This window comes from Terriglobia bacterium, assembly GCA_020072565.1.
Classification (GTDB): Bacteria; Acidobacteriota; UBA6911; order UBA6911; family UBA6911; genus JAFNAG01.
In genome coordinates this window covers 1-46,168 of the sequence record JAIQGI010000049.1, presented here as the reverse complement: position 1 = coordinate 46,168, position 46,168 = coordinate 1, and the positions used below count along the sequence as shown (strand labels likewise).

The following is a 46,168-nucleotide window of genomic DNA, read 5'->3' as shown; positions in this document are numbered from 1 at the left end:
CTTTGATCGCTTCCACCGCTACCTTGGCCTTGAGTGTCCCATCATACCGCTTCCGCTCTCTTTTCATCGCTCGCTCCTCCGAGGCGGCAGCGATTTTACACCTTAATCACCTGTCCAGTTTTTGGGGTACACCATAAGCATCGCATCGCGGATCGGTCCACGGAACCCGCGACCAAACCAGCCAACGACACGACCGACAAGCACAAGGAGCCATGTTGCGGCAAATGCAAACAGCGCCATCGCCAGGCCGGTCAGGAAATACCCGACAGTAGCAAGAGTCTTCCGATGGCCGAGCCGGTCAGAGATCCAACCGCCCCAAAGTTTTACAAAGCTGGCGACTGCATCCGAAACTCCCTCAATGAGGCCAAGCGCCGATGGAGGCGCACCAATGACAGCGAGAAATCCGGGTAGTACTGCTGTCGCCATTTCATGGCTCGCATCAGAGAGGAGACTGGTAATGCCCATGCCAATGACATTGCGGTTCAGCCAACCCCTGTCCTGCGGTGTTTCATTCATGATGCCTTCCCGGTTTGCTCTTCATCAGCGTCTGCGCCGCGCAAGAGTGAAAGGCCGGCTCCAGCGACAAATGGGATCTGATGCGAATGTTGCGCAGGGTCCGCGGTTCTACACAGTCCATTCAATTGCTGCCGCGAACATAAAACCTGCGTACTCCTTGGTCGCCCAAAGGCATTTTTATCTCTTGAACGCAGAGAGGGAATTTTCGAAAACGGCTGACTTCCCAAGCTCGGCCTCAATTTCCACAAGCCGGTTGTACTTGGCGATCCGCTCGCTGCGGCAGGCGGAGCCGCTCTTGATCTGGCCTCCACTCATGGCGACGGCGAAGTCGGCCATAAAGGTGTCTTCGGTTTCACCGGAACGATGGGAGATGACAAATCCCCATCCTGCCTTGCGACACAGCTGGATCGCCTCAATAGTTTCCGTGACGGTGCCGATCTGGTTCAGTTTGATGAGTACCGCGTTGGTGGATTTCTCGGCGATTCCTCGTGCAATGAAGCGGGTATTGGTGACATAGAGGTCGTCGCCGACAATTTGGATCCTCGACCCCAACTTTTCCGTGTGCTCGCGGAATCCATCCCAATCGTTCTCCGCCAGGCCATCCTCGATCGAGATGATGGGGTACTTGTCAATCCAGGATTGATAGAGAGCCGTCATTTCCGTGCTGGTCTTTTTTCCCTGGCGCGACTTCGAGAGGTCGTAGGCGCCGTCTTCGAAAAACGAACTGGCCGCGGGATCCAGCGCGATGGCAATATCCTTGCCGGGCTTATAGCCGGCACTGATTATGGCTTTAACAATGACCTCGCAAGCCTCTTCGTTGCTTTTCAGGTTGGGGGCAAATCCTCCCTCATCGCCGACCGCGGTGACATCGCCACGCCCCTTGAGGATCTTCTTTAAGGACTGGAAGACCTCGGCGCAGTAGCGCAGCGCCTCGGCAAAGCTCGGCGCGCCGATGGGCATTACCATGAATTCCTGAAAGTCTACGCTGTTGTCGGCATGCTTGCCGCCGTTGATGATGTTCATCATCGGAACGGGTATGCGCACAGCACCCGGACCTCCCAGGTAGGAGTAAAGCGGCAGACCGCAGGTTGCAGCCGCCGCTCTGGCAACCGCCATGGAAACACCAAGGATGGCATTGGCGCCGAGCCGGCTCTTATTGCGAGTACCGTCGAGCTCGATCATCTTACGGTCAATCGCGGCCTGCCGGACAGGGTCCATTCCTACAAATGCGGGCGCAATCGTCTCGATGACATTGGCGACGGCTCTCAACACGCCCTTGCCGCCATACCGGTTCTGATCGCCATCGCGCAGTTCGCAGGCTTCGTTTTCTCCCGTGGACGCCCCCGAAGGGACGGAAGCGCTGGTCACCGTTCCGTTATCCAGGGCCACAAAAACCTTCAAGGTGGGATTGCCACGAGAGTCCAGGATTTCCAATGCTCGAACCGAAACAATTTTGGGATTCATGCTTTCTCCTCTGTAGTAGTGAAATATTCTGATAAGGGCTGATACGAACTCAGTGACTCGATTTCTACGATTGCGGATCTGATGCCTTCGACTTCGGATTGCGTACTGGAGAGCAGTGATTCCACCGTCGAAACCTGCTCGCGGATGCTCTTTTCGGCCTCTCTCTGAATGGTCTGGATTGCGGCATTGATTCTCTCTGTCCACTGCGAAGCCACGCGCGCCAGGTTTTCCTCGACCTCGTCAGGAATGCGCTTCAGAAAATGCCTGTCCGCCCAGGAGCGGAACACGCTCATGGGAATGATGAACCAGTTTCATCGTAACCAGTGCCAGCCCCACCTTGGGCAGCCATCCGAGAGCTGCGTCCGTATTATGCTGGGACACGCTGTCCAGGCCCGGGGTGTCTACAAACTGGAGGCCCTGATAGGGCTCCAACGCGGGCAATTCCACGGTAACCGCGGCAACCCCTTTTGTGTTCTGGCGATTTTCGGCTTCAGAAACATATGACGCAACCGCCGAGATGGGAGTACTTTCCGTCCGGCCATCCGAATATTTGACTGTTGCCTGTTCCTTCTGGCCGTAACGGAGCCGCGTAATGACGGTGGTTACCGGGGTCACGCCCACCGGCAGGACGTTCCTCTTCGCGAGAAGGTTCAGAAGCGAGCTCTTGCCGGCTTTGAAGCGGCCGAAGATGCCGACGTCGATCAGGCCCCTTTCCTCCAACAGGGCACCGCACGCTTCCAGGTGTGGATCGATTGCCGCCATCCGGTACTTCGTTCGGATCGTCCGGACGCGGTCAATTGCGGTCGATAGTAACTGCTGCATTGCGACTGTGGTGCTTTTGCCAATCATCTGATTTTTTTAGCCGAGAAACAGGAAATTGCGCCCAAATCAAAAAACCCACCTGAATGGTCCCAGGCGGGTCTCTTCGAATTCAGATTACTGGCCCCTACCTGGATCTTCCTTTGAGGTAGGAGTTATCAGGCCGGGCCGGCCGGTTACGGCGAACTCCATCGCCAATAGCGGATTCATGATACCAATGCCAAGTTGTGGGCGCAAGCTGGTTGCCATTGTGCTGGTTGGATTTGTGGGCTCCGACCCGTCTTTTGGCGGCAGCCAAAGCCAAGAGATGCAATTTCATGAGCGAGCAGTTCGAGCACTCAGACCACCATGCGCATTGACTCGTTAGCGGGCGAAAGTTAGAATAAATGGCAGGCGATGGAGTTCGCCGTTAACCATCTCCCAAGAGATTGATAACTCCTACTGGAGCACGGATCCGGTAGGAGTTTTTTTGTGATTGCCGGATCCCAAGATTGTGCAGAAACGGGAAATAACGGCAGTCGTGACATGTCAGGCAACCTGCCCCTCCGTGCTTCCAGCGCATTCGACTTCAGCTTCTGCTCTGAATGAGGTGGATTGATGGCGGGTCTGAACGAAAACCACAGGCGAAAGATACTCACCACCATACAGTATGCGGATGAATTGCTGAGCGAGAGCCTGAATCTCCTTGGAGCCACTGGCGGCGCTCTCCGTCCCCGCTTCGTCAGGGATGTATCCACATCGGAGTCTCACTGGGTTGAGAGCTACGCCGGCAAGATTCGAGAGCAGATGTCGCGGCTTTTGGAACGGTTTGAAATTACCGTTTCCCCTCCGAATACCCTTTCGAGCTGGGCGTTGCGCACCAAACTCATGTCCCTCGATATCGCTCTGGAAGATCTGTACCCGGGACAAATGCGCGGTTACGGTGAAATGGATCCGGCGGCAGGGGGAGATCTTACCTGGACGCTTCAGGAGGTTCGCAGGCTGGTCAGCCAGCTATTGGCCTTCCTGGCGGAGGCTAGCGGAGCCCAGGAGAAACGCCTCGCCCGAATTCAGGCTGAACCGGCACTCGGTCGCCAGCTCGAACGCTTGTCTCAGATCATTGCGCGACACGGCTTGGTCGAATATCTCTCGGCCTTGGATTCAATCATTCGAAAGCTCGAATCCCATCGCTACGAGATAGCGGTCTTCGGAAGGGTAAGCTGCGGGAAGTCGTCTCTGATCAACCGGCTTCTGGAAATCCAGTTGCTGCCTGTGGGGTCCACCCCTATCACTGCGGTTCCTATTCACATCATCGCCGGCGATAGGCCGCAATTGAAGGTATCGTTTCCCGAAGGAATCAAGGACCTTCCCGTCGAGCGCCTTCCTGAGTTTGCCACCGAGCAGGGGAATCCGGCGAACTCGAAACGGGTCGTCGGCATCGAGGTGGCCGTTCCGGCAAAGCGGCTTCAGGAAGGCGTAGCGTTTGTGGATACGCCGGGTATCGCCTCGCTCGCCACGAGCGGGACTAAACTCTCCTACGCCTATCTTCCGGACTCCGATCTCGGAGTAGTGTTGGTGGACGGTCATTCGTCTCTGGGACGCGATGACCTGGATCTTCTTCGATCGCTTCATGCCGCCGGCATTCCATCGATCGTGCTGATCAGCAAATGCGACCTGCTCCCCCCGGATGACATTGAGAAGGTCGTTTCGTATACCCGCGCTGCTGTTGCCGAGCACCTAGGCGCCTCACTTGAGGTGATCCCGATCAGTTCTGTGGATTCGTGGGTTCCGAAAATCCATGCGTGGTTCGAACAGACCATTGCACCCTCGCTTCAGCGTGCTCGCGAGTCTCTGACAATCTCACTGAACCGGAAGGCGCAATCATTGCGCGAGTCCATTCTTGTGACTCTGGAGATGCGGGCGAGCCGCGGCAGCGGAGGGGAGAACCAGTCGCAGGAGGCGGAACGGGCTCTGCGGCCCCTCGATGAGAGTCTGGATGAATTCGCCCGACGCTGGCAGGATAATCTGGAAACGATGGACGATTGGGCGGAAGAAGCGCTCGGAAAGGCCTCTTCAAGATTGGCCCGAGCTTCCGGGGATGCCCTGGATCAACCCGGCCAAAAGGTAACCGCGCTTGCGGATGCCGTCATAGAAGTCGCCGCATCGCGCTACCACCCCTTCTTGCAAGAATACGAGTCCCTCGCCGGCCGCATTCGCCAGGAATTGGATGAGTTAAGAAAGGAAGATCCGTCCGCACGGGCTGTTGAAGCCTACGAGCTTCCGCGACCCTCCGCGCTCCCATCGCCTGTCGTGTCGCTGTTGGACGGCGTCTCGATATCGGATCCCGGCCCCCTGATGCGAATGAGCCAGGCGCTCCGCGAGAGGCATTTTCGCAGAGACCTCGAGGAAATGGCCGGACGCAGTTTACAGCAACTATTGGACGAGCTCCGCCCGCGGCTTCGGCACTGGTTTGTGGCGACGATCAACGCTCTCCGCGAGAGCTTTCGCCTGCAGACGGATCCTCTGAGATACCGTCAACCGGTGCGGGCATCCAATGGTTCAACCGCAGGCGATAGCTCTCTTATGGTAGATATCGAGTTTCTGCGCGGGCAGGCGGTCCAAGCAGAAGTCCCAGGCGGTCCACAAACGGAAATCGAGACGACGCGAAGTTGATCTTACCTGCGATCGGGTAGAGTAACCATGCTTTACGGCAGAGAGAGGGAAATCAAAAGGCTTGTAACAAACTTAGAACAGGGAGTGCACACCCTCGTCTTCGGCGCAGCAGGGGTTGGCAAGAGCATCCTGCTCCGCGAGGCCGCCCGGCGCCTTTCGTCCAACCATGATGCTTCAAGGCTTGCTCCTTATGTGGGCGACTGCAGCACTCGGAGAGTTTTGCTCCAGAATGCGCTTGAAGCGTTGGCAGTGGATCTTAGAGCATCTGTGTCAGCGAAGGCGGATCCCGCCGTGGAGCGCGGAGGCTACCTTCTCAGAGACCTGCGAAACGCACTCATCCGGATCAGCTGTGAACGACCCATCTGCCTCATTCTGGATCACCCGAGGAGGATCCGCTCTAGGATGCAACACCTTTTGGAAATGCTCGAAGAGCATTGCACTCTTGCCTTCGGGGTTACCGCATCGCGGGATAGTTACGATCTTTATTATTGGAAGTTCGACTTGATGGAAATACGCGACCTGCCCAAGGAGAGCGCTCTTCCGTGGATCGATGAAGAACTCCAGCTTATGGGCTACCACGGAACGCTCAGGAATTCGATCGGGAACGAACTGCTCCGTCTGACCGGCGGCAATCCCGGCGCCATATCACAAACCCTCGATGTGATTCGCCTGGAGCGCACTCCGCTGGACGATCCCATTCGCGTCCGCCGCATGCTGATCGAAGGTAGAATTCGAAACATTGCCTCCGCGATGGGTGGCGAGAAGTAACATTCAGAGGCGCACAGGAAAGCCCTAGTACGGCTTGTCGCCCAGGTCGTTGATAGAGACTCGCCCCGCGTCGCCGTCGACGGTGACGACCTGACCGTCCGCGATTCGATGGCTGGCGACGCCTGTTCCGATGACCGCGGGAATCCCGTACTCTCGTGCCACGATCGACGCGTGAGAGAGCACGCCGCCGATGTCGGTGACGACGGCCACGGCCATGGCGAGCAGAGGCGTCCAGGCTGGGGATGTCATCGGCGCGACCAGCACATTGCCGGCCTTCATCCGATCGAATTCCTTGATCGAGTGGATGACCGAAGCTGGAGCGGTCACACGTCCCGGGCTCACCGGGATGCCGCGGATTCCGTTGCCGGCGCCCGCCGCGCCGTACTCAGGCATCCAGCGGCTCAGGCGAAGGCCGAAGACCTTGAACAGACCCGGGAGCAGGACCGGCGGCTTCAGCACCTGGTTCCGCTTCCAGCGTTCGCGTCTCTCGTGCACGTTCCGCTTCATCTGCTCCGTATCGACGTCGGGTTGCGCGCCGAACGCCTCTTGGAGCTCCGTCGCGGTGACGAAGAACACGTCCGCCGGATCTTCGAGGAAACCGGCGCGCACCATCCGGGCGCCGAGTTCGAGAATGAACCGCCGGACGGTTGGCCAACCGCGCCCGAAGAAGAACAGCACATCCTCGCGGAACACCAGGCCGTAGTCGAGAAGCGCTAGCATCGACGACACCACCGCGCGTCGCACGGGACCGACCGAGGCCTTCAAGCGGGCTTCGGCGGCGAGCCGGTCGCGCCGCGCCTGCTCGACCCGCGGAAGCGGCGACTCGTCGGCAAGGAACAGTTTGATCCGTGCGAGCACCAGGGCGGGACACTCGCCGAGCGTCGGTTCCATGAAGTCGAGGTTCGAAATCTGGAAACCGTTCCGATCCAGGTACTCGTGAAAGCGCGAAAGCCACGCGCGTCCGGCCACGCTCTGTCCCAATCTGGCCTCGACCTCGCCGGCCGGCGTTTCGACGAGTACCGTTCGGAGCCCGGCATCCTCGCGGGCCGCTTCGGAGAGCGCGTGCAGCTCCTTTTCGGCTCTCGTCACTTCACTGTCATGGCCGCGCAGTAATAACGCAAGCGGCAAGAGGTGCCGTTCCGGAACCACGAACGGATACATCCGGGTGAAGAACGCCTCGATCTGACCGCTCATGCGGTTGCACATCACGGCGCGAAAGTAGTCCGCATTCGCGCGACAAATTTCGATGATTGCCAGCCACAGCGTTGCCGGGTCGAGGCTTTGCGCGGCGAGATCTTTCCACTTCGCGACAATCCGCTGGTACTGCGCGAGCTCGGTGCGGCGCCAGCCGTGCCTCCACAGGTCGCTGAGATAGCGCAGACACCCACGCGGGGACGGCAGGCGCACCGCCGAGAGTATGTGAAATCTGCTCCGGTCGGCGCGGGCGAAGACGTAACCGTTGATGGTGACCACCTGACCCGCATCTGGTGGGAGGGCTATCCCGAACTCCCTCGTAATTTGCCTCAGGACCTCAGCGCCGAGCGGCAGGTAGGTGGTTTCGAACAGCGGAGAAACGGGCCGGGGCATCAACTCGAGCATGCTGCTGCGTATCAGCATGGTCCCTTTCTTCTGGTCCCCCCACGACACCAGCCCGGTGATCGGCCGCGATTGGACGATGAAGAACCGCCGGCCGTCGTGGGCGAATTCGATGTCCTGGGGCGCGCCGAAATGCCCTTCGATTCGTAGGCCCAGGCGGGCGAGTTCAGACGACTGACGCGGCGTCAACGTCGAGGCGCGACGCCGCTTCTCGGGCACCGGGACGACGCGAGTTGCATCGTCCTCCGCGACTTCCATTTCGACCTTCTCGGCGATGAAGCGAACGCGCACTTTCACTTTGTCTTTGTCGAGCCGGTACGTGTCCGGCATCACCCGCCCCGACACCACGAGCGTCGCCAGGCCCGGATTGGCCGTGATGACGATCTCTTCGCGGTCGCTGGTGACGGGGTTGGCGGTGAACATGACGCCGGAGGTGCGCGCCGGCACCATCGCCTGCACGATGACGCCCATCGCCGGCGGCGCCCCGCTCGGCGCCACGCGCTCCCGGTAGGCGACGGCACGAGGGGACCATAGCGACGCCCAACAATCGCAAATGGCGCGGAGCAGTCTGTCGGTGCCGACAATCTGCAGGAAGCTCTCGTACTGACCCGCGAAACTAAACTCGCGCGTGTCCTCCGCGGTTGCCGAGGAGCGTACGGCTACGGTGGGGTGACCGAGCGAAGTGTAGGCATTGATAATCTCGCGGGCAATGTCGGATGGAATCTCTCCAATTTCCAGTCGGCCGTTGCTCGGCTGCGGACGGTAACACGACTGGAATGCGGCCACGGTCACGCAAAAGCCGGGTGGCACCGGAAAGCCCGCGCGCGCCAGCTCTCCGAGCCTCCCTGCCTTGCTTCCGACGAGGTCAAAATCGGCCATCGTGATTTCGTCAAGCCGGACGATGTATTTCATTGGTGCTCCACCGGTGTGGGCCTGCCCAAATTCGCCGACTGCGACATCGGGGCCCGGGTGCGGCCGCATTTTAAACCTGTGCTGTGAACGCATTGTACCGCCTGACCGGCGGTAATCCCGGCACCATTTTATGAATCCCCGCAGTGATCGCAGGGCGCGCACTATACCGGATGATCCAAAACGTCCGCCGCGTTCTGATCGAAGGTAGAATTCGAAACATCAACTCCACGATGGATGGCAAGAGATAACATTCGTAGCCCCGACCACAGGCGATCAGAGCAGCTGTTTAACAGAGTTGCCATTGTCAATCCCTGATTCCCTTATCCTCGGGCGGGCCTCAATCGCCCCAGGCTCCATTTGAGAGCAGGAGGCGTCGCCATGGTTGTCATAATTACCATGACGACCACCGCAGAGAACGTCGATTCACTGATGACTCGATGGCCGCCAATGGTCAGTGTTGCACCGATGTTTGCAAAGATGAGCCCGACCTCACCTCGGGGAATCATCCCAATGCCGACGGTGAGGCGATCGACACCCTTGCCGAGGACGCCCAACGAACACGCCTGCTTCCCGAGGATGGCAACGACGGTGAGAGCAACGGCCAGGCCAATGATTCCAGGCTGAAGAAAGGATCCTAGATTCGCCCGCATGCCCATCACGACGAAGAAGATCGGGACCAGAAACGAGGAAATCGGGTGGATCAGGTCTTCCAGACCATGTTCGCCCCGCTCCACGAAATCGCGATAGTGGACGTCCTCCAGGATAAGCCCGGCGGCGAATGCGCCGACGATCGGAGCCAGTCCGATGACACCTGCAAGCCAGGAGAGCAAAAAGCAGAATACGAGTCCGGTGGCGAGCAAGACACCACGGGCACGAAGTTTGGACGCAAGAGAAAAAAACCGTTTTGAGAAGAGAACTCCCAGGACAAGCGCTCCGACCAGGAAACCTATTGCCTTTGCAAGGATGAAGGCGATCTCTCCTGCCGCTAATGACTCCCCACTATTCGCGGCAGTGATGATTCCGGTGACAACCGCAAGGATTACGAGACCAAGCACGTCGTCGATGACCGCGGCGCCGAGCACCACGCGCGCTTCGTTGCTCTTGGAACTGCCCAGGTCCTTCAGTACTCGCGCCGTGATGCCGACACTCGTTGCAGTGAGTGTGGCGCCCAGGAATGCATGCACATAGGGACCTTGCTCCGGCAGCATCCATGCGCCCACCCCCCACCCGAGAGCGAAGGGCGCGGCCACACCCAGTGTCGCTACCAAAAGGGATGAGTATCCCACCTTCAACATCTGACCTACGGTGGATTCGAGGCCGACCTCGAAGAGCAGAATCAGCACGCCGATCCTGGCCAGCATGTCAAGATTCGGATCGGTCTTCAGCCATTCAAGATCGGAGACGCCCAGAAGCGGGAGAGTGCCCACCAAAATTCCGCCGATCAGCTCGCCAAGCACAGCAGGCTGTCCAAGTCGAACCGCGAGGTCGCCGCCAAGTTTGGCCACAACGAGGATAATGACCAGGGCCAGGGCAATGCCGCCTACGGGATCGAGATGACTGCCGGCATCGCTCGCCATGGCGAATTGCGGCAAGAGTACCATTGCGCAAAGCAGCAGAATCTTCACCGAGAGGACCTCCAAGGGAATCGTTGTCGATGGGTCCCGGTCCCTATAACCATTTATGGAAGTAGGCGATTCGCGCGAGCACCCAAATGCCGGTCGAAATAACCGCCGTCAAAAGCGCATATCGCCGCCAATGAGCGAGGGTCGCGGGCTTGCCCTCGGACGTTTGGCCCTTGAATCTGGTGATGTCAATGTAACGAACCACAATGAGTACGATGGTCACCGCGAAGAAGATGATGTCCATCACCACCGGCGCTGTTCCCTTGGCAACAAGTGCCGCACAGAGAAACAAAGCGGCGTTGCCCAATGCCATCCAGGTAAGCCGGAGGAATAAAGGCATGCACCCTGTAAGCTCAGTTTGAGATTTTTGTTCTTCTTGGCGCTGCAGACTGGTCATTCCCACCTCCAGATACCCGCGTACTGTTCGGGGCTTGCACGCGACTCGACGTCCACAGACGCGCATCGCGAGATCTGGATGGCGGCCCGACCACCCGGTGAAGTCCTGCGCCGACCCATTGCGGGTCGCCGCACCCATGGTGCATTTTAGCTCCAAGGCAGCGCATATGCTCGTCTTATTTCCGAAGACCCTGCCGTTTTTCAGCCCAATAGTGCTCTACTCGGAGTTCGAAAATCCATGCATCGGATTGCCGATGACCTGGCCGATGTTCCCTTCCTTCGCCATGTCGTTGTCATCTTGGCTCGCGCCGGAGTTGATGAGCTCTTGTTCGATGTAGATTCCGTAGGTAATGTGCCGGTTGTACCAGACCTGGTGGAACAGTGGATCCAACGCCTCTAGGATTTCTGAGTGCCGCCGCGGACCCTCAACCCATTGCCGTTCAATCATCAGGTTTGAAAATTCGGTTGGATTGAGGCGACGAAGCGCCTCGCCCAACGTGGTGAAGTAGAGTAATTTCACGCGAGAAAAGCAAGTCCCTATGTCCGGGTGTGGGAGTTTGTCACTGGCGTTCGGATGGCTGAGGTCCTTCGTTTTGTGGGTAACGAAGGCAAAGCGCGTTCCTGTGGCCTTCGCTGCAATTTCATCGGCATAAGTCTACATTAATATAGCGTCATCGACGCCGTTGAGCTGTCTATGAAAGGGAGCCCGCTTGTCGATGGCACGTTGAGCTGCGCGATCTTTCCAGCCTTTAGCGGTTCCGACTGTCAGCGGATTCGATTCCACGGGGTCGCTCTTGCATAACAGCCAATCAGGCGTAACTTTGAAAGAGTATGGTGCTCGGGTTTGGCGGCAAAACCAGGTGGGGTTCAGGCATTCTCCTGCTCCTCATTTCCTGGGGATTATTGACGACGGAAATCCACGGGATCCTGGGGCACACTCATGACGAGCAAGCCGGCCCTGGGCCATACCGGATCGCCAACACAACCCCCGGCCCTCACCTTACTCGCCTCGAAGTCGTACAGGATGATCCTTTCTGCGGCATCTGTCTAAGCTTCAGGCTCCTGCGTCATAGCCTGATCCCCACGACACACTGTATTGTTGCTTCTCTCTACGTCATCCTGCCTATCAACATCCAGCCTATTACCCTGATTCAAACCGAATCACCTCGGGACGAAAATCGCGGCCCTCCCAGCGCCTGATCACAGCACGGCGACGTTCAAGGTTCTATACCCGCAATCTAATTGAGTTATGGCCTTGGATCGCTGCCCTGGGGGTCACGCATGTTGCATGACATCCCTTGTGCAGCCCAGCTTTCTGTGGAGGAGACATGCTTCGACTAATGAAAATATTAAGCTTCGCGGTTCCCGTTGTATTTTGGATATCGGCCGCCAACACCGTCTACGGTCAAGGAGGTAATATCCAGGGAACGGTCCTGGATCCCACCGGCGCCGTCATCCCTGGAGCGACCGTGACGGTTCGGAATGCGCTCTCCGGCTATCAGCAATCGACGACGACTGACGACCATGGGGCCTTTGTGATTTCCAACCTTCCCCAAAATCCCTACCGTGTGGAAGTGAGTTTTCAAGGATTCGAGCCTTTCCAGCAGGATGTCGATGTCCGCACCTCGGTACCCATCGTTTTGAAGGTTTCACTGAAGGTGGCCGGGGTTACCATCACAGTCAACGTCCAAGCCGCGGCGGATGTCCTGGAAAATGTTCCGACGGCGCACAGTGATTTGAGCAAGGAGGTATTCCTCAAACTACCAACACTTTCGCCGAGCGCCGGATTGAGCGATGCGATCACGCTTACGACTCCCGGCGTTGTGGCTGATTCCAATGGTTTCTTTCATCCCTTGGGGGATCATGCCCAGACGAGTTTTTCAATTGACGGCCAGCCTATCAGCGACCAGCAGAGCAAGCTGTTTTCGACCCAGCTGCCGCTGAATGCGATCGCTTCAATGGAACTGATTACCGGCGCCGCTGCCGCTGAATACGGCGACAAGACCAGTCTTGTCGTCAATGCCGTGACCCAGTCCGGCCTCGGGAGAAACAAACCATTCGGAAGCATCGGCCTGCAATATGGCTCGTTCGGCACGCCGTCGGAGGAGGCATCGATTGGTTGGGGAAATGCCAAGTACGGCAACTTCATCGTGGCCAATACCAGTCGCTCGGGCAGGTTCCTGGATACACCAGAGTTTCAGCCCATCCACGACATCGGAAACAACGAGACGTTTTTCGATCATTTCGATTTTAAGCCCAACAACAAGGACATCTTTCACCTTGACCTGATGGGCGCGCGCAACTGGTTTCAGGTGCCGGACTCGTATGACCAGCCCGGCCAGGACCAGCGCCAGAAGACGATCACATTCAACGTCTCTCCCAACTATCAGCACATCTTCAATCCGGCCATGCTGCTGAATGTGAACGCCTTTTTCCGCCAGGATCAGATCAGCTACTACCCGAGCAGCGATCCGTTCCTGGATACGCCGGCGACGATCGCGCAGACGAGACGCCTAACCAATTACGGGTTCAAAGGCGACATCTCCTACGTCAAAGGCCATCACAATTTGAAAGTCGGCACCCAGATCATGCAGACGCGCTTGCGCGAACAGTTTAACCTGGGCATTACGGATCCGGGTTTTAATGCGGTCTGCGTGGACAGCTCAGGAAATCCTCAGGCTTTGCCCGGCGTCACGGACCCAACCCAATGCGCCGGCTCGGGATTTCTGCCTAATCGCGATTTCCAGCCCGGACTTATTCCCTACGACTTGACGCGAGGCGGCACGCTTTTCGATTTCGCCGGGCAGGCAAACATCAATCAGTTCGCATTTTACGCCCAGGACGCGATCTCGGTTGGAGGCTTTACGATTTCGCCCGGCCTGAGGATCGATCGCTATGACGGCATCAGCAAGGCCACGGGCATTCAGCCGCGTTTTGGCATCTCTTATCTGGTAAAGCCGACATCTACGGTGCTCCGGCTCTCGTATTCAAGAACGATGGAAACGCAGTACAACGAAAACCTGATCCTCTCGAGCGCCACGGGCGCGGGCGGACTCGCAACCAACGTCTTCGGCGCCTTCGGCGACCAACCTCTCCAACCGGGCCGGCGCAATCAGTTCAACGCCGGTCTGCAACAATCGTTTGGCCGTTACTTTATCTTTGACGGCGACTACCTCTGGAAGTACACAAACAACGCCTACGACTTCGACACGCTGTTCAGCACCCCCATCACCTTCCCCATTTCCTGGCGCAAGTCGAAGATTGATGGAGTATCGTTGCGGTTTGGGACCACCAATGTCCACGGCTTGCAGGCTTACACGACTATCGGTCACACGCGGGCGCGCTTCTTCGGCCCCGAAGTCGGCGGGGTGATATTCAATTCACCGATCGACGCCGAGGTATTCCGCATCGATCACGACCAGGCATTCCAGCAGACCACGAACGTGCGCTATCAGCGTCCGAAAAATGGCGCGTGGTTTTCATTCACCTGGCGTTTTGACTCCGGCGAAGTGGCGGGCGCCGTAACCAGCCTTGCCGATGCGCTTAGTCTCACGGCGGCCCAGCAGGCGGCCATTGGATTTTTCTGCGGCAGTCAATCAGCTTCCCTCGGGAACGCCATTTCGTCATGCAGTAGCCTGAATTTCGGCTCCACACGGCTTGTCATCCCGGCGCCAGGGACGTTCAATCCCGACACGAACTCGGCTCGCGTCGCTTCCAGGCACCTCTTCGATCTCGCGGTCGGGACCGACAATCTCTTCCGATCCACTGAGAGAGTTCGAACCGCGCTGCGGTTCAGTGTTGTGAACCTGACCAATAAGGAGGCCCTGTACAACTTTTTATCGACCTTCAGCGGCACGCACTTCGTGCAACCAAGAACCTATCAGGCGGAGTTGCGCTTCTTGTTTTAGAAGGACTGTGGATTTAAGATGAAAGGCCCGACGGGTTGTTCCATGAGTCGCCCCCTCATGTTTCTACTTGAGAGGAGCTCGTAGCGGATCCGCTCTGCAATCGCCCTCATGAGCAGTGGTGGCACGCTGCTGCCTGCACGCGCCCATCTGTCGCGATAACTGCCCAGAAACTGGAACCGTTCCGGATACGAGGCCAGCGCCTTGATTTCCGGGATGGTCAGTTTGCGGATCTCGTATGGGTGGATGAGCCCAATACGTATATGTGCACTCGTTTAATTTTAACGCATTATCATTGCAAATTTCCCGGCTTTTGCAGGATTCTATCCATGCGTTTTCTCAAGCATAAAGCCTTCGCCGGGAGGATTGATGTATCGAATGATAAACACCCGAATCGAGGACATCATTCAGGCGTTCAAGAATTCAGGAGACCTGGAGAGCTACAATTGGCTCCTTTCCGCGCTTCATGACAGGGATGTTTCGGACTTGGACGATTATCAACGGAGGTTCCGAGCGTTTTGGAGAATGCGTTGCGGGGACCCGTATGGCACTGCTTTCTTCGATCGGCTAGAGCACTGCAAGAATGGCTCTGGGGTGGATCCCGTAGCCATTGCCCGCGAACTGTATGCTTATCCGACCCGTGGAGGGCGTCAGACGCTGGAGTTCTCCTTCGCGACGAAGCTGGCGCACATGGTCGATCCCCACCTGCCCATCTACGACGCTATGATCAGCAGCTTTTACTTCCTCCCGGCAGCTTCCGGTTCAAACAATCTGGAGAAACGCCTGGCGCAATGCGCACAATGGCTCGATTTTCTCAAAAGAGAGTATGCCCGCATTCTCGTAGCAGGGCTTCTGGACCCGGCCATTGGCGCCTTCCGCCGGGCGCTGCCGCCCGTGTCTGCGCACACAGATGAAAAAGTGGTCGATTGGCTGATCTGGAAGTTCATTGACCTCGCCCGGGACGACCACCTCGTGGCCCTTTTTCGCGAGAGCCAAGACCTTGTCCTTGTCGCGGCTTCTGGCAAGGCGTTCGAAGAGGAGCGAAGCCACTTGGCGCTCGAGCTCACGGCTGGCCCAGTTCTCGCGAGCAGCCTCGATTTCGTAGAAGCCACGGGCTGCTGGGTTCTCGATGCGCATCAGGACGAGATAGTGGGTTCAGCCGAGATGAGGCGGGAAGAGGGCGCTCTCGATGGTCGCGGATTTGGACAACAGCGCTGTCCATTTGTCGACAGCGCTCTGATCGGAAAGCAGCGCGGAACCCTTGGGAAAGGTGAGATAGAAGAGGCGCACGCGGCGCAGGGTGCGCGGCCCGAAGCCTTTACCGAACCTGGCGGTGAGACGCTCGGCGAGCCGGTTCATGAGCTCCTCGCCGTAACCCGCGCGTTCCTGGCCACGCTGCTGGACCTCGACGATCACAGATGGGGCCTCTCTCTTTCAACTACCGATTGCCCTATTTCAGCCCGCAGCACTTTTTATATTTCTTCCCACTGCCGCAGTAGCAGAGCTCGTTCCGGCTGATTTTCGGTTGATCTCGGCGAAATGGCCGATGCGACATGCGGCCATCGACGAAGGTCCAGGCTCCAGCTTCTTTGCGGAATGTAGAGACCTCTTGGTGCTTGACCTCCTCATCTTTTTGGGAATATGTCGCGATAAACTCGACGGTTCCCTCGGCATCCTGTTCTTTTCCGCCGATAATCTTGAGTATCTCCAGACCATGCCACTGGGATCCTTCGGCCCATTTGCGCGCGCTCTCGTGATCGAATTGAGCCCCGGTGCTGGAATGAAAGGTTCGCTCGATGAAGTCGATATTTACCGTGACGTAAGCAGAATACCGCGCGCGCATTAAAGCTTCTGCCGTTGGGGCGTTAGCTATGCCGTTGAGAAAAGGTTCACAACACTCAGGGAATGGTTTGTCACTTCCGCAGGGGCAATCGGCCATCTCTTTTTCTTATCTTGATTCGCAATTAGACGCGACAGCCGTCTGGAAATCACTGATACGGCGGTCGATCTCGGAGAGTGCGTTCAGTAAATGCAGGCGCCGTGCTTCATGCACAGTCGTCGAGAGTTGCCGTTCGAGATCGACCTTGGCTAGGCGCAGCGACTCCAGTGCACGAATCCTCTCGGGATCGAGACTCGATCCTCCCTTTTTCATCATACGGCGGCTTTCCTGGATCTCTTCCATTCGTTCTTGAAGCCGCGAATTTGCGTCGACAAGTCCTTCTCCGGAGTCTCCCATGCGGTCAGTAGTCCTTTCTGAGACGGGTTGGTCTTCAATACCCAGATGCGATTATATCGATGTTGATCGGGAGTGACAACTGCCGCACCCCGCGAGTTCAGAGAATAGATCGTTGTCGAATGGGACGTCTTCGCGGGCGCAGGCGCGCTTGACGTCTTCCACGAAATCGCCAGGCGAGTAGTCGGCACGCCCGACAGCGCTATCCCGAACTCTGCGGACGACCTTTTCGAGCTGCGTCTTCTGCCAGGCACGGCTGCGCGGGTCGGGGAGCGCCATAATCTCCCTCACGAAATAGCGAAACGAGTTGATCTTTGTTGGAGTTCGCCGGGCTACGGCAGCAATCGCTGAAACGATTTTCTCCGCTGACACTTTCTCCAGGCCGTTTTCCTCATAGGCACCGGAATCGGAGTCGCTCCATGTGTTTCCGGTGGCGTTCTCGTAGGCGTCGCGAACAAGCGCAAAATGCCTGTCGGCATTCTCCTGTCTCTCGCGCGGCGCAGCCGCGCCACTGTGGTTTTCCACAGGGTCAATGCAGCGAGCGAGTTTTCCGCCCTTTGATGATGATTGTCTTTTCTTTTTATCATCATCATCTTTGTTGTTGGCACCTCGTGCCACCGTGGCACCGTGCCATGCTGAGTTGTCGTTCCGTGCCACGGTGGCACGTGGTGCCAAGGTCTTTTCCACAGGCTGCGCGCGCCGGGGATGAGGCGTTTCATCCCAGGCCGGGCCCCTGACAATCCCTTCGAGGGGAGCATACTGCATGAGCAGTTCCCTCGTCGGAGAAGGCTCGCCCTGGCCCTCGATCAGATCCTTAGCGATTGATGCTCTCAACTGCTCCCTGTCCCTTTTGTTCATGTTTCATTTCCCTTTTCAATTCGTTGAACAGTTTCATGAAGTCGAACGTGGCCCCGCTCGTCGTGGAACTCTCGACCACGCCTTTCTTCATGGCGGTGGCCTCGGCGACGCCGACGTAGCTGTGAATGACCGACTCGAGTACAAGGCTCGCTCCAAAAAATTCTTCGACTTCCTGACGGATCATGCGATCGAGATTTTGTCGGCGATTGAACAAAGTGGTCAGAACGAGAATCTTTAGAGACGGGTTGTGAGTTTCGCTGATGGCAGCGATTGTCTTAAGGAGCTGATTCATCCCCAGCAGGGCGAACGACGAACTATCTATCGGTAGCAGGACTGTGTCCGCGACGACCAGGGCATTCACTGTGGCTGCCCGCATCGCCGGCGGCGTGTCGATCAATACGACATCGAAGTCCGACAGGACTGGTTTTAACTGCCGGCGAAGAAGCAGTTCCCGATTGACTTTCTTCGCCTCCAGAAGATCGTCGGCTTCGATATCGATGGAGTTAGGCACGAGATGCAGCTGAGGCCGGATCTCGACGAGGTAGCGGCGGATCTCGGAGACCTCATTGATGATCAGGCGATGGGCCGTTAGACTGAGCTTGTTGAGATCGACGCCGAGGCCGGCGCTGAGATTTCCCTGCTGGTCGAGGTCGATCGCGAGTGTACGGTGTCCCGCCCGGGCAAAGCAGATGGCGAGATTGAGGGCGACGGTGGTCTTGCCGCAGCCACCTTTGGCGTTGGCAAGCGTGATGACGTATGCCATGGGTTCACATCTCCATGATGAAGGTTATCGGTCTGGCCGTATAAGTTGTTCTGCCCGAACAAGGCACGGCCAAACCGACTGTGTCAAACGGCTGTGTCAGTCCACTGTGCTAATTCGAGGCTGTGCTAGTTTTGTGTCAGTTCCGCAGCGGAAGAGACCCAAGACCAGCCGACTCGAATGCGCGAAAATGCCTGATTCTTATGGTTGGGATGTGATGCTGTAGGCTGTGGTTGCGGCCGTTTTGTCCTTCATAACCCCAAGGTCGGTGGTTCGATTCCACCCGTCGCTACCAAACCGCAAAATATTGTTTCCTAATTACATAACGGAATGTTCACGTAGGCGGTTGGACGCCGTTTCCCGACCACCTTGGCAAGCACAACCCCACGGCCCAAAGTGGCACCAGGTTTCTCCGCTTCAAAACGTCATTATAAGTTGTTGTTTAGAAAGCACTTCAGAGAATGCTGCGTGACGGAGCTATGGAGGGTGGGAATCACAAATTGAGAAAAAAACCGTCACATTTCAGCCTCTCATGGTATATTATGTGCAACGTAGTTCTTTTACGGAGATCGTATCGTTGCACAGGATATAGTATGGACCAGTTTGGTGGCCTCAGGGGTGCATCGCGCGATCGGCTGGCGAGGGTCCTTCGCCAAATCAGAGGCGTTATTGCCGCCAATGACGCCGCAAGAGCGCTGGGCGTCAGCCGGAAGGAAGCAACGCGGTTGCTTGCTGGATGGGCAACACGCGGCTGGCTGACGCGAGTACGTCGAGGTCTATTTCTCCCCGTTCCGCTAGAATCATCCACACCGGACATCGCAGTGGAAGATGCGTGGGTGGTGGCAGACAAGATTTTCGCTCCATGCTACATCGGAGGTTGGAGTGCCGCGGAATACTGGGGCTTCACCGAACAAGTTTTCCGTTCAACCTTGGTCATTACCTCACGTCGGCCGCGAGCACGCCGGATTGATGCTCAGGGAACTTCATTCGTCGTGCGCAGTGTGAGAAAGCGCGCGATGTTTGGCCTCAAACCTGTCTGGAGAGGGCCCGTCCGAGTTAACACTTCAGATCCAACGCGAACTATTCTGGACATGCTCGACACGCCGGCTCTTGGTGGGGGTATCCGATCTGTTATAGATGTGCTCAAATCTTATTACGGCTCTCAGCATCGCGATACGCAGATGCTAATTCGTTATGCCGACCAGCTCGGCAACAAGGCGGTGTTCAAGCGACTCGGCTATTTGTCCTCCGTGTTTTTCGAAGGAGAACAGGAGATCATCGACGCTTGCCGGGCGCGCCTGTCGGCGGGAAACGCCAAGCTGGATCCTAAGCTTCCCGCAAACCGGCTCGTAAGCAGTTGGCGGCTGTGGGTGCCTGCAGGATTTTCGAAGGAGGCAGTGCGGTGATCGGCAAGGAAGAAATTCTAGGATTTGCCCGGGAGGTGGGGATCGACCCAAACGTGGTAGAGAAGGATTACGTTCTCGGGTGGATGTTGGCTGGAATTTCATCCCATCCGAGAACTCGGGATACTTGGCTGTTTAAGGGCGGCACATGTCTGAAGAAGTGCTACTTCGAGACCTATCGGTTTTCGGAAGACCTCGACTTCACTCTGCTCGACAGCTCCCATGTGGACGACGCAGTTCTGCGCCAGCTGTTTTCGGAAATCACGCAGTGGGTGTATGACCAATCGGGCATCGAACTACCGGAGAATGAGCGCGTGTTCGAAGTGTACATAAACCCTCGGGCCAAGAAGTCGGCACAGGGCCGACTGGGTTACAGGGGACCCATGCAGCGCCAGGCCAGTTTGCCCCGGATCCGGTTCGACTTGACAGATGACGAGCGGGTCGTTCTCAAAGGCGAGCGCAGACACGTCCACCACCCCTATACCGACGAACCTGAGGGTGGAATCGAAGTGCTTGCGTATTGTTTTGAAGAGGTGTTTGCCGAAAAACTGCGCGCGCTCGCGGAACGCCAGCGGCCGCGCGACCTGTACGACGTAGTGCACCTTTATCGTCGTGCCGTGGACATCAACCGGGCGTCAATCCGCACTACGCTTGCGGCCAAATGCGAATTCAAGGGTATAGCGATCCCTACGGTCGCGAGTTTGCTCTCAAGCCCTCAACACCCTGAGTTGCGTGCTGATTGGGAACAAATGCTTGCACACCAGCTGGCAGGATTGCCGCCATTCGACTCGTTCTGGAATGAGCTGCCGTCGGTCTTCGCATGGCTCGAACGCAAAGAGATCGCGCCGCGCCGTCCAACTATAGGAACGCTCGGCACCGACATTGACACCGCATGGCGTGTGCCGACAATGGCACATTCGTGGCGTGCCGAGGGCATTGCAGCGCCTGTCGAGATTGTCCGTTTTGCTGCCGCCAACCGTCTTTGTGTGGATCTTGAATACCGCGACGAGCAGGGCAGGGTTGGCTCCAGGCTCATTGAACCGTATTCGCTGCGGCGCACCAAGGCAGGGGACATTCTTCTTTATGCCGTTCGTAGCGACAACGGTCAGGATCGATCATATCGCGTGGATCGAATCCTAGGAGCGCGCGCGACCAGCCAGCCATTCAGGCCGCGATACGAAGTGGAACTCAGCCTCGCCGCCCCTCTACACGTGCCGGAGATTTCTCGAGCGGTGCGAACGTCATCTCCTTCTGTGAGGCCAACCCGAACCTCAAGACCAAATATGTATTCTGTACGCCGCTCTGGACAGCTCCGATACGTTTTTCAGTGCGTCTCCTGCGGCAAGAGGTTCGAGCATTCGCAGTATGATTCGACATTGAGGGCGCACAAAACCAAGAGCGGCTACCCCTGCTCGAGTCGCATTGGATCCTATGTCACGACCAGATATTGAACACGTAAGACCACTTGCTCGCCCATTCGCGGATCGGGGTGACTACTGGGCGAATCAGGATTGGAGATGGCGGCTTGAGTTCTGCCTCAGCAGCAGCCCCGCGCTCGCCATAGATGACCACCGGCTGGTCCACGACGGCCGCTTGTTGACGGGTCATCTTCCCGATTCTCCCCGGCATCGACTACGTGACGGCGGAAATGCGCTGGTTGCGCTATTATGGGTCTCCGATCAGATGCGAGTGGGCTCCGACCCTATGACGCGGTTCTGCTACTAACCGGCATGGATGCCCGCCACGAGGGTGGAACTCATGGACTCCAAAGGGGAATCACATGCGCTACGATGAGTTTCGCGATCAACTGCAAGATGCTCTTCGCGCCGTCGGGCTGCTTATCGGGGTCGAAAGCCCAAGCGAGACTGTCGACATTGAGAGCATGGACCGGAACTGGCAAGTCTACACTTGGCGAGGTGAGCGTAAGAGCACGGAACCCTTTGGCGTCTCAGCCGAGATCGCCTTCCGCTGGAGTTCAGTCAACGCCGCTCGCGGACACACTTGCGAGGAAGACGTTCTCACAGAGATGCTTGGGAGGAGAGTACGCAATCCGAAGACTCAGCGGCGCTGGGTACGAGTCGATCTCAAGCTCCACGCGTCTCTTCCGTATGGTTCAACAGCTCGGATACCGGACCCACAGCTTCTCGGTTCCTGGTCCGCTACCGTTGGCGATAAACTCGACAAGCTGCTGACCGATATCCAGGAGCGCGAAGGGCAAATCGTTGCCGTGACGGGATGCCGGGAAGACGCTAAGCTCGAGGTTCAATGCAAACCTGAAGGCGAGCTCTCTCTCACTGGCCTTAGTGTCTCGGCGTTTCAGCTGGCTCAAGTGCCGCGCGTCTGGGATGACCCTGACCGTCGGGATGCCGAAAGGGGTAACAGTAAGGAACTCGCTCGTCTCGCGCGACGGTTCAAGATGGCATTGGAAGAGTGGATCAGCAGCGTCGCCGAACTCGGGAATTGGATCCGCTACTCGCCTCCGCCGCCTGAAGCAAAGCCGCTCGAACCCTTTTTCGAGGACGAAGAGGAGAATGGCGGGCCCGAAACGATTCACTGAGATCGGGATGACTCGGCTCCAGAGAATTTCGTCAATTCCCCAAACTGGGTGCTGGCGCGGAACGGAATTCGGGTGGGAAGGCTATCCAACCTCCCTGACTTACCAACGCTTTCGCCACTTGTCTCGGTAGCTCGGGGGATCCGGAATCGGCACGTTCGGCTCGACCGACCGTTCTGCTATGAAATTGCTCGAGTCTCCACCCTTGATCTTGATGACACCTCTGAGCCGGCCGTCCCTTCCCAGAGTCACCCGGCCGGAACCAGACATCTGGTCGAACTCCCACGCTCCTTGCCAAGTAAATGACACGCCGGACTTGGTCGGCTTGCAGTTGACATAGGCAAGGAGCGCATGCATCCGCAGGCGGTCGCCCGTGCCCGTCAGCGAAATCAGGGCAGGGCCGAGGAAATCAAGTCTGTCGCTCACCCACTGGGAAGTCTCGACGATCCGCCACCAACCTCGATATTCGGATGGAATCAGCTCTTGCATCGTTTCCACCTGGATGAGTTAGCTGAAGCCGGCGGCTACGTTTGAGTGTGGCGGGAGCGGCGCATGTTTCCCTTAATGGTCCGCACGATGATTGCGGCCAGCGTCAGGTGCGTGTTGCCCTGCCAGTGCTCGAGCGCTCGCACCCCGCGCAGTTGCAAGGTGGTCGCGAGTTCGCGGAACTCGGGCGTGTCTTCTTCGGGGACAAGAGGAAAATCTTCAACCAAGGGGACGTCCTCCTTACTCTTTAGCTTCCGCTCCACGAATTCCTCGGCGGCTCGCTCAGCATCCTGCGGCATCCGGACGCCCGCGAATTCCCGCCTCATAGCTTCCTCAGCCTCGCGTGGCTCAATCACAGTAACGTCGCGGTCGAGGGGTCTCCATCAGTTCATCAAGCCTGCCTTCGTCGGCAGCGAAACACCGGTTGACCACGCGGCACCGCATGGCGACGACCTCGGGCCCGAGACGCGTTCCAAAGAACCGCGCTCCCTCGATCGCCCGCGGGATGGAATTCGTCTGCAGGGTCATGCCGTCTTTTTGCGGAAAGCGAATGCGGCCGAGGACGATGGGGCGTTCTTCCTTCGGTACGGCGTCATATTCGCCCGGGAATCGGAGTGCCGCTGCCTCACTCTGAAACAACCACTGCCAGCATCGCTCCGGAGGAACTTCGAGCATGCACTTCATCGCCCGGAGCTTCTTGACCACGAACAAACGATCCGGGATCGAATAATAAAGCCGCACCGGCTGGAACGGCTCACCGGTTATGGTCGCAAGTAGACATCGTTGCTTCTGCATGTTGGGGCTCTTCACTTTCTTTCTCGGCATCCTAACGAATGACTCCGCTGAAAGGCAATCGGAAATGGCAGTCACGAGGCCGCCGGCTGCAATCGAACAACTCCTCTTTCTCAGCTTGATCACCGATAAGCGTTCCCCGGTTTTATTGCTACAATTAGTAGCCGCAGGCGTCAGTATGCAACAGCGTTCCATGAAAATAACCTCCTGAAATGGGTGTCGGCAAGCGCGGCTTTACCGGCAGACGAACTATGCACCAGTCTCGGTCCTCTATTGAGATCTTGCCATGTGCGTTTGCGCCTGGCGGTCACAGACGGGCGCAAACTTCGGCAGGTGAATGGCCACCGACCAATTCGTCATAGATATCGTTGTCGAAGCGAACTCCCTCGTGGGCACATGCGCATTTTACGTCCTCGCGGAAATCGGTCTCCGAGTAGTCCGCTCGTCCCACGGAATTCTCCCGGATTCTTCGCACGATGTTTCCAAGCTGCTTCTTTTGCCGAGCTCGGGTACGCGGATCGGGGAACGTAGTGATTTCTTTGACGAAATATTTGAGACTGTTGATTTTGATAGGGGATCGCTGGCTGACGGCTTCCAGAGCTGCAATTATTTTCTCGACGGGAACATGGTCGAGACCGTGTTCCGCATAGGTTTCGGAATCGGACTGGCTCCATCGGTTTCCCGTCACCTTTTCGTAGGCAGCCCGGACAGCCGCAAAATCGTGGCTCGAAATCTCGTGCATTTCTCGCGGCGCAGCCGCGCCGCTGTGGTTTTCCACTCGGGTGGCAGCACCGACCGAGGTTTTACCGCCATTTGATGATGATTGTTTTTTATAATAATCATCATCTTTATTTGTGGCATGTGGCGCCGCGCAGGCTCCGGGTGCTACGGCGGCACGACGCACCATGGTGGCACCTTCTGCCACGGTGGTGTCATTTGCCACCGTGGAGCCGGGAGCCGTCTCTGCGGCAGGGATCGGCACCTGGTAGACGTTCCCTTTTGAGGGTCGGCCGAGGTTCGCACGCAGTCGACGGATCAATCCTCTCCTCTCCAGGTAAAGTATTGTGTCCTGAACCTTTCTCTGCGACATGAGGACTGATTTTGCCAACTTTGCCAGGCCCACAACACAGGTGTCGCGCCGGAAGCCGTTGGAGAGTAGGTACAGTTGATAATAGACGGCTTTTGCGAACGGATCGAGGGTAGGAAACAGGCTGAAATTGATCGTATTCGGGACACGCAACTCCCCTTTGACCATGGCAAGCCATGCCACGGTGGCATCTGATGCCATGGTGGCGGGCGGTGCCTCCGTGGCAGAGTGCCATGGTGAGTCGCCTTTTGGTGCCACCGTGGCATTGTGTGCCAGGGTTTTTTCCACAGGTGGAGCTGGTCTCGGTCGCCGTGACGTGCCGCCCGTCGGCATGGTAATAACGCCCTCGAGCGGGGCATATTGCTTGAGCAGTTCTCTTCTAGCGGTATGCTCGCCCTGCCCCTGGATGAGATCTCTAGCGATGATGCTTTCAACTGCTGCCGGTCTCTTTTGTTCATGGCTCATTTCCCGTTTGAGTTCGTTGAACAGTTTCATGAAGTCGAAAGTTGCGGAACTCGTCCCGGAACTCTCCACGACTCCTCTCCTCATGGCGGTGGCTTCGGCAACACCGACGTAACGATGGATGACCGATTCCAGGACCAGGCTGGGACCGAAGAATTCCTCGACCTGCTGGCGAATTATCTTGTCCAGGTTCTGCCGTTTGTTGAACATCGTGGTCAGAACATTGATTTTCAGCGAAGGGTTGTGGGTCTCGCTGATCGCGGCAATGGTCTTTAGGAGCTGGTTCATGCCGAGCAGGGCAAACGATGAAGAATCGATCGGGATGATCACAGAATCGGCGACGACCAGCGCGTTGACGGTAGCGGCCCGCATGGCCGGCGGGGTATCGATGACGACGACATCGAAATCTGGCAGGACCGGCTTCAGCTGGCGACGAAGCAAAAGCTCTCGATTGACTTTCTTCGCTTCCAGCAGGTCATCGGCTTCGATGTCGATCGAATTCGGCAGAAGATGGAGCTGAGGACGGATCTCGACGAGGAAGCGGCGGATCTCCGGCACCTCGTTGATCAACAAGCGATGCGCCGTCAAGTTGAGCTTGTTGAGATCGACCCCGAGCCCGGCGCTCAAATTCCCCTGCTGATCCAGGTCGATGGCAAGTGTCCGGTTGCCTGCTCTGGCGAAGCAGACAGCGAGGTTGAGGGCGACTGTGGTCTTGCCGCAGCCGCCCTTTGCATTCGTGAGAGTAGAGATGTGTGCCATAGCGTCTCCTTGAGTTAAAATGGGCGCGAGCGAAGCCGACCGCTGTGAAATCAGCGGTCACGATGCACTCGCGGATCCACCTGTACTGCCCCTGGCACAAGTTGTCCGGGAGCAGCCAGTGGGGCTGTTGTGGGGCTGTCCTGTTGCAGACAGCAGCACAAACGGTCCTAAAGCAACTTCAAGGAATCCGCGTTTTTATTGGCTTTTTTTATACGGTATGTTGATGAGGTAAGGCACTTTAGGGATTCATAACCCCAAGGTCGGTGGTTCGATTCCACCCGTCGCTACCAAACCTGCTTTCCTCCAACCATAACATAATCACGGTTTTGCAGTCGGATTCGGCAACCCGAAGATTGGGCCAAAAACCGCCGTTTTCGACCTTTCTGACAAATTTCTGACAAATTCAAGGTTGGAGGCTTCTCGAATCAGCCCAAAACGAACAGATTCGCCGCCGGATTTCGACGGTCATTTCGTTCGTTCTACGACGTGAAAAGCTCGCGCCATTTTGCGGCTCAACTGTCGTCTTTGCCCTCAACTAAGAAGTCAGTAACGATTGGATTCTGTATCTGCACCCGCAGTGTGTAGGCGACAGGAGGGAAGGCGAGTGATTCGCGCAATTGACCCAGTTACTGAGGTTGAGGCCAAGCGCCGCAACGGCTACTTCAAGGTGGCGCGCGCCGTGGCCTTCGCCACCGAGGACGGGAAGTACGCCGACATTTGCTTCTACTCCAGGAGGCAGGGCGACAGTGCTCCTCTGGTGATCAAAGGCGAGCCGGCCGCCCTCAAGGCGCTTCTCGGTTTGCTCTACAACAGCATTGCGGGAGACCTTTCATGAATGCGTTGCGACGTTATCAAGTTCAGGGCAGACAGGTGCTTTGGCACCCGGAATGCATCGGCGGGTTCCGTGAGGACCGGCGGGCCGGCCTGATCTACGGTCCCTACAAACTGAGCGACGGAACATTCGCCAACAATGCAGAAGAGGCGTCGACCAGAGAGGATTTTTGCCCCTACTGCGGACGGACATAAGACATGGGAACGGTGATCAAAATGGATGCAAGAACGAGACGCCAGATCAACCGCGAGCTATTCGATTTGACCCACACGAACCCGGATCTCGGAACCGGCATTGGCCGGACGATTGAGATCATCCAGAAGCACCTGGGCGAGGACGCAGCCGACGTAGTGAGTGGTATCTACTGCGGCGAATTCGGCGAATCCCGCGAAATCATTCCCGGACACCACTCCGCGCTCGTTCTCCAATGGGGCCATAAGCGCCTGGAAGTCGCCCACGTGAGCTAAGGATGCGCGGGGCAGCAGAATCGAGTGCTCGGACGCCCGCTGAACAGGCATTTGCAGTCATGATCGAAAGGAGGTCCCCGAAACAAACTGTCCGATTGCAATAATTCCCACCAATGATCCGCATTAAACCACCGCAGCAAAACCCGCAGGCCATCGCGCCTGCGGTTCCTCTGTCACGGCCCACAGAGAGATAATTCACTTTTTGGGGGTAGGAGAAGGTTAGCAGCACCTGGGGTGGGAATCACCCACAATCATTCCGCCGGGCAGGTAAAGTAGGGGATTTTCACCAAGCCCCTTTCGGCCTTACTCTTCCGGGATCTTATTGGTCTTGGAGTCTCCATCAAAAAGTATTCTTCGTCATTGACAAATATTTAAGTATATGCTGAAATACTAAAATATCTGGTGGCAGAGAAGCGAACTTTCAGATCGATCTGGCGGGTACTGGCGAGCCCGAGTCCCACAGTCACAAGAGATCAGGAGATTCGATTTCCAATGTACACTTTCAGGGGGTTTACCAAATACGGCATCGCTTGGGCCACTATTTTCGCCTTGACGGTGTTTGTTGTGTGGCTCACGGGGAGTGAGCGGAAAAGCTCTGCTTCTGAATACTCCGGGCAGGCATTCGTCAACAGCCTGCAGCGAGCACCGGAGTCTGTCGATCCGTGGACGGCTAACCGGCTGTTAGAAGCGGAGCGGCTGGCAAGGATCGTTTCCGATCCAGGCAACAGCAAGCCGCTGATTCTTAATTTTGGCCCCGCCGTGCTCTTTAAGAGAGAGCATGTACCTGGCGCGAAACTAATAGGGCCACTATCCGAGCCTGACGGACCGAAAAATCTGCAAAAAGAGGTGATGAATCTGTGGAAAGATACGGAAATTGTCATTTATTGCGGCTGCTGCCCATGGAATGTGTGTCCGAATGTCCGTCCGGCATTCCAGGTGCTGCAAGACATGGGGTTCAAGAAAGTAAAGGTTCTGTATCTTCCGACCAACTTCAGACAGAGCTGGGTTAATAGGGGATTTCCTGTCCAAAAGGAACAATGACACTAGCCTTGAGTCGCATTCATTGCCTTGCTCAATAATGAACGAATGAGAACAGGATCTAACAAAGAGCCATAACCACATGCCGAGCCCAAATCGTCAGTACAAAACCGCAATTTACGAACAATTCTCCCGCATTGGCAAAGCCATCTCAAACTCAAGCCGGTTGGAGCTTTTGGACCTTCTGTGCCAGGCTCCTCGGACCGTGGATGTCCTGGCAAAGGAAGCCAGCCTTGGTGTAGCCAACACATCACAGCACCTAAAAGTGCTCCGCGCAGCTCGCTTGATAGAAGCCGAAAAATCAGGGCTTTTCGTGACCTACCGCCTGGCTGACGAGACGGTCTGTGAATTCTTCCGCTCGCTGCGCGTACTGGCCGAAACGCGCTTGACAGAGGTTCGCGAAATCACGCGCAACTTCCTGCAGGGCCGAGAAGGCATGGAACCTATCGATCGGAAGGCACTCCTGGCTCGCGTGAGGAGCGGCGACGTCACAGTTCTGGATGTTCGTCCAGGGGAGGAATACAAGGCTGGTCACATACCAGGGGCGCTTTCGATTCCTCTCAAGGATCTCGAGCGCCGTCTTTCGGACCTGCCGCGGGATCGCGAAGTTGTCGCCTACTGCCGAGGCCCTTATTGTGTCCTGGCAGTGCAGGCAGTAGAACTCCTTCGGTCGCGCGGATTCAGCGCTTTCCGCCTTGAGGAGAGCGTCCCCGACTGGCGGGCGGAGGGCCTGCCTGTCGCCGCAGGCGAGGAACGGTAGGCATATGGGCATTTGGGACAAATGGCCGATTTACCTGGACTACAACGCTACGACACCGCATGCACCTGAGGTTGTGGCGGCCATGAGACCGTTCCTTGAAGGTCACTTCGGAAATCCGTCCAGCGCGCACCGATATGGCGCAGTCACACGCGCTGCTGTTGGTCAAGCCCGTTCCCAAATTGCCGAGATCCTCAACTCGAAACCGGACGAAATTGTGTTTACCAGCGGAGGGACGGAATCCAACAATTACGCTATTCGCGGAGCTGCCCTGGCTGGTGCGCAGCGGGGACGCCACATCATTACCACGCTGATTGAGCATCCGGCAGTGACAGAGGTGTGCCGCAAATTAGAGACGGAGGGTTTCGAAGTTTCGTGGCTCCCCGTAGATGAAAATGGGCTGGTGCGTGTCGAAGAGGTGGAGGCGGCGGTTCGTCCGGATACTATCCTCATTACGCTCATGCATGCGAACAACGAAGTCGGAACCATCCAGCCGATCCGGGCTGTGGCGGAGGTCGCGCGGCGGCGCGGAATCATTGTCCATACCGATGCTGCACAATCGGCCGGCAAGATCCCCACCGACGTTCACGAGCTCGGCATCGATCTCTTGTCGATCGCCGGACACAAGCTTTACGCGCCCAAGGGCGTCGGTGCCCTCTATAACCGTGATGGGATTACCTTGCACCCGCTGATGCACGGGGCCGGGCAGGAACATGGGCGCAGGCCGGGGACTGAGAACGTCCTCGAGATTGTCGGCCTCGGCGCGGCTTGCGAAGTTGCCAGGCGTGACTTGGCAAAGAACATGGCGTGTATGACGGAAACCCGGGATGAGCTGGAGCGGAGGCTCCGCGAGACAATCGGTGACGTTCGGGTCAACGGGCAGCCGGAGCGGCGCCTGCCCAATACTCTAAGTCTCAGCATCCGCGGCGTCAACGCCCATGAGCTTCTCACCGCGATCGAGCCCCATGTTGCCGCATCAGCGGGAGCCGCCTGCCATTCCGGCGAGGTTCTGACCTCCCATGTTCTTTGCGCGATGGGAGTCCCAGAAGATTGGGCTCGTGGCACCCTCCGGCTCTCTACCGGAAGACACACGACCCGTGAGGAAGTGCGTGACGCCGTAATCGCGATCGGGGATGCTGTGCGCAGGCTACGCCGCACGGAATAGAGGAGAGAACCAGCATGCCGTCAAAGATGGTAGTGATCCTCGGTGGTGGCGTCGGCGGGATGATCGCCGCCAATCGGTTGAGGGGGCGCCTGACTGCGGATCACCGCGTGGTGCTCGTGGAACGCGACCTCGAGCACGCGTTCGCGCCTTCGTTTCTGTGGTTGATGACCGGCGATCGAAAACCCCATCAGGTCCGCCGCCCCGTGGCAAATCTGCTGCGTCGAGGGGTCGAGTGCATTCATGGCAACGCGGAAGCGCTGGACCTGACCACGAGGAAAGTGTTCACGAGTGCCGGCGAAATCCCCTTCGATTACCTCATCTTGGCCGTCGGCGCGGAACTGGCGCCGGATGCAGTTCCAGGTTTGCCGGAGGCTTCACAGACATTCTACACGTTTGAGGGCGCCTCGCGCCTCTACAAGGCCTTAGCGGGCTTTGCTCGCGGCAGCATCGCGGTCGTGGTAGCCGCCATGCCATACAAGTGCCCAGGCGCGCCGCACGAAGGGGCGATGCTGATCGCCGACTATTTCCACCGAAATGGGCGCCGGACCGGTATTGACATTCAACTTTTCACCCCCGAACCACAACCCATGCCCGTGGCTGGGCCACAACTGGGCGCGGCAGTTGTGGAGATGCTCGAAAGCAAGCAGATCCGCTTCCAGCCTCTCCACACCCTGGCGGCCGTCGACCCGGCGGAGCGGGTCATGCGATTCCAACAAGGCAACAGCGAGAGATACGACCTGCTCGTAGCTATTCCACCGCATCGTGCGCCGCGCCTGGTGCGGGAGGCGGGTCTAACCAATGCCGCGGGTTGGGTGCCGGTCAATCCCCAGACGCTCGCAACCGAACATCCCGGCGTGTTTGCGATCGGAGATGTGACCGCGATTCCCATCCCTGGACGCTGGAAGCCGGATGTCCCCCTGATGCTGCCGAAAGCCGGCGTGTTCGCCCACGTGCAGGCTGAGGTAGTAGCAGCGCGAATTTCCGCTGAAATCGAAGGCCGGAAGCCGGATGAGACTTTCTGCGGCAATGGGTACTGCATGCTGGAAACGGGTGAGGACCTGGCAGGATTCGCTTACGGAAACTTCTTTGCAGAGCCATCGCCTCAGGTCAACCTGCGGCAAATCGGCAAGGCCTGGCATATCGGAAAAGTGTTATTTGAGCGATGGTGGCTCTCACCGCCTGGGTGGAGGCGGGCGACATACGGAGCCATGTTGAAGATGGGCGGCAGGCTATACGCCATTCCCATCACGGTCTGAAAAACCAGAGTTTCGAAGGATACACTCATGCAATATTTGATTATCCTGAACGACCCACCCTACGGCTCGGAACGCAGCTACAACGGTCTCCGGTTGGCGACCTCCCTCGCCAAATCAGAGGGAACCGGCGTATCCGTTTTCTTGATCGGAGACGCTGCTTCCTGCGCAGTTACCGGGCAAACGACACCCAACGGCTACTACAACATAGAACGGATGCTGAAGCATCTGGCGGCCAAGGGAGCGCAGGTTGGCGTATGCGGCTCCTGCATGGATGCTCGTGGCATCAAGCCGGAGATGCTTGCCGAGGGAGCCCACCGCAGCTCGATGGACGAACTTACCTGCTGGACCGTAGCAGCCGACAAGGTCCTCGTGTTCTGATGCCGATCCCGGCTGAGTCGCCCCGGAGCGCTATGAACATCACCCCGGAGACCTACGCTCGATGGAGAGAATCTGCCCTCGGCACTCTAACCGAGCAGATGGAACAAAGAGCCATCTTTTCACTCGTCGGCGATCCCAGCGGACTGAGGGTCCTGGACATCGGATGCGGAGACGGAGTCTATGCCGTCGAGGTATAGCGAAGAGGGGGCAAAGTCTTTGGCCTGGATCGGTCGCTTCCCATGTTGGAGGCAGCGCGGACGAGGGCAATCTCATCGGGTGCTTGCGTCAGGTGGTGCCAGGGTGCGGCCCAATCTTTGCCCTTTCGCGACGCCTCGTTTGACCTGGTCCTCGCGGTCACAGCACTGTGCTGGATTACAGAACCAGTTGTGGCTCTCAAGGAGATGAACCGGGTACTTCGCCCGGGCGGAGCTGTAATCGTTGGAGAACTTGGTTGCTGGAGTCTCTGGGGCCTTGCGAGAAGATTCCGGGGCTGGCTGGGCGCCGGCACTTGGAAGAGAGCTCATTTTTGGACCGCCAGGGAACTCCGTGAGCTCCTGGCAGGCGTCGGACTACGAGCTGAAGATGTCCGCGGCGCAGTGTATTATCCGCCGTCCGAGATTCTATCCAGGCTGATGGGTTGCATCGAGGGATCCTCTGCCCGCTTGCGTCCATACGGAGCGGCATTCATTGCCGTGAGATCCATCAAAACAATCCGCAGTTGAGTGTTAAATTTGCCACGTCGGTGGTGGGGCCCGCCTGGGAGCGACTGCTCCCGAACTGTCTTCGCGGACCCAGTTTTGATCCCTGGTTGTTCATGGCCGCGCCTGGAAGGAATCCCCACAGGCCGGCTTTTCTGAACAACCGTTCAGGAAGAATTCAGGATGTCGTCAGTAGCCGTCATTGTTGGCGAGGGCGTATGCTTTGTATGTTTATAGGAAGGAGATGACGCTTGCGAATCCTTGTGGTGGAAGACGAGCCAAAGGTCGCAAAGGCTCTGAGGGAAGGCCTCGAAGCCGAATCATATTCCGTCGCAGTCGCTCCTACCGGCGAAGAAGGATTCTTTCGGGTCAGTTCCGAGCGGTTCGATCTCGTGGTGCTGGACATTATGCTCCCTGCAAGGAGCGGGATCGAAGTGCTCTCCACGATGCGGCGGCAAGATATACAGATTCCCGTTCTAGTGCTGACCGCTAAAGATGCCGTCGAAGATCGCGTGCTCGGGCTTGATGTCGGCGCCGACGACTACCTCGTAAAGCCCTTTGCCTTCCCAGAGCTCTTGGCGCGCATTCGTGCGCTGCTGCGTCGGGGGAAACCAGAGCGTCCAGTCGTGCTGAAAATCCAGGATTTGCAGGTAGATCTGATGAGCCGAACAGTGACACGCGGAACCCAAACCGTCGAGCTCACGGCCAGGGAATTCGAGCTCCTTGAATTCCTTCTTCAGCATCAAGGAGAGGTCGTTTCTCGTGAGATGCTCGCACGGGATGTCTGGAAAGAAGTCATGCGACCCACTCCGCTGGATAACGTCATTGATGTGCACATGGTCCGGCTGCGTCGCAAGATCGACGAAGGATTTTCGACCAAGCTTGTGCATACGGTTCGCGGCGTCGGATTTGTATTGAGAGCGGAAAAGCCATGAAGCGATTTCGGCCCCGGAACGTGCGTACGCGCCTCACCCTCTGGTACGTGACCGTTCTTGCCGGGGTACTGTTGATCTACGGGATCAGCAGCTCAGCGCTGTCGCTCTTCCAGTTGCGCAGGCAGCTGGACGACCTTGCCATCGAAGACCTGGAAACCGTCGAAGGCTTCCTGAGCTTCGACTCGAAGGGGAAACTCATCCTACGGAACGACCACCACGATCATCCCTATCCGGCAACCATGCTGGAGCGGTTTATGGAAGTGCGAGCCGAGAATGGAATCCTTCTGTATCGCAGTGAATCTCTGGAAAATCGCGCTTTGGCCGGGATTCCTGACCCGGAGGAAGGCGTCGGCTCCTATTCGCCGCGCTCGATCCGCTTGTCCGATGGAACGCGCGTGCGCGTGGTCAGCAAACGACACATGATCGAGGGCCGTCCCACATTAATCAGGGTCGGATTTAGTGAGGAGGTCATGTGGCAGGGCTTCCGGCGGTCTACCTTTAGCCTGATCGCCGGATTGCCGCTTGCGCTTGCGCTGGTCGGGGTGGGCGGCTATTTTTTGGCCAAGCACGCTCTGAGTCCGATCGCGCGCATGGCGCGCCGGGCACACGAAATCAACGGGGAGCGGCTGAGCGCGCGCCTGGACGTTGAAAATCCTGTAGACGAGCTCGGTCTCCTGGCCCGCTCATTCAATGAAACTCTCTCAAGGCTGGAGAGCTCGTTCGAGCAACTGCGTCGGTTCACCTCGGACGTCTCGCACGAACTCCGCACTCCTCTCACAGCCATCCGCAGTGTCGGTGAGGTCGGGCTTCAAAAGCAGGGCGGCATTGAGCATTATCGGGAGGTTATCGGCAGCATGCTCGAGGAAACCGGGCGGCTGAGTCATCTAGTAGACAGCCTCTTAATGGTCGCTCGTGGCGACGCTGGCCAAATCAAGCCCGAACGGACGAGCATTCCCATTCTACCCCTTGTGCGCGAGGCGGTCTCTCTTCTCGAAGTGCTTGCCGAGGAAAAGGACCAGAAACTCTCGCTTGCAGGTGATAACAGCGCGGAGGTTCGAGTGGACCGCGCGATTCTGCGTCAGGTCTTGATCAACCTGCTCGATAACGCCATCAAGCACTCTCCTAACGCTGCCACTGTTTCGATCCGTGTCTTTCAAAGAGACAATCAAACGGTCGCGGTCGAAGTGGAGGACAGCGGGCCGGGGATTCCTGCAGAACACCGGGACAAAGTGTTCAATCGATTTTATCGCGTGGATAAGGGACGCTCGCGCCAAACAGGCGGAGCAGGCCTTGGTCTGGCCATCGCGAAGTGGGGTGCCGAGGCACACGGCGGACGCCTTGAGCTCGATTGCCCAGCAAGAGGCGGATGCATCTTCCGCCTGCTTCTGCCACCATCCGGATCGAATAACGAAAACCGGGCCACACTTCCAGATGAAGGAGGCAATCGCTTTCTTGCTCAGCAAGCCCTTCGGGAGCGCCAGCGAGACGCATGCACCCAGGGAGCGGCAAGCGAAAGAACGTCATGATTGAGCGGCCATTCCACGCGCCGACGGCACAGAGGAAGTCCATAACATGAAAGAAACGACGGGGAGAAAAACAGACATTTTCTGACGAGGGAACGTAGGTTCCGGACTCTGGACCTCTGGGCCGGAACTTGGCCAACCATATTTGGCTGAATTGTGTCTGAAAGGAGAGATGCGACATGCCTACGCTTTTGATCCAGCGACTCGTCCAAAGCCATGATTCACCGGCCGTGATCGTCATCCGGTTCCTTGCCGGCGGCGTGTTCTTCATCGAAGGGGTCAAGAAGTTCCTTCTTGCCGCTCAGTGGGGCGCCGGGCGTTTTGCCAAGATAGGCATCCCCCTGCCGGACATTACCGGTCCGTTTGTGGGCGGAGTTGAGATTGTTTGCGGGCTGATGCTCCTGATGGGCCTGCTTACGAGGCTCGGAGCCATACTATTGCTCATCGACATCAGCGTGGCTATCGCCACTACCAAGGTGCCCATCCTTCTGAAGAGCGGCTTCTTTGCAATGGAAGATCCCGCACGAACGGACTACTCCATGTTCATGAGCCTGCTGTTCTTACTGATTGTGGGTGGCGGGCGATGGTCGCTGGACATGGTGCGGCTCTCGCGGAGGCTTATACGAAGTACCGGAGGGGGAAACGTCTGACGATAACGCCGGACTCGGACGCTGGGCGGTGGCCGCTTCCGGCTCACCCTCATCATCCTGCGGAGGAAGCTGCCCATAAGAGGTCATTATTGGCCCAGGGATGTCTGACCGCCAGAGAGAGGATGAAGAGTATGGACATGAATACAAACAAGCGTCGGGAATCCATCCTATTGGTGATGGGGCCGGAATGAAAATGGCTTCTCCTCCAACGATCGGGAAGGAACCGCCTGCGCGTCAGAAACGCGCACCCCTTCTTGAGCTGGCGTTCTTATTCCTGAAACTTGGGACGATTGCCTTTGGCGGGCCGGCTGCTCACATCGCGATGATGGAGGATGAGGTTGTCCGGCGCCGCCGGTGGTTGTCGCGAGAGGAGTTCCTCGATTTGCTTGGTGCAACTAACCTGATCCCGGGTCCGAACTCGACCGAAATGGCGATCCATGTCGGACATCGGCGAGCAGGGTGGCCGGGCCTCTTGGTTGCAGGAAGCTGCTTCATCCTGCCGGCAGTGCTCATCGTCACAGGGTTCGCCTGGGCTTACGTCCGCTTCGGCTCGCTCCCGCAGGTGGGCGCCATTCTATACGGGGTGAAACCCGTGATCATTGCCGTCGTCCTGCAAGCTCTATGGGGACTTGGACGGGCCGCACTCCGGACAAGGTCATTGGCAATCGTCGGAGCTGCAGGAGTTGTTCTCAGCTTTCTCGGGGTCAACGAACTGGCCATCCTCTTCGGAGGAGGGCTGATAGTTGGCCTTGGGAACTGGCTGGTCAAAAACAGAAAGCAGGGCAAAAGCCTTCTCTCCTTCGTTCAGGGCGCGCCGCTCGCCGTCCTCATGCAGGCAACCGCCACGGCTGGGGCGACGGCTGCTCCATTCGGTTTATGGCCGCTCTTGCTATTCTTTTTAAAAGTCGGTTCCGTGCTCTTCGGTAGCGGTTACGTGCTCCTGGCCTTCCTGCGCGCTGATCTGGTCACGCGCTGGCATTGGTTGAACGAAGGGCAACTGCTGGACGCCATCGCCGTTGGGCAGGTCACGCCTGGACCGGTCTTTACCACCGCCACCTTCATCGGCTACGTGCTCGGCGGCCCTTCAGGAGCAGCCGTTGCCACCATCGGAATCTTTCTCCCTGCGTTCCTATTCGTAGCCATGAGTGGCCCTATCGTGCCTCGAATCAGGAAATCCGCGACGGCAGGTGCGTTTCTGGATGGCGTTAACGCAGCTTCTTTGTCGTTGATGGCGGTGGTGACTTATCAGCTTGGCCGGGCGGCGTTGGTTGATCTGGTGACACTAGCTCTCCTGGCAGCAAGTCTGATTCTGCTCCTCCGTTTTCGCTTCAATTCAGCATGGCTCGTGCTGGGCGGGGCGCTGGTCGGCTTGCTCAGCTCCATCCTGGGCAAAGCGGCATGAACCGCTATCAGGTCGGAAGCCAGTTATGCCCACCGTGAGCGAGATGGCAAACGCGATGGCTGCTACGGCCAGGAGTTCAACGTATGGTTGAGGCCGCTCTATTCTGAAAAATAATTCAGGAAAATGTCAGTGGCCTAGCGTGTGCATAAAGCCTATAAAGGGGATTGCGCGCCGTCGCTAGAAAATCTCTTGAGGATGTCGCAAAAGGCCAGTTGTGTGCCGTCGCTGCGGCTTGTGCCCGCAGTTATGGCAGTCGACCTGGTGGAAAGGGATTGCCTTCCAGGGATTGTGGAACAAACATGGCACGCTTGAAGCTTGTGCAGATTGGTTCCTATGCACGGAGTACCCATGAATGAATATTAAAACTCGGGAGGGCTGATTTGTGCGTCCCCTATTCCACACCACCATCCTATTGATCGTCTCGGCTGCCCAGGCTTTCCCGCAAACTGCGGCCAAGCCCCTCTCACTGGAAGACTGCATCCGCCTGGCACAGGGCGCCCAGTCCTCGATCAGCATTGCCCGCCAGGAAGCGGAGATCGCGCGTTATGGTGTAGACCGCGCAAAAGCGGGATTTCTCCCCCAGGTCCAGGTGAATAACGCCTTTACCTATAACAGCCCGCAACTGGGCAATCCTGGAGAGTTCTCATTCGTCGCATTGAATGGGATCCGCGAATACAACACGCAACTGACGGCGGTTCAGGACCTGGATGTCGCCGGCCGGCTCAGAGCGGAACTGGCCCGGGCCCGGGCGGACCGTGACGCTGCGGCGGCCAGTCTCAACCTGAGCCAGCGCGACCTCAAGCGCGCCGTGTCCGCCAGTTTTTACCGAGTCCTGCTCGCGCGTCACCTGGTTCAGTCGGCCAAAGACACTCTCGTCGAGGCGCAGGCCTTCGCGGACCGGACCCGGCTTCTTTTCGAGAAAGGGGAAGCCGCCCAGGCCGACGTTTTGAAGGCCGCATCCGATATCGCTTTCCTGGAGCAAAATCTCAATGCGTCGCAACTGGACGCGGAAGTTGCCAATCACGATCTCGCCTCTTTCTGGACCGATGCGACGGGCGACAGCCTTTCCCTTGAGGATCCTCTATCTCAACCGCTTCCATCCCTCGAATCGATACTCGGCGCTGCTCCTTCCACGGGAGCTCTATACCTGCGGCGGCCTGAATTCAGCTTGTTGGATGCGCAACGGCAGGGATTTCTGGCGGACGCCAGGCGGATTCGGGCCGACTTGCTCCCGCAGGCCAGCATTGTTTTTCAGTACGGGATCGACTCGCTGCACCTGCACATCAGTGATCGTGGTTATGCGGCATTTGTCAGCCTGAACATCCCCGTCTTTGACTGGTTCAAGACGCAGAATCTGGCACGGCAGTTTCAGCTCAAGGCACAACAGGTTCAAGTCAACCGCGAGATGGCCACCCGGTCCTTTTCGAAGGAATACCAGGATGCTATCTCGCGCTTGAAATCACTGGCCCAGCAAGTCGCCTTGACAGAGAAGCAGGTGAAGCTGTCGGAAGAAAACCTGCGCATGAGTCGCGTGCGTTACGAAGGTGGGGAAGGAGCGGCGCTCGAGGTCGTCGCCGCGCAAAATCAACTGGCCCTGGCGCGCATCAATTATTACACGGCGCTGGCCAGCTTTTGGAACGCCAAAGTTGATCTGGAGGTCGCCACAGGCAAATGAAAACGCCACTTATCTTTGGAATATGCCTGCTTATGGCAGGCTGCTCTGCGAAAGAAGAATCATCCCCAACGCCGGTCGTCAATGTAAAGGCGGTGCGAGCCGAGGTCGCGGACGTGCTGATCTCAGTGGGTGCATCCGCCACCATATACCCGCGCCAGGAGGCAAATATCGCCGCGCGCCTGACCGCCCCGATCCGGCAACTGCATGTTCGTAAGGGGGACAACGTCCGGGCGGGACAGGTGCTTGCCGAACAGGAAGACCGGGATCTGGCCGCCCAAAGGAGTGAGGCCGCCGCCGCAGTCATCGATGCCGAGGCCAGCCTGCAGAAAACAACCGCAGGGACTCTGCCCGCCGACGTGGAGCGAGCCCGCGGGGAGGTGGCCAATGCCGAGGCGTCGCTGAACCAGGCGCAGAAAATGTACGACCGGCGCCGCGAACTGTTCGCACAGGGCGCCATTCCCAACCGGGATCTGCTGACCAGCGAAACCGAGTTGTCACATGCGAAGACTTCATACGAAGTCGCTAAGAAATCTCTCGATCTGCTCTTGAACCAGTCGCGCGACCAGGATATTCGCATTGCCCAGAGCCGGTTCGATCAGGCCAAGGCCAGGCTGAGCTTGCTCGACGCGCAGCTTCAATTCGCGAAAATCCAGTGCCCGTTCGACGGCACGATCGTCGAACAATTCATGTATGCGGGAGATATGGCCAAACCGGATGCGCCCATTTTTGCCGTGATGGATCTGTCCGTTGCCATAGCTCGTGCCCAGATTCCGGAAGGGCAGTCCGGGGCCGTGCGCATCGGGCAGGCGTGCTCGTTTACGCCCGCGGATTCCCCAACATCCACATTCGAGGGCAAATTGTCGGTGGTCAATCGCGCGGTGGATCCCGCCCGGCGCACGATCGAGGTCTGGTGCGAGATTTCGCGTTCCGGTTCTGCACTGCGGGCCGGCGCATTCGGCAACGCGACCATTATTACCGGCACGGCACCCAAAAGCATTATGGTCCCGTTGCCCGCGGTCCAGTTTCAGGAAGGGACTCGGAGCGGGTTCGTGATGGTTATTGATGACAAGCATGCAGCGCGCAAGAGAGAGGTCGAAACCGGCGAGATCGCCAACAACATGGTCCAGATCACCAAAGGGATCAATCCCGGCGAACTCGTCATTGTAGAAGGCGGCTATGGGCTTCCGGACGGAACGGAAGTTCGTCTGGCAGAGGAGAAGAAGTAGTGACTTCCAGTCTCGGAGATTTTATTGAAGGCCACGGCAGAGCTCTGGTCCTCGTCGTCATCAGCTTTGCCCTTGCCGGTATCGTGTTCATGTTCCAGATTCCGATTTCGATTTTCCCGCAGACGGATTTCCCCCGGATCGTCATCCTCATCGACAATGGCATTGCTCCGGTCGACGTGCAGATGCTCACCGTGACGCGTCCGATCGAGCAAGCCATACGTCTCGTTCCGGGCATCACGGACGTGCGGTCGGTCACGGCGCGCGGTTCGAGCGAGATCAGCGTGTTCTTCCGCTGGGATGTGGACATCCACGATGCGCTCCACCTCGTGCAAGGGCGAATCACACAAATCCTGCCCACCCTTCCTTCAAACACTCACTTCTACATCAATCGCCTGACCTTTTCTGTCTTTCCCATGGTCGGGTTCAGCATCACCTCGCCCACTCGAAGCACGGCGGAACTGTGGGATCTCGCCTACTATGACATAGCCCCTCGCCTCTATCGCCTGCCGGGCGTTGCCGAAACCCGCATCGTCGGAGGGCGGCCGACGGAATATCACGTTCTCGTCGATCCCGGCAAATTGAATAGTTACGGCCTCCCCGTCACCAAGGTAGTCGATGCCATACGAAACACCAACCTGATCGCTTCCTCCGGGATGGTCCAGGAAAATTACCATCTCTACCTGACCACGGTGACCGGATTGATGCGAAAAAAGGAGCAGATTGAAGATACCGTCATCGACGTCATCAAGGGCACGCCGGTTCTGATCAAGAACATTGCCCGTGTGGTGCCGGGCGAGCAGCCGGTTTATAACATCGTCACGGCCAACGGCAGCCCGGCCGTGCTCGTGAATGTACTGCAGCAGCCGGACGGCAACGCCGTGTCGATTGCGGATGCCGTCAATCGCGAACTGGTGGAAATCCGCAAGACCCTGGCGCGCGACGTCCAGATGTCGATTTTCTACGATCAGTCGGTTCTCGTGCGCGACTCGATCGACAGCGTGCGCGACAGCATCATCATCGGGCTCTTGCTCTCGATCGCCGTCCTGGTCGGCTTCTTGAAGAGCTGGCGCACGACGGCGGTTGCCGCACTGGTCATCCCGATCGCGATTCTGATGGCGATTGTGCTCATGAAGCTCTTCAACATGAGCTTCAATCTGATGACGCTCGGGGGGCTGGCGGCCTGTATCGGCATCGTCATTGATGACGCCATCGTAATGGTGGAAAACATTATCGTGCACCTCTCGCTCGGGCAGACTCCGCGCGAAGCGTCCAAGAGCGCGATCCACGAACTCACCCCAGCCTTGATTGGATCTACTCTTACACCCATTATGGTGTTTATTCCCCTGGTGTTCCTGGGCGGCATTACGGCTGTGTTTTTCCGCGCCCTGGCGTTCACGATGGCGACCGCGCTTCTGGCCTCACTGTTGCTGGCCATCTTTTTCACGCCGGTGCTTGCGGGCATTTTCCTTAAGAACGTGAAGAGAGTTGCGGCCGCGGATTTCAAAGAGGCCGAGCAGGCGGGAGAAGGGCGCATTTTGCGCTGGCTGACGGCCCGCTACGAAGCGGCGCTGAGCTGGGCCCTTTCGCACAGCAGAACCGTCCTGGTCGCCGCGCTTGGCATTATCATCGGCTCCGTTATTCTCTACTACCAGCTGGGCAGCGGGTTTCTGCCTGAGATGGACGAGGGCGCGTTCGTGCTCGACTACGTGATGCCGGCGGGCACGTCGCTCCAGGAGACCGACCGGGTGCTGCGGCATATCCAGGATATCCTGAAAGACACTCCTGAGGTGGAGAGCTACTCCAGGCGCACGGGCGCACGGCTGGCGCTGGCCATCGCGGAACCTAACACCGGCGACTTTCTGGTCAAGCTCAGGCGTGACCGCAAGCGATCCGTGGAGGAGGTCATTGGCGAGCTCAGGGATAAGATCACGAGTTCCGAACAGGCCATCGAAGTCGAGTTCCCGCACATTCTGGAAGATCTGGTGGGGGATCTCGCCTGGTCCCCGCAACCCATTGAAATCAAGGTCTACCATGACGATGAGGCGGTGTATAAGGAGGTCGCGCACCGCATCGAGGAATGGCTCCCCAAGGTTCCCGGAGTGGTGGATGTGGTCAACCAGACCTTCGTGATTGGACCTGCGGCAAATTTCAGAGTGGACCTGCAGAAGGCTCAGCTCGCCGGCTTCAGCGTGCAAAACATCGCGGACCTGGAGGCGGCAATCCTTGATGGAGCAGTGGCCTCAGACATGATCAAGGGCGGCAATCGCCTCGTCGGCATTCGCGTTCGCTATCCCGAGGAGTACCGATCCTCGATCGATAAGTTGAAATCGCTTCTGATCACCTCCCCCACGGGAGTAACCGTTCCGCTTTCGAGCGTTGCCTCCGTCGAGATGGACCAACTGCAAACGGAAGTCCATCGGGATAACCTGCGCAATGATGCCGTGGTTACGGCGCGCCTGGAAAACAGGGACCTGGGCTCCGCCATGAAGGAGATCCAGCAGCGTCTGTATAAGGAGATCTCGTTACCTCCCGGCGCCGAGATCGAGTTCGGAGGACTGTACAAGATCCAACAGGAATCCTTTCTTGGGCTGACCCAGGTCCTGTTGACCGCCATCCTGCTCATTTTTGTCGTCTTGGTCTTCGAGTTCCGCTCGTTCTCGCATCCGATCGCCATTCTCGCGGCGACGATTCTGTGCGGCTCCGGCGCCTTGCTGGCCCTTTTCCTGACGCACACGGCCTTGAACATCTCCTCCTTCATGGGGGCGATCATGGTTGTCGGCATCGTACAGAAGAACGGCATCCTGATGCTCGATTCGGAGAAGCATTTTGCGGCGCAGGGGTACCCGCTCAGGGAAGCGATCTTTCAGGCCGGGAGGCGACGCTTGCGCCCGATATTAATGACAGCGCTGGCCACCATTTTCGGCATGCTTCCCCTGGCTCTGGGGATTGGTTCGGGAGCAGAGGTGCTGCAGCCCCTGGCGATCGCGGTCATCGGCGGCGTGAGCATCTCGATGATACTCTCACTCCTGGTCACCCCCGTGCTGTTTTACCTGCTGAAGCACCGCCGGCTTCAACCCGGAGCGGGGCAGGAACTGTCCGGGAATCCATAACGGGCGTAGGGTAAAGAAAGTCAGCCGAACTGTAAGTGGCTGAAAGGACGATTATTGTGTGCCCCGCCTGCGCAACTGTTTGGGACGCTTGACAGGAAGGGTCGATTTCCCGGATGCTCCAGATTCTCACCGCGCATCCGGAGGAACATGAAGGCACTGTTGCAGCCGTGGCAGTTGTTGCTCCTGATCCTTGCGGGCTGGATCAATCGCCGGCAGCAGGACGCCATCGAGTATCTCCTGACGGAAAATCGGGTTCTCAGAGAGAAGCTCGGGAAGAAGAGAATCCTGCTCACCGACAACCAGCGGAGACGCCTGGCTGTCAAAGGCAAAATCCTCGGGCGCAAGATGCTCGAGCAGTTGGCCACCATCGTGACTCCGGACACGATCCTCCGGTGGCATCGTGAACTTATTGCCCGTCACTGGGACTACAGCAATCGCCGGAAAGCCACTGGACGTCCCCCGGCTACCCCGGAGATCGTCGACCTGGTGCTTCGGATTGCCAAGAGGGATTCTTGCGCGGGAAGAAGTACCTCTTGATGGATCGCGACGCGAAGTTCTCTCAAGCGTTCCGAGCTACGCTTAAGCAAGCCGGCGTGGATGCCGTGCGGTTACCGGCGCGTTCTCCGAATTTGAATTCGAATCTCGAACGCTTCATCCGATCGGTGAAGGAGGAGTGTCTGGGGCGCATGATCTTCTTCGGAGAGAAATCCCTGCAGGCTGCCGCAGCTGAGTTCCTGAGACATTTTCACGCCGAGCGCAACCACCAAGGGCTCGGCAACCGGCTGATAGAACCGGGGGAAGAAGCGGCCCGAACGACCGGCGACGTGGTGTGTCGCGAGCGACTGGGTGGCATGCTCCGGTACTACTACCGGGAGGCGGCCTGATCCAAGCCAGAGTCTCGTTGTGAATGGAATTCCGGATGACCGCGACAGGTGTCGTCAGCGAACCAGTCACGCCCTCACCCCCTGTCCTGAACATCGGGTCCGGTACAGTGCTGCCGCCGCGATGCCGGTTGCTACGCGCTCTGCTTCGCCCGAAATCACGCCTTGCCGGCGACTCCAACTGACACCAGCCTTGCACAGATATAGGCCGGCCGAGAAACTTCACCTTACGCGTTTGCGAATTCACCTCCCGGATTGATGCGTCCTTGACGAAAAGCAGTCCCCGGAGATTACCCAAGTTGCGTCCCAAAGGTCACTGGACAATATCCCTGAAATGGCTATAATGGCATCGCTAACTCCAAAAAGGCGGGATTTATGGAACTGATAAGCCGACTTTTCACCGCTCCCAAGGATAGCTACTTCTTGTTCGGACCTAGAGGCACCGGAAAATCGACTTGGCTCAGGCAGAGTTACCCCGATGCCATCTATCTTGATTTGCTTGATCAGGAGGTTTTCCGGAAATATCTCGCCGGACCGGAACGGCTCGGAGATGTGCTCTCGGGCAGCAGTCAGACCAAAACGGTCATATTGGATGAGATTCAGAAGGTTCCGAGTCTCCTTGATGAAGTTCACCGGTTAATGGAGTTAGCCATCGGCCGGCAAGTGCAATTCATACTCACTGGCTCCAGCGCTCGCAAACTCAAGCGAGGCGGGACGGATCTTCTTGCCGGTCGGGCAATCCTGAAAGCCCTGCATCCCTTCATGGCAGCAGAACTCGGCCCCAAGTTCCAATTCGCACGAAGTCTCGAATACGGAATGCTTCCGCTGGTCTTGAACTCAGCCGAGCCGACGGAGAGGTTGAAAACGTACGCCTCGCTCTATTTGCGTGAGGAAGTGCAAGCCGAGGGCTTGGTCCGCAACATCGGAAACTTTGCTCGATTTTTAGAGGCAATGAGTTTCTCGCACGCATCACTGCTAAACACATCCCAGGTAGCCCGAGAGTGCCAAATCAACCGGAAGACCGTGGAAGGTTTCATAGAGGTACTGGAAGACTTGCTGCTTGGTTTCCGCTTACAGGTCTTCACGAAGCGAGCGCAGCGAAAACTGGTTGAACACCCAAAATTTTATTACATGGATGCGGGTGTGTTTCGATCCCTTCGTCCAAAAGGCCCCCTGGATTCTCCGGAAGAGATCGGCGGCGCTTGTTTAGAAGGCCTTGTGGCCCAACACCTGAGAGCATGGATTGCATACAGCAAAGGGGAAAAAACGCTGTATTTTTGGCGCACCAGGGCCGGCCTCGAGGTTGATTTTATCGTTTATGGTGAAGATACATTCCTCGCTATCGAGGTCAAGCGATCAAGGGTGGTTTCCAGCAAGGATGTCCGATCATTGCGGGCTTTTCGGGAAGACTATCCACAAGCGAAAGCTTGCCTGCTGTACGGGGGTAGAGAACGCATAATGATCAATGACGTACTCTGTTTGCCCTGCGAAGAGTTTCTTAAAAATCTGTTTCCAGACGCGCCGGCCCCAATTGATTGATGAATGCCGACTCGGCAACGTTCATTTTTCTCCGAGGAGAAAAATCGCCTATCGGTGACATTTTGCCAATGTCGTCGATCGTGGTCTTTGGCACGATGTCGACGAACGTTGACACTCTGCCGTTGATGTTCGTTTACAGCGACGACTGGCGTGAAGTGGATGAGGTCGTTTCGTCCGGCAATGCCTTGCAGCCTCGAAGCCGAGAAGGCGGTCCTGGGCGTCGCGCTTCTTGACGACAAGGCGATCTATACGGCCCGGGCGCTACTCACACCCGAGGAGTTCTACCCCGAGGCTCACCGTCGCATCTTTGAGGCAATGAGCGTCCTGGCCGTTCAGGGTCGGCCGATCGAGATGATTACGGTCAAGAACGAGCTCGAAAGGATGGACGCCCTGGACAAGGCCGGCGGAGCTGTCTACATAGCTTCCCTGACAGACGGAATGCCGCGCGCACTAAACGTCGAGCACTATGCGCGGATTGTCAAAGACAAGGCTGCCCTGCGACGGACCATTCACGTCGCGAACGAGGCGATACAGAAATGCTTCGCCGGGGAGCATACGCCCGAAGAGGTCCTGAACGCGGCGCAACAGGGCC

General features: G+C 57.6%; 46 protein-coding genes and 1 pseudogene. 27 read left to right on the top strand and 20 right to left on the bottom strand.

The window, feature by feature from the left end; all coding sequences use genetic code 11:
• Positions 1-102 precede the first annotated feature (102 nt).
• From LAP85_23505 to LAP85_23490, 4 genes are all read right to left on the bottom strand, one after another.
• Complete coding sequence (locus LAP85_23505; protein MBZ5499376.1) at positions 103-516, bottom strand: MFS transporter; 414 nt, start codon at positions 514-516, stop codon at positions 103-105.
• A gap of 177 nt (positions 517-693) precedes the next feature.
• The gene (gene eno / locus LAP85_23500) at positions 694-1,980 is read right to left on the bottom strand and encodes a phosphopyruvate hydratase (protein ID MBZ5499375.1); all 1,287 of its coding nucleotides are present in this window, start codon (positions 1,978-1,980) and stop codon (positions 694-696) included.
• Complete coding sequence (locus LAP85_23495) at positions 1,977-2,273, bottom strand: hypothetical protein (protein ID MBZ5499374.1); 297 nt, start codon at positions 2,271-2,273, stop codon at positions 1,977-1,979. The genes eno and LAP85_23495 overlap by 4 nt, the downstream gene beginning before the upstream one ends.
• Complete coding sequence (locus tag LAP85_23490; protein ID MBZ5499373.1) at positions 2,221-2,829, bottom strand: dynamin family protein; 609 nt, start codon at positions 2,827-2,829, stop codon at positions 2,221-2,223. Before LAP85_23490 ends, LAP85_23495 begins: the two co-directional genes overlap by 53 nt.
• A 567-nt stretch (positions 2,830-3,396) precedes the next feature.
• Here LAP85_23490 and LAP85_23485 point away from each other — a divergent pair.
• Together LAP85_23485 and LAP85_23480 are read left to right on the top strand one after the other, a co-directional pair.
• On the top strand, positions 3,397-5,451 hold the full coding sequence (locus tag LAP85_23485; GenBank protein ID MBZ5499372.1) for a dynamin family protein: 2,055 nt from the start codon (positions 3,397-3,399) through the stop codon (positions 5,449-5,451).
• Positions 5,452-5,478: 27 nt separating this feature from the next.
• Positions 5,479-6,219 carry an ATP-binding protein gene (locus LAP85_23480; protein ID MBZ5499371.1) on the top strand — a complete coding sequence of 247 codons (741 nt, stop codon included), beginning with the start codon at positions 5,479-5,481 and terminating at the stop codon, positions 6,217-6,219.
• 24 nt (positions 6,220-6,243) lie between these two features.
• Here the strand turns inward: LAP85_23480 and LAP85_23475 are convergent, their stop codons facing one another.
• The 4 genes from LAP85_23475 to LAP85_23460 form a co-directional block, all read right to left on the bottom strand.
• Positions 6,244-8,727: a hypothetical protein gene (locus LAP85_23475; GenBank protein ID MBZ5499370.1), complete on the bottom strand. Its 2,484-nt coding sequence runs from the start codon at positions 8,725-8,727 to the stop codon at positions 6,244-6,246.
• A 320-nt stretch (positions 8,728-9,047) separates the two neighbouring features.
• Positions 9,048-10,304: a cation:proton antiporter gene (locus LAP85_23470; protein ID MBZ5499369.1), complete on the bottom strand. Its 1,257-nt coding sequence runs from the start codon at positions 10,302-10,304 to the stop codon at positions 9,048-9,050.
• Between the two features lie 91 nt (positions 10,305-10,395).
• Positions 10,396-10,746, bottom strand: coding sequence for a hypothetical protein (locus tag LAP85_23465; protein MBZ5499368.1), 351 nt, complete (start codon positions 10,744-10,746; stop codon positions 10,396-10,398).
• A gap of 216 nt (positions 10,747-10,962) precedes the next feature.
• Positions 10,963-11,265 carry a hypothetical protein gene (locus tag LAP85_23460; GenBank protein MBZ5499367.1) on the bottom strand — a complete coding sequence of 101 codons (303 nt, stop codon included), beginning with the start codon at positions 11,263-11,265 and terminating at the stop codon, positions 10,963-10,965.
• 311 nt (positions 11,266-11,576) lie between these two features.
• Here LAP85_23460 and LAP85_23455 point away from each other — a divergent pair, with 311 nt between their 5' ends.
• Entirely contained in the window at positions 11,577-11,945 is a 369-nt protein-coding gene (locus LAP85_23455) for a hypothetical protein (GenBank protein ID MBZ5499366.1), read from the top strand.
• Between the two features lie 140 nt (positions 11,946-12,085).
• Positions 12,086-14,653 carry a TonB-dependent receptor gene (locus LAP85_23450; GenBank protein MBZ5499365.1) on the top strand — a complete coding sequence of 856 codons (2,568 nt, stop codon included), beginning with the start codon at positions 12,086-12,088 and terminating at the stop codon, positions 14,651-14,653.
• Here the strand turns inward: LAP85_23450 and LAP85_23445 are convergent.
• The 7 genes from LAP85_23445 to LAP85_23415 all read right to left on the bottom strand — a co-directional run bounded on the left by LAP85_23445 (position 14,650) and on the right by LAP85_23415 (position 18,504).
• Positions 14,650-14,913, bottom strand: coding sequence for a DNA cytosine methyltransferase (locus tag LAP85_23445; protein ID MBZ5499364.1), 264 nt, complete (start codon positions 14,911-14,913; stop codon positions 14,650-14,652). The genes LAP85_23450 and LAP85_23445 overlap by 4 nt on opposite strands.
• A gap of 499 nt (positions 14,914-15,412) precedes the next feature.
• Complete coding sequence (locus tag LAP85_23440; GenBank protein ID MBZ5499363.1) at positions 15,413-15,787, bottom strand: hypothetical protein; 375 nt, start codon at positions 15,785-15,787, stop codon at positions 15,413-15,415.
• Positions 15,788-15,805: 18 nt separating this feature from the next.
• Positions 15,806-16,066 carry a DUF1016 N-terminal domain-containing protein gene (locus LAP85_23435; protein MBZ5499362.1) on the bottom strand — a complete coding sequence of 87 codons (261 nt, stop codon included), beginning with the start codon at positions 16,064-16,066 and terminating at the stop codon, positions 15,806-15,808.
• Between the two features lie 34 nt (positions 16,067-16,100).
• The gene (locus LAP85_23430) at positions 16,101-16,589 is read right to left on the bottom strand and encodes a YchJ family protein (protein MBZ5499361.1); all 489 of its coding nucleotides are present in this window, start codon (positions 16,587-16,589) and stop codon (positions 16,101-16,103) included.
• A 9-nt stretch (positions 16,590-16,598) separates the two neighbouring features.
• The gene (locus tag LAP85_23425) at positions 16,599-16,832 is read right to left on the bottom strand and encodes a hypothetical protein (protein ID MBZ5499360.1); all 234 of its coding nucleotides are present in this window, start codon (positions 16,830-16,832) and stop codon (positions 16,599-16,601) included.
• A gap of 105 nt (positions 16,833-16,937) precedes the next feature.
• Positions 16,938-17,717, bottom strand: coding sequence for a hypothetical protein (locus tag LAP85_23420; GenBank protein MBZ5499359.1), 780 nt, complete (start codon positions 17,715-17,717; stop codon positions 16,938-16,940).
• Positions 17,698-18,504, bottom strand: a complete 807-nt coding sequence (locus tag LAP85_23415) for a ParA family protein (GenBank protein MBZ5499358.1) — start codon at positions 18,502-18,504, stop codon at positions 17,698-17,700. Before LAP85_23415 ends, LAP85_23420 begins: the two co-directional genes overlap by 20 nt.
• 590 nt (positions 18,505-19,094) lie before the next feature.
• Between LAP85_23415 and LAP85_23410 the strand changes: the two genes are divergently transcribed.
• The gene (locus tag LAP85_23410; GenBank protein ID MBZ5499357.1) at positions 19,095-19,907 is read left to right on the top strand and encodes a hypothetical protein; all 813 of its coding nucleotides are present in this window, start codon (positions 19,095-19,097) and stop codon (positions 19,905-19,907) included.
• Entirely contained in the window at positions 19,904-21,355 is a 1,452-nt protein-coding gene (locus LAP85_23405; GenBank protein ID MBZ5499356.1) for a nucleotidyl transferase AbiEii/AbiGii toxin family protein, read from the top strand. The genes LAP85_23410 and LAP85_23405 overlap by 4 nt, the downstream gene beginning before the upstream one ends.
• Here LAP85_23405 and LAP85_23400 read toward each other — a convergent pair.
• Positions 21,339-21,512 carry a hypothetical protein gene (locus LAP85_23400; protein MBZ5499355.1) on the bottom strand — a complete coding sequence of 58 codons (174 nt, stop codon included), beginning with the start codon at positions 21,510-21,512 and terminating at the stop codon, positions 21,339-21,341. The two genes, LAP85_23405 and LAP85_23400, sit on opposite strands and share 17 nt — an antisense overlap.
• A gap of 172 nt (positions 21,513-21,684) precedes the next feature.
• Between LAP85_23400 and LAP85_23395 the strand changes: the two genes are divergently transcribed.
• On the top strand, positions 21,685-22,461 hold the full coding sequence (locus LAP85_23395; GenBank protein ID MBZ5499354.1) for a hypothetical protein: 777 nt from the start codon (positions 21,685-21,687) through the stop codon (positions 22,459-22,461).
• Between the two features lie 99 nt (positions 22,462-22,560).
• Here the strand turns inward: LAP85_23395 and LAP85_23390 are convergent, their stop codons facing one another.
• The 4 genes from LAP85_23390 to LAP85_23375 all read right to left on the bottom strand — a co-directional run bounded on the left by LAP85_23390 (position 22,561) and on the right by LAP85_23375 (position 26,044).
• A complete protein-coding gene (locus LAP85_23390; protein ID MBZ5499353.1) occupies positions 22,561-22,947 on the bottom strand; it encodes a hypothetical protein in 387 nt (128 codons plus the stop codon).
• A 35-nt stretch (positions 22,948-22,982) separates the two neighbouring features.
• On the bottom strand, positions 22,983-23,270 hold the full coding sequence (locus LAP85_23385) for a hypothetical protein (GenBank protein MBZ5499352.1): 288 nt from the start codon (positions 23,268-23,270) through the stop codon (positions 22,983-22,985).
• 22 nt (positions 23,271-23,292) lie between these two features.
• On the bottom strand, positions 23,293-23,769 hold the full coding sequence (locus LAP85_23380) for a hypothetical protein (GenBank protein ID MBZ5499351.1): 477 nt from the start codon (positions 23,767-23,769) through the stop codon (positions 23,293-23,295).
• Positions 23,770-24,043: 274 nt separating this feature from the next.
• Positions 24,044-26,044 carry an AAA family ATPase gene (locus LAP85_23375; GenBank protein ID MBZ5499350.1) on the bottom strand — a complete coding sequence of 667 codons (2,001 nt, stop codon included), beginning with the start codon at positions 26,042-26,044 and terminating at the stop codon, positions 24,044-24,046.
• A 604-nt stretch (positions 26,045-26,648) separates the two neighbouring features.
• Here LAP85_23375 and LAP85_23370 point away from each other — a divergent pair.
• The 20 genes and pseudogenes from LAP85_23370 to LAP85_23275 form a co-directional block, all read left to right on the top strand.
• The gene (locus tag LAP85_23370; protein ID MBZ5499349.1) at positions 26,649-26,879 is read left to right on the top strand and encodes a hypothetical protein; all 231 of its coding nucleotides are present in this window, start codon (positions 26,649-26,651) and stop codon (positions 26,877-26,879) included.
• Positions 26,876-27,070, top strand: coding sequence for a hypothetical protein (locus LAP85_23365; protein MBZ5499348.1), 195 nt, complete (start codon positions 26,876-26,878; stop codon positions 27,068-27,070). Before LAP85_23370 ends, LAP85_23365 begins: the two co-directional genes overlap by 4 nt.
• A gap of 21 nt (positions 27,071-27,091) precedes the next feature.
• Positions 27,092-27,343, top strand: a complete 252-nt coding sequence (locus LAP85_23360; protein MBZ5499347.1) for a hypothetical protein — start codon at positions 27,092-27,094, stop codon at positions 27,341-27,343.
• A 492-nt stretch (positions 27,344-27,835) separates the two neighbouring features.
• A complete protein-coding gene (locus LAP85_23355; protein ID MBZ5499346.1) occupies positions 27,836-28,384 on the top strand; it encodes a rhodanese-like domain-containing protein in 549 nt (182 codons plus the stop codon).
• A 79-nt stretch (positions 28,385-28,463) separates the two neighbouring features.
• Positions 28,464-29,141: a metalloregulator ArsR/SmtB family transcription factor gene (locus tag LAP85_23350; protein ID MBZ5499345.1), complete on the top strand. Its 678-nt coding sequence runs from the start codon at positions 28,464-28,466 to the stop codon at positions 29,139-29,141.
• Positions 29,142-29,145: 4 nt separating this feature from the next.
• Positions 29,146-30,303 (top strand): cysteine desulfurase, encoded by a 1,158-nt coding sequence (locus tag LAP85_23345; protein MBZ5499344.1) that lies wholly within the window; start codon positions 29,146-29,148, stop codon positions 30,301-30,303.
• A gap of 14 nt (positions 30,304-30,317) precedes the next feature.
• A complete protein-coding gene (locus tag LAP85_23340; GenBank protein MBZ5499343.1) occupies positions 30,318-31,559 on the top strand; it encodes an NAD(P)/FAD-dependent oxidoreductase in 1,242 nt (413 codons plus the stop codon).
• A gap of 27 nt (positions 31,560-31,586) precedes the next feature.
• Positions 31,587-31,937 carry a DsrE family protein gene (locus LAP85_23335; protein ID MBZ5499342.1) on the top strand — a complete coding sequence of 117 codons (351 nt, stop codon included), beginning with the start codon at positions 31,587-31,589 and terminating at the stop codon, positions 31,935-31,937.
• A gap of 32 nt (positions 31,938-31,969) precedes the next feature.
• Positions 31,970-32,134 carry a class I SAM-dependent methyltransferase gene (locus tag LAP85_23330; protein ID MBZ5499341.1) on the top strand — a complete coding sequence of 55 codons (165 nt, stop codon included), beginning with the start codon at positions 31,970-31,972 and terminating at the stop codon, positions 32,132-32,134.
• Positions 32,135-32,176: 42 nt separating this feature from the next.
• Positions 32,177-32,659, top strand: a complete 483-nt coding sequence (locus LAP85_23325) for a methyltransferase domain-containing protein (protein ID MBZ5499340.1) — start codon at positions 32,177-32,179, stop codon at positions 32,657-32,659.
• Between the two features lie 227 nt (positions 32,660-32,886).
• A complete protein-coding gene (locus LAP85_23320) occupies positions 32,887-33,570 on the top strand; it encodes a response regulator transcription factor (protein ID MBZ5499339.1) in 684 nt (227 codons plus the stop codon).
• Entirely contained in the window at positions 33,567-35,096 is a 1,530-nt protein-coding gene (locus LAP85_23315; protein MBZ5499338.1) for a HAMP domain-containing protein, read from the top strand. The genes LAP85_23320 and LAP85_23315 overlap by 4 nt, the downstream gene beginning before the upstream one ends.
• Positions 35,097-35,272: 176 nt before the next feature.
• Positions 35,273-35,743, top strand: coding sequence for a DoxX family protein (locus LAP85_23310; GenBank protein ID MBZ5499337.1), 471 nt, complete (start codon positions 35,273-35,275; stop codon positions 35,741-35,743).
• Between the two features lie 193 nt (positions 35,744-35,936).
• Positions 35,937-37,145 (top strand): chromate efflux transporter, encoded by a 1,209-nt coding sequence (chrA, locus tag LAP85_23305; protein MBZ5499336.1) that lies wholly within the window; start codon positions 35,937-35,939, stop codon positions 37,143-37,145.
• A 382-nt stretch (positions 37,146-37,527) separates the two neighbouring features.
• Positions 37,528-38,820, top strand: a complete 1,293-nt coding sequence (locus tag LAP85_23300) for a TolC family protein (GenBank protein ID MBZ5499335.1) — start codon at positions 37,528-37,530, stop codon at positions 38,818-38,820.
• Positions 38,817-40,046 carry an efflux RND transporter periplasmic adaptor subunit gene (locus tag LAP85_23295; protein MBZ5499334.1) on the top strand — a complete coding sequence of 410 codons (1,230 nt, stop codon included), beginning with the start codon at positions 38,817-38,819 and terminating at the stop codon, positions 40,044-40,046. Before LAP85_23300 ends, LAP85_23295 begins: the two co-directional genes overlap by 4 nt.
• A complete protein-coding gene (locus LAP85_23290) occupies positions 40,046-43,156 on the top strand; it encodes an efflux RND transporter permease subunit (protein MBZ5499333.1) in 3,111 nt (1,036 codons plus the stop codon). Before LAP85_23295 ends, LAP85_23290 begins: the two co-directional genes overlap by 1 nt.
• Positions 43,157-43,315: 159 nt before the next feature.
• Positions 43,316-44,040 (top strand): annotated as a pseudogene (locus tag LAP85_23285) (transposase).
• A 372-nt stretch (positions 44,041-44,412) separates the two neighbouring features.
• Positions 44,413-45,576, top strand: coding sequence for an AAA family ATPase (locus LAP85_23280; protein MBZ5499332.1), 1,164 nt, complete (start codon positions 44,413-44,415; stop codon positions 45,574-45,576).
• Between the two features lie 159 nt (positions 45,577-45,735).
• Positions 45,736-46,168: replicative DNA helicase (locus tag LAP85_23275; GenBank protein ID MBZ5499331.1), on the top strand; the 433-nt coding region annotated here is incomplete at its 3' end.

Coding starts and splice junctions, on each gene's coding strand:
- LAP85_23450 (MBZ5499365.1), top strand. CDS start 12,086: ATGAAAATATTAAGCTTCGCGGTTCCCGTTGTATTTTGGATATCGGCC.
- LAP85_23350 (MBZ5499345.1), top strand. CDS start 28,464: ATGCCGAGCCCAAATCGTCAGTACAAAACCGCAATTTACGAACAATTC.
- LAP85_23470 (MBZ5499369.1), bottom strand. CDS start 10,304: ATGGCGAGCGATGCCGGCAGTCATCTCGATCCCGTAGGCGGCATTGCC.
- LAP85_23280 (MBZ5499332.1), top strand. CDS start 44,413: ATGGAACTGATAAGCCGACTTTTCACCGCTCCCAAGGATAGCTACTTC.
- LAP85_23355 (MBZ5499346.1), top strand. CDS start 27,836: ATGTACACTTTCAGGGGGTTTACCAAATACGGCATCGCTTGGGCCACT.
- eno (MBZ5499375.1), bottom strand. CDS start 1,980: ATGAATCCCAAAATTGTTTCGGTTCGAGCATTGGAAATCCTGGACTCT.
- LAP85_23465 (MBZ5499368.1), bottom strand. CDS start 10,746: ATGACCAGTCTGCAGCGCCAAGAAGAACAAAAATCTCAAACTGAGCTT.
- LAP85_23495 (MBZ5499374.1), bottom strand. CDS start 2,273: ATGAGCGTGTTCCGCTCCTGGGCGGACAGGCATTTTCTGAAGCGCATT.
- LAP85_23440 (MBZ5499363.1), bottom strand. CDS start 15,787: ATGCGCATCGAGAACCCAGCAGCCCGTGGCTTCTACGAAATCGAGGCT.
- LAP85_23455 (MBZ5499366.1), top strand. CDS start 11,577: ATGGTGCTCGGGTTTGGCGGCAAAACCAGGTGGGGTTCAGGCATTCTC.
- LAP85_23430 (MBZ5499361.1), bottom strand. CDS start 16,589: ATGGCCGATTGCCCCTGCGGAAGTGACAAACCATTCCCTGAGTGTTGT.
- LAP85_23490 (MBZ5499373.1), bottom strand. CDS start 2,829: ATGATTGGCAAAAGCACCACAGTCGCAATGCAGCAGTTACTATCGACC.
- LAP85_23395 (MBZ5499354.1), top strand. CDS start 21,685: ATGCGCTACGATGAGTTTCGCGATCAACTGCAAGATGCTCTTCGCGCC.
- LAP85_23360 (MBZ5499347.1), top strand. CDS start 27,092: ATGGATGCAAGAACGAGACGCCAGATCAACCGCGAGCTATTCGATTTG.
- LAP85_23415 (MBZ5499358.1), bottom strand. CDS start 18,504: ATGGCATACGTCATCACGCTTGCCAACGCCAAAGGTGGCTGCGGCAAG.
- LAP85_23330 (MBZ5499341.1), top strand. CDS start 31,970: ATGAACATCACCCCGGAGACCTACGCTCGATGGAGAGAATCTGCCCTC.
- LAP85_23335 (MBZ5499342.1), top strand. CDS start 31,587: ATGCAATATTTGATTATCCTGAACGACCCACCCTACGGCTCGGAACGC.
- LAP85_23425 (MBZ5499360.1), bottom strand. CDS start 16,832: ATGGAAGAGATCCAGGAAAGCCGCCGTATGATGAAAAAGGGAGGATCG.
- LAP85_23475 (MBZ5499370.1), bottom strand. CDS start 8,727: ATGAAATACATCGTCCGGCTTGACGAAATCACGATGGCCGATTTTGAC.
- LAP85_23345 (MBZ5499344.1), top strand. CDS start 29,146: ATGGGCATTTGGGACAAATGGCCGATTTACCTGGACTACAACGCTACG.
- LAP85_23505 (MBZ5499376.1), bottom strand. CDS start 516: ATGAATGAAACACCGCAGGACAGGGGTTGGCTGAACCGCAATGTCATT.
- LAP85_23365 (MBZ5499348.1), top strand. CDS start 26,876: ATGAATGCGTTGCGACGTTATCAAGTTCAGGGCAGACAGGTGCTTTGG.
- LAP85_23480 (MBZ5499371.1), top strand. CDS start 5,479: ATGCTTTACGGCAGAGAGAGGGAAATCAAAAGGCTTGTAACAAACTTA.
- LAP85_23385 (MBZ5499352.1), bottom strand. CDS start 23,270: ATGAGGCGGGAATTCGCGGGCGTCCGGATGCCGCAGGATGCTGAGCGA.
- LAP85_23325 (MBZ5499340.1), top strand. CDS start 32,177: ATGTTGGAGGCAGCGCGGACGAGGGCAATCTCATCGGGTGCTTGCGTC.
- LAP85_23400 (MBZ5499355.1), bottom strand. CDS start 21,512: ATGACCCGTCAACAAGCGGCCGTCGTGGACCAGCCGGTGGTCATCTAT.
- LAP85_23295 (MBZ5499334.1), top strand. CDS start 38,817: ATGAAAACGCCACTTATCTTTGGAATATGCCTGCTTATGGCAGGCTGC.
- LAP85_23340 (MBZ5499343.1), top strand. CDS start 30,318: ATGCCGTCAAAGATGGTAGTGATCCTCGGTGGTGGCGTCGGCGGGATG.
- LAP85_23310 (MBZ5499337.1), top strand. CDS start 35,273: ATGCCTACGCTTTTGATCCAGCGACTCGTCCAAAGCCATGATTCACCG.
- LAP85_23315 (MBZ5499338.1), top strand. CDS start 33,567: ATGAAGCGATTTCGGCCCCGGAACGTGCGTACGCGCCTCACCCTCTGG.
- LAP85_23375 (MBZ5499350.1), bottom strand. CDS start 26,044: ATGGCACACATCTCTACTCTCACGAATGCAAAGGGCGGCTGCGGCAAG.
- LAP85_23485 (MBZ5499372.1), top strand. CDS start 3,397: ATGGCGGGTCTGAACGAAAACCACAGGCGAAAGATACTCACCACCATA.
- LAP85_23390 (MBZ5499353.1), bottom strand. CDS start 22,947: ATGCAAGAGCTGATTCCATCCGAATATCGAGGTTGGTGGCGGATCGTC.
- chrA (MBZ5499336.1), top strand. CDS start 35,937: ATGGCTTCTCCTCCAACGATCGGGAAGGAACCGCCTGCGCGTCAGAAA.
- LAP85_23410 (MBZ5499357.1), top strand. CDS start 19,095: ATGGACCAGTTTGGTGGCCTCAGGGGTGCATCGCGCGATCGGCTGGCG.
- LAP85_23380 (MBZ5499351.1), bottom strand. CDS start 23,769: ATGCCGAGAAAGAAAGTGAAGAGCCCCAACATGCAGAAGCAACGATGT.